Origin of the sequence: Bradyrhizobium sp. JR4.1 (assembly GCF_040548605.1) — a bacterium.
In the GTDB taxonomy this organism is placed as follows: Bacteria; Pseudomonadota; Alphaproteobacteria; order Rhizobiales; family Xanthobacteraceae; genus Bradyrhizobium; species Bradyrhizobium canariense.
Genome location: NZ_JBEPRY010000037.1, coordinates 1 through 48,871 on the forward strand (window position 1 = coordinate 1; position 48,871 = coordinate 48,871).

At 60.0% G+C, this 48,871-nt stretch carries 35 protein-coding genes and 2 pseudogenes; 20 read left to right on the top strand and 17 right to left on the bottom strand.

The window, feature by feature from the left end; all coding sequences use genetic code 11:
• Positions 1-1,113, top strand: a 1,113-nt coding sequence (gene ftsZ / locus ABIB90_RS38060) for a cell division protein FtsZ (RefSeq protein ID WP_354202579.1), incomplete at its 5' end; no start/stop codon positions are given.
• 124 nt (positions 1,114-1,237) lie between these two features.
• Here ftsZ and ABIB90_RS38065 read toward each other — a convergent pair.
• Positions 1,238-1,573 carry a hypothetical protein gene (locus tag ABIB90_RS38065; protein ID WP_354202580.1) on the bottom strand — a complete coding sequence of 112 codons (336 nt, stop codon included), beginning with the start codon at positions 1,571-1,573 and terminating at the stop codon, positions 1,238-1,240.
• Positions 1,574-3,106: 1,533 nt separating this feature from the next.
• On the opposite strand from ABIB90_RS38065, the gene ABIB90_RS38070 reads away from it, so the two are divergent.
• Positions 3,107-4,849 carry an ethylbenzene dehydrogenase-related protein gene (locus tag ABIB90_RS38070; protein WP_502918257.1) on the top strand — a complete coding sequence of 581 codons (1,743 nt, stop codon included), beginning with the start codon at positions 3,107-3,109 and terminating at the stop codon, positions 4,847-4,849.
• A gap of 147 nt (positions 4,850-4,996) precedes the next feature.
• The gene (locus tag ABIB90_RS38075) at positions 4,997-6,007 is read left to right on the top strand and encodes a 2Fe-2S iron-sulfur cluster-binding protein (protein WP_354202583.1); all 1,011 of its coding nucleotides are present in this window, start codon (positions 4,997-4,999) and stop codon (positions 6,005-6,007) included.
• Positions 6,008-6,037: 30 nt separating this feature from the next.
• On the opposite strand, the gene ABIB90_RS38080 is transcribed toward ABIB90_RS38075, so the two are convergent.
• Positions 6,038-6,841, bottom strand: a complete 804-nt coding sequence (locus ABIB90_RS38080) for a PstS family phosphate ABC transporter substrate-binding protein (RefSeq protein ID WP_354171668.1) — start codon at positions 6,839-6,841, stop codon at positions 6,038-6,040.
• Positions 6,842-7,212: 371 nt separating this feature from the next.
• Here ABIB90_RS38080 and ABIB90_RS38085 point away from each other — a divergent pair, with 371 nt between their 5' ends.
• Together ABIB90_RS38085 and ABIB90_RS38090 are read left to right on the top strand one after the other, a co-directional pair.
• Positions 7,213-9,702, top strand: a complete 2,490-nt coding sequence (locus tag ABIB90_RS38085) for a bifunctional diguanylate cyclase/phosphodiesterase (protein WP_354202584.1) — start codon at positions 7,213-7,215, stop codon at positions 9,700-9,702.
• A 736-nt stretch (positions 9,703-10,438) separates the two neighbouring features.
• Positions 10,439-10,696, top strand: a complete 258-nt coding sequence (locus ABIB90_RS38090; RefSeq protein ID WP_007601718.1) for a hypothetical protein — start codon at positions 10,439-10,441, stop codon at positions 10,694-10,696.
• Positions 10,697-11,164: 468 nt separating this feature from the next.
• Here the strand turns inward: ABIB90_RS38090 and ABIB90_RS38095 are convergent.
• A pseudogene (locus ABIB90_RS38095) lies at positions 11,165-11,401 on the bottom strand (DDE-type integrase/transposase/recombinase); the annotation flags it as partial.
• 1,370 nt (positions 11,402-12,771) lie between these two features.
• Here ABIB90_RS38095 and ABIB90_RS38100 point away from each other — a divergent pair.
• Both ABIB90_RS38100 and ABIB90_RS38105 read left to right on the top strand, forming a co-directional pair.
• Positions 12,772-12,942, top strand: a complete 171-nt coding sequence (locus tag ABIB90_RS38100) for a hypothetical protein (RefSeq protein WP_354202585.1) — start codon at positions 12,772-12,774, stop codon at positions 12,940-12,942.
• A 34-nt stretch (positions 12,943-12,976) separates the two neighbouring features.
• Complete coding sequence (locus ABIB90_RS38105) at positions 12,977-13,189, top strand: hypothetical protein (RefSeq protein WP_009859263.1); 213 nt, start codon at positions 12,977-12,979, stop codon at positions 13,187-13,189.
• Positions 13,190-13,293: 104 nt separating this feature from the next.
• Here the strand turns inward: ABIB90_RS38105 and ABIB90_RS38110 are convergent, their stop codons facing one another.
• The 3 genes from ABIB90_RS38110 to ABIB90_RS38120 all read right to left on the bottom strand — a co-directional run bounded on the left by ABIB90_RS38110 (position 13,294) and on the right by ABIB90_RS38120 (position 15,736).
• Entirely contained in the window at positions 13,294-13,494 is a 201-nt protein-coding gene (locus ABIB90_RS38110; RefSeq protein ID WP_007601715.1) for a cold-shock protein, read from the bottom strand.
• Between the two features lie 386 nt (positions 13,495-13,880).
• Entirely contained in the window at positions 13,881-14,162 is a 282-nt protein-coding gene (locus tag ABIB90_RS38115; RefSeq protein ID WP_354171677.1) for a hypothetical protein, read from the bottom strand.
• 1,424 nt (positions 14,163-15,586) lie between these two features.
• Positions 15,587-15,736, bottom strand: coding sequence for a hypothetical protein (locus tag ABIB90_RS38120; RefSeq protein WP_219685529.1), 150 nt, complete (start codon positions 15,734-15,736; stop codon positions 15,587-15,589).
• Between the two features lie 527 nt (positions 15,737-16,263).
• On the opposite strand from ABIB90_RS38120, the gene ABIB90_RS38125 reads away from it, so the two are divergent.
• Together ABIB90_RS38125 and ABIB90_RS38130 are read left to right on the top strand one after the other, a co-directional pair.
• On the top strand, positions 16,264-16,455 hold the full coding sequence (locus ABIB90_RS38125; RefSeq protein WP_007601712.1) for a hypothetical protein: 192 nt from the start codon (positions 16,264-16,266) through the stop codon (positions 16,453-16,455).
• Between the two features lie 953 nt (positions 16,456-17,408).
• The gene (locus tag ABIB90_RS38130) at positions 17,409-18,173 is read left to right on the top strand and encodes an outer membrane protein (protein ID WP_354202586.1); all 765 of its coding nucleotides are present in this window, start codon (positions 17,409-17,411) and stop codon (positions 18,171-18,173) included.
• A gap of 123 nt (positions 18,174-18,296) precedes the next feature.
• Here ABIB90_RS38130 and ABIB90_RS38135 read toward each other — a convergent pair.
• Together ABIB90_RS38135 and ABIB90_RS38140 are read right to left on the bottom strand one after the other, a co-directional pair.
• A pseudogene (locus ABIB90_RS38135) lies at positions 18,297-18,775 on the bottom strand (response regulator transcription factor).
• A gap of 913 nt (positions 18,776-19,688) precedes the next feature.
• Positions 19,689-20,285: a phasin family protein gene (locus tag ABIB90_RS38140; RefSeq protein ID WP_354171681.1), complete on the bottom strand. Its 597-nt coding sequence runs from the start codon at positions 20,283-20,285 to the stop codon at positions 19,689-19,691.
• A 247-nt stretch (positions 20,286-20,532) separates the two neighbouring features.
• On the opposite strand from ABIB90_RS38140, the gene ABIB90_RS38145 reads away from it, so the two are divergent.
• Both ABIB90_RS38145 and ABIB90_RS41740 read left to right on the top strand, forming a co-directional pair.
• Positions 20,533-20,937 (top strand): alpha/beta fold hydrolase, encoded by a 405-nt coding sequence (locus ABIB90_RS38145; protein WP_354202588.1) that lies wholly within the window; start codon positions 20,533-20,535, stop codon positions 20,935-20,937.
• An 809-nt stretch (positions 20,938-21,746) separates the two neighbouring features.
• Positions 21,747-21,902, top strand: a complete 156-nt coding sequence (locus ABIB90_RS41740) for a hypothetical protein (protein WP_007601702.1) — start codon at positions 21,747-21,749, stop codon at positions 21,900-21,902.
• A gap of 143 nt (positions 21,903-22,045) precedes the next feature.
• Here the strand turns inward: ABIB90_RS41740 and ABIB90_RS38155 are convergent, their stop codons facing one another.
• The gene (locus ABIB90_RS38155) at positions 22,046-22,267 is read right to left on the bottom strand and encodes a hypothetical protein (protein WP_354202600.1); all 222 of its coding nucleotides are present in this window, start codon (positions 22,265-22,267) and stop codon (positions 22,046-22,048) included.
• A 2,638-nt stretch (positions 22,268-24,905) separates the two neighbouring features.
• Here ABIB90_RS38155 and ABIB90_RS38160 point away from each other — a divergent pair.
• A complete protein-coding gene (locus ABIB90_RS38160) occupies positions 24,906-26,180 on the top strand; it encodes a patatin-like phospholipase family protein (protein WP_354171692.1) in 1,275 nt (424 codons plus the stop codon).
• Positions 26,181-26,297: 117 nt separating this feature from the next.
• Here the strand turns inward: ABIB90_RS38160 and ABIB90_RS38165 are convergent, their stop codons facing one another.
• Positions 26,298-29,648, bottom strand: coding sequence for an AAA family ATPase (locus tag ABIB90_RS38165; protein ID WP_354202589.1), 3,351 nt, complete (start codon positions 29,646-29,648; stop codon positions 26,298-26,300).
• 247 nt (positions 29,649-29,895) lie between these two features.
• On the opposite strand from ABIB90_RS38165, the gene ABIB90_RS38170 reads away from it, so the two are divergent.
• Complete coding sequence (locus tag ABIB90_RS38170; protein ID WP_354202591.1) at positions 29,896-30,201, top strand: hypothetical protein; 306 nt, start codon at positions 29,896-29,898, stop codon at positions 30,199-30,201.
• A gap of 136 nt (positions 30,202-30,337) precedes the next feature.
• The gene (gene gspG / locus ABIB90_RS38175; RefSeq protein ID WP_354171698.1) at positions 30,338-30,811 is read left to right on the top strand and encodes a type II secretion system major pseudopilin GspG; all 474 of its coding nucleotides are present in this window, start codon (positions 30,338-30,340) and stop codon (positions 30,809-30,811) included.
• A 106-nt stretch (positions 30,812-30,917) separates the two neighbouring features.
• Here the strand turns inward: gspG and ABIB90_RS38180 are convergent, their stop codons facing one another.
• From ABIB90_RS38180 to coxB, 6 genes are all read right to left on the bottom strand, one after another.
• On the bottom strand, positions 30,918-31,211 hold the full coding sequence (locus tag ABIB90_RS38180) for a GYD domain-containing protein (RefSeq protein ID WP_219684590.1): 294 nt from the start codon (positions 31,209-31,211) through the stop codon (positions 30,918-30,920).
• 34 nt (positions 31,212-31,245) lie between these two features.
• Positions 31,246-31,647 carry a cytochrome C oxidase subunit IV family protein gene (locus ABIB90_RS38185; RefSeq protein WP_354171701.1) on the bottom strand — a complete coding sequence of 134 codons (402 nt, stop codon included), beginning with the start codon at positions 31,645-31,647 and terminating at the stop codon, positions 31,246-31,248.
• A gap of 9 nt (positions 31,648-31,656) precedes the next feature.
• Positions 31,657-32,379, bottom strand: coding sequence for a heme-copper oxidase subunit III family protein (locus ABIB90_RS38190; RefSeq protein WP_354202593.1), 723 nt, complete (start codon positions 32,377-32,379; stop codon positions 31,657-31,659).
• Between the two features lie 15 nt (positions 32,380-32,394).
• Positions 32,395-33,099, bottom strand: a complete 705-nt coding sequence (locus ABIB90_RS38195) for a cytochrome c oxidase subunit 3 (RefSeq protein ID WP_354171703.1) — start codon at positions 33,097-33,099, stop codon at positions 32,395-32,397.
• Positions 33,096-34,871 carry a cytochrome c oxidase subunit I gene (gene ctaD, locus ABIB90_RS38200; protein WP_354202594.1) on the bottom strand — a complete coding sequence of 592 codons (1,776 nt, stop codon included), beginning with the start codon at positions 34,869-34,871 and terminating at the stop codon, positions 33,096-33,098. The genes ABIB90_RS38195 and ctaD overlap by 4 nt, the downstream gene beginning before the upstream one ends.
• Before the next feature lie 74 nt (positions 34,872-34,945).
• Positions 34,946-35,779, bottom strand: a complete 834-nt coding sequence (gene coxB / locus ABIB90_RS38205) for a cytochrome c oxidase subunit II (RefSeq protein WP_354202595.1) — start codon at positions 35,777-35,779, stop codon at positions 34,946-34,948.
• A gap of 531 nt (positions 35,780-36,310) precedes the next feature.
• On the opposite strand from coxB, the gene ABIB90_RS38210 reads away from it, so the two are divergent.
• From ABIB90_RS38210 to ABIB90_RS38220, 3 genes are all read left to right on the top strand, one after another.
• Positions 36,311-37,207: a DUF2189 domain-containing protein gene (locus ABIB90_RS38210; protein ID WP_354202596.1), complete on the top strand. Its 897-nt coding sequence runs from the start codon at positions 36,311-36,313 to the stop codon at positions 37,205-37,207.
• A 33-nt stretch (positions 37,208-37,240) separates the two neighbouring features.
• Positions 37,241-38,104, top strand: a complete 864-nt coding sequence (locus tag ABIB90_RS38215) for a complex I NDUFA9 subunit family protein (protein WP_354171711.1) — start codon at positions 37,241-37,243, stop codon at positions 38,102-38,104.
• Between the two features lie 90 nt (positions 38,105-38,194).
• Positions 38,195-38,440 carry a helix-turn-helix domain-containing protein gene (locus ABIB90_RS38220; RefSeq protein WP_354202597.1) on the top strand — a complete coding sequence of 82 codons (246 nt, stop codon included), beginning with the start codon at positions 38,195-38,197 and terminating at the stop codon, positions 38,438-38,440.
• Positions 38,441-38,502: 62 nt separating this feature from the next.
• Here ABIB90_RS38220 and ABIB90_RS38225 read toward each other — a convergent pair whose 3' ends face one another.
• Positions 38,503-41,235 (bottom strand): UPF0182 family membrane protein, encoded by a 2,733-nt coding sequence (locus ABIB90_RS38225; RefSeq protein ID WP_354202598.1) that lies wholly within the window; start codon positions 41,233-41,235, stop codon positions 38,503-38,505.
• A 406-nt stretch (positions 41,236-41,641) separates the two neighbouring features.
• On the opposite strand from ABIB90_RS38225, the gene ABIB90_RS38230 reads away from it, so the two are divergent.
• From ABIB90_RS38230 to ABIB90_RS38240, 3 genes are all read left to right on the top strand, one after another.
• Positions 41,642-42,112, top strand: a complete 471-nt coding sequence (locus ABIB90_RS38230; RefSeq protein ID WP_354171717.1) for an aminoacyl-tRNA deacylase — start codon at positions 41,642-41,644, stop codon at positions 42,110-42,112.
• 233 nt (positions 42,113-42,345) lie between these two features.
• Positions 42,346-42,765: a CBS domain-containing protein gene (locus ABIB90_RS38235; RefSeq protein ID WP_354171727.1), complete on the top strand. Its 420-nt coding sequence runs from the start codon at positions 42,346-42,348 to the stop codon at positions 42,763-42,765.
• Between the two features lie 169 nt (positions 42,766-42,934).
• The gene (locus ABIB90_RS38240) at positions 42,935-47,761 is read left to right on the top strand and encodes an NAD-glutamate dehydrogenase (RefSeq protein WP_354202599.1); all 4,827 of its coding nucleotides are present in this window, start codon (positions 42,935-42,937) and stop codon (positions 47,759-47,761) included.
• The last annotated feature ends 1,110 nt before the right edge of the window (positions 47,762-48,871 follow it).

Genomic DNA, 48,871 nt, shown 5'->3' on the forward strand with positions numbered 1-48,871 from the left:
GACGCGCAGGCGCTGGCCATGTCGAAGGCGAGGCACCTCATCCAGCTCGGCACAAAGGTGACCGCAGGCCTCGGCGCCGGCTCGCAGCCGGAATTAGGACGCGCCGCAGCCGAAGAGGCGATCGATACGATCCGGGATCAATTGACTGGCGCACACATGGTGTTCGTGACGGCTGGCATGGGTGGCGGCACCGGCACCGGCGCTGCCCCCATCGTCGCCAGGATCGCGCGCGAGCTCGGCATTCTCACGATCGGCGTGGTCACCAAGCCATTCTACTTCGAGGGAAAGCGCCGCATGCGCTTTGCCGAAGCCGGCATCGAGGAGTTGCTGAAGACGGTCGACACCCTGCTGATCATCCCGAACCAGAACCTGTTCCGGGTGGCCAGCGAGAAGACCACGTTCGCCGATGCCTTTGCCCTTGCCGACCAGGTGCTTTATTCCGGCGTGGCCTGCATCAGCGACCTGATCGTCAAGGAAGGCCTAATCAATCTCGATTTTGCCGACGTCCTCTCCGTCATGAAGGAGAAGGGCAAGGCCATGATGGGACGGGGCGAGGCCTCCGGCGAGAAGCGCGTGCTTGCAGCTGCTGTGGCCGCGATTTCCAATCCATTGATCGAGAATCCCTCGATCAAGCGCGCCAGCGGCCTCATCATCTCCATCACCGGCGGCAAAGATCTCATGCTGTACGAAGTCGACGAAGCTGCGACCCGCATTCGCGACGAGGCCGACCCGGACGCCAACATCATCGTCGGCGCGTCGTTTGACGATAGCCTCGACGGTATCGTCCGCGTCTCAGTGGTGGCGACCGGAATCGATAATCTCGACCCGGAGTCTCGGGCGCAACCGGTGGAAACCGCCATCGCCCAGCTCGCGGGCAGGCTGCGCAACGACGGCCGCCGCATCGAGCGCAGTGCACCCCTTCCGCAAGCGGAAAGCCCGCCGCTCCGCTTCGAAGCGCAACAGCCCGTAGGGCAACCGGCAAGGGCGGCTCCGGAATATGCGCGCCACGTCGCCGACCGGCTGCTCGATCCTTACGGCCGCACAGCTGCGCCCAATACGCCCGATGAAGCTATTCTCGATATCCCGGCCTTCCTGCGCCGCGCCGCCAACTGAACGGTCGCAGGACGGGAGTTACGGTCGTCATGCCGGGGCGCGACGAAGTCGCGAGCCCGGGATCCATCAAGCCGCGGTCACTGTTGAGCGACAGAAAATATTGCGTCAGCTTCTGCGGCTTGAATCAAATCACTCGCGCGCTGAAAAGTGGCAGACAAAACCGCGCGCCCAGCAGCGTCGTCTTGCGCCTGTAGGCTTGGTCGATCGCGTTCGCCGCGCTCACGGGGTCGAGGCTCAGGTCAGCCTTGTCGAACGGGAGATGACACGGCAGGGGATCAGCCTTAAGGAGGCGGCCGCCCGAGCGGGCAAATCCGGGAGCACGCTGCGCAATTGGTGTGTGCAGCATGGGCTGGGTCGGCGTGTCGGAGGTGGCGTCTGGGTCGTCAGCAAGGTCGCGCTTGCGATGTTTCTTGATGGCGATCGGCGTGCCCTTCCGCTTACCTGGCCGAGGATCGTTCAAGCTCACTGGTGAAAATGTACTTTGAGCGGCTCGGTGTATCTTTGCCCGCGTTGGCCGCATAGGGACCGACGCGAGTGCCATCGCACAGATTCCTATTCAGATATCGCAGTCGCTTGAGTTCAAAGCCCTACGCAAACCACCAAACGCCCTTAGCCGACAGGGCTGAGTGTCGCCGACAGCCTTTGAACTCTCGGAAATGGTAGTTCGCTTGATTTCGGCTTCCTTTGACTTCGACTTAGGAATGACAGCGGTAACCTTCTTTAATCTGGGATGGTGCCGATGGTGGTCGATCACCTTGGGGGGTTCCGAAGAATCGATACCCATGCCTTCCACGGAGAAATGTGTTCCTCGACTAGCGATGGCTGAGCTGGAGTTTCGCTGCTCGCAGCAGCAATTTCTAGTCGATCAGCTTTCGCCAGCGCACCACGTGAATCGGAAATGCCTGCGGTCGTTTGGGCAGGGGGCCGGACGACCGCTACTGTACTTCGCGCGGGATTTCTGAGCTCCATCGACACAGAAATCCAACACCCAATAGGATGAGGAGACCCAACAACACCATTCTCAGCATGATGCTTCTCCACCTTGAAATAGTGCCGGTGAAAATTCATCGATCCAACATGAGGCAACGTGGCGGCGGATCGCCTATCGCGTACGGGGTGTTTGCCAACAGGGTTAACCGCCGGCCTGCTGACGCGCGTCAAATATGCCGGGTGAGCCACAGGGCGACTGGCCGGAGAACATCATTGTACCAAGGTGCAGGCCGGACGACGGCGAACGTGATCGCCTTCATCGGGCCAGAATCGCAGTCACAGACTGATGCCGGTTTCGATTCGTGGAGCAGGAACAGCAATGGAGCCCGCAAAACCCCGCAAATGGACTGAGGAAGAGACCAAGCTGCTGATCGAACTCGCGCAACGTAAGGAAAGAGTGCCAGCGATGGCGCGAGAAATTGGACGTCACATCGCATCAGTTAGGCGACGAGCTCGCGAATTGGGTTTGCCTCTGCTGCCCGACCGAGGTGAAAGGCAAGTTTAGTTCCCTAACCACTCGCCCCTTCGGGACGCTGGCGGCATCCGACATCCATGGTTATAGGCCTGCCGCGTTGATCGCCTGGCGGAACTACTCGGCCATCGGCGGGAGCGAGATCGAAGCAATGCACGAGCGGCTTCTGGCGGCGCGGGCGATGACGCGCAGACCGTGGAGAAGGAATACAAGGCGGCGCGCAAGCGATATCGCGCTGCCGTGCAGGCAGGCAAGGAGTGGGATAAGCGAGCCGGCCTAGAGGTGCTCACTCGGCAAAGGGGAGCAAAACTGCCCGCGAGAAATCCCACGGGCCTCGCGATGCTCGCGCCTTCTCGAATGTCCAGAGGACGGCCAACTGGCGACGAATTGTCGCCAAAAGAGCGATCTCGCCAGACTTGACAACTTGCTTATGATATCGCGGAGGTAGTTTATTCGCAGCTGTCCGCTTTTCCGGGAGAGCGAGAAGCGGACGCTGTGGCTCTGCCGGTTGACCAGGGTAAGCTTTACGCAATGAAAAATGACACCGCTCGAACGGACGCGGACGCCTTGACCGAGAGAAGCCTCGCTCAAACAAAGCCTCACGAAGGCCCGCCACGCACGGATGTCGGGACGATAACGCTCCATTGGGCGACCGCCCTCGCGTTCGTCGTCAGCCTCGTTACCGGCCTACGCATCGCAGCGGACGCGCTGCACGCCCCCTTCTCGAAATGGCTCGCTCCCGTCCTGCCGCAGGGCGAGATCCTCTCCTGGCATTTGCTCGCCGGACTCGCCGTCTTCTTCTGCGGGTCGGCCTACGTCGCCTACCTCGCGCGCAGCGGCCTCGTCGAGCGCAACAGCCCCAAGAAGACGCGGATTCTCGCGATGCGCGCTCCGGCTCGCCTCAAATGGGGAGCCGTCAACGTCATCCTGCACTGGTTCGTCTATGCGCTCGTGATCTTCCTCACGGCGACGGGCGTCATGATGTATCTCGGCTATGGCGGCTGGTGGGCTTATCTCCACTCGACCGCCGCCTTCGTCTCGCTCGTCTATATCTTCGCGCATGTCGCCGCGCATTATCTCTATGGCGGGTGGCTGCAGATTTTCCGCGTGTTTCGGCCCACCCCGCTCGCGATCACGAAGGCCGTGCGGCCGCGGCCTCTTCTCGTTGCCGCGGCAATCGGGGTGGCAATCGCGTGCGGCGTCGCCGGGCTCGACTGGGCGACGCGCGATACGCTCGTCATCGCGCGTGTGAGCGACGCGCCCAAGCTGGATGGCGCCATGGGCGATCCCGCCTGGTCGCGCGCGCGCCCGGTCTTCATCCGCGCCCAGCAGGGTGCCAATCTCAGCGGATCGGGCGAATCGCTCGTGGAGGTGCGCGCTCTGCACGACGGGCAGAAGATCTATTTCGCCTTCCGCTGGGAAGATCCCACCCGCTCCCTGCGCCGCATTCCGATCATCAAGAAAGAGGACGGCTGGCACGTCCTCGACGAGCGTGCGGGCCTGCAAGACGCCGTCGACTTCTACGAGGACAAACTGGCGATCATTTTCTCGGATAACCCATCGCTCGGCGGCGCAGGCGCGACGGATCTCGGCGCCAACCCGCTGCCCGGCAAACCGATGCCGATCAACGGCCGGGGCTTCCACTTCACGACGGATGGCAGCTACATAGACATGTGGCAGTGGAAGGCGTCGCGCGGGGGCATGCTCGGCCGTGTCGATAGCCAATATATCGGCCCGCCCTACGCCCCGACCCTGGACGAGCAAAATTATGATGCCCGCTACCAAGGCGGCTATTGGAACAAGCCAGGTCGCTCTCTTTATTCGTATAATTTCAAGTTCATCCACAGGGACGACAAGGGGCCCGTGACGGTTCTGCGGCTTCCCAAGGACTGGACGGCGCAGGTCGCAGCGCTCGGCAAATTCGATCTCAATCCCGACAGCAGCGACGACGAAAACGGCCGCTGGTACATGTTCGACCGGGAGAGCGAACCCTACGCTCCAGAGGCCGACGCGAGGATTCCCGTTGGCACGATCTTGCCTGGCGTGATTATTGCCGGCGACACCGAAGGAGAGCGGGCCAATGTCACCGGCGTTTCAAAATGGAGCAACGGACATTGGACGCTCGAGCTGACGCGCAACATGAAAAGCGATGGCAGATATGACAAGGCCTTCGTGCCAGCCCGCGATCTCTACATGTGGGTCGCTGTTTTCGACCATGCACAGACGCGGCATGCGACCCATAACCGCCCGGTGCTTGTCGTCACGGAGAAATAGCCACCTCACGGGCGGCCGCGAGCTCGACCGGAGGGCACCACGGCGTCACTGCGCTGAAGCATGGTTTCGCCCTCATCCTCGCATCGCATTCTGGCGCGGCGAGCAGCGGTCTGCTCGCGGAAATTCGCGGCGCCCGGAGGCCTCGCGATGACGAGGCATTGTCGGCTCGTCCTCAACGGCAAGCTCGTCGAAGCCCGCTCCGGCGAAAGCCTGATCGATGCGGCGCTCGGCGGCTCGATCCTGATTCCGCACGACTGCAGATCGGGACAATGCCAGAGCTGCCGGGTGACGGTAGTGTCGGGTTCGGTCGATGACGGCGGCTCGGGCCACGGCCGTACTGTGCTCGCCTGCCAGGCCGCGGTCGCTGGCGATGCAGAGATCGAATTCGAAGAATTGCCGCTGCCGATGAAGCGGGCGTGCGCCGTGACCGAGATCAACGAGCTCTCGCCAGAGATCGCCGAAGTCGTGCTGACGACCTCAGCGCCCCTCGAGTTTCGGCCGGGCCAATATGTGCGCGTCAAGTTTTCCGGCTATCCTGCGCGCGAGTTCAGCCCGACCTTCAGACTCGATGGTTCCTTCAAGCAAGCCGAACTCGTCTTCCACATCCGGCGCCAGCCTGACGGCACCGTGTCGGGGCAGTTCGGCAAGGCCATCAGGCCCGGCCATGCGGCGCATGTGCAAGGCCCGTTCGGACAAGCCTATCTGCGACAGGGCCAGGGGCCGCTCGTGCTGGTCGCCGGCGGAGCAGGCTGGGCCCCGATCTGGGCGCTGGCCCGCTCGGCGCGCTCGACCCAGCGCAACCGCGAGATGGTGGTCGTCGCCGGCAGCCGGGATGCCGATAACCTCTATATGCTTCCCTCGTTGCAGTGGCTGATCGACGACGGTGTCCGCGACGTCATTGCGACGACGGAGATCGGATCCACCCTGCCGATCAGGCCCGGGCGCCCGTCGCACTACCTCCCCTTGCTCGGGCTGGAGGATACGGTCTACGTCGCCGGCCCCGTTGGTCTCGTCGATACCGTGAAGAACAAGGCGCGCTCGGCCAATGCGCAATGCTACGCCGATCCCTTCCTGCCGAGCTCGCAAACCTCATCGCTGATGGACAAGGTCACCCGTCTATGGCGAAGCCGGGAGCAGCCTCATCGCCCCGATCTGTGAGCCGACGCGGAGCTCAGCAGCGCCGGCGGCTCACGGCTTGACGGGTAGACTACCGAGGCTGGTGATGAGGTCGGCCGCCTTCTGCGTATCGGCAAAGCGTAGAAAGGCCAAGGCGTCCGGATCCTGCAACGTCCTCAAATAGATCAGCGCCAGCACCACGCTCGAGGGATAGTCCGCGTCGGTCGGGTAGTGACCATCCACGCGAAGCACTGTGAGCCCTTGTTCCAACGGCCGCGAGAACGGGCCGAAGCCGATCGCGCCTTGAACATCGCGAACCGTCTCGATCGCTTCCTGTGTGGTGGTCGCCGTCTTCGATTTCTCGGTGATCTCGAGATCATGCCAGCCGGGCATGCTGGCCCGCAGTACGGTGAGAGTGCTGTCCTGGTCCTCGCGCCGCACGACGCGGATGCGCAAATCGGCGCCGCCCAGCTCCTTCCAATTCGCGAGGCGGCCCGAATAGATCGCAGCGAGCTGATCGCTTGTAACGGCACTCACCCCACAGGCGGGATGGACGATGAAAGCCGATGGCAGGCGGGCGATCGCCTTGTAGACGATGCCGGAAGCCGCTTCGGCGTCGGTCAGCCGGCGTGCGACGCGCCCCAAGATCGCCTTGCCGGACCCCACGGCCGCGATGCCTCCGCCAGAACCGATGCTCGGCGGGACCTCGATCCGTGCCGATCCTTCCTGCTGCATGAAGCTCATCGCGATGACGCGCAGGACATCGATGCCATCTCCAGTCCCGACGATGTCGAGCCTGGGTGTTTCGGCGCCAGCGGCATTCACCCCCGCAAGGCAGAGGCCCAGAATTGCCGCCGTTATCCTCGAAAATGCCATGGCAGACCCCTTCGAACCACGAGGTGCGCAATCTGGCAAAGAAACCTAAACCATCTGTTGTCGCAACGCCGTCCATTCGGAATCAACTGTGGCGGACAGAAGCGCAAAATTTGATGGTTTCGAAAAACCGATTGTTAATTACTCACCCACAAATAGCCGGTAAATAGACGATATTGAATGCTTCGCTCGCCTAATGTCGCCCTGGAACACGCTCAGGGGCCTCAGCGAGCGACATTGACCGGCCCCGCAAGTTCAGGGTGCTGGCGGTGGCGGCGATTGATACGGATTCGGAAAAGGCATCGAGGGCGCCACCCCGCTGGCGTCGTCGGGCTGTTGCGTCCGGAATTCCGAGCTTCCCCTCGTCTATCGCCATGCGCCTTGTTGCCGTCGTGCTCGCGACCGGCGTCCTCGGGCTCGGCCTCATCGGTGGCTCGACGGCGCTACGCCTGCAGCAGCAACTGAGGCACCAGGCTGCGGCACTGGGTGAACTCTCGGAAGACCAGCTCGCTCATCGCCTCGACGGCGAGGCGCAGTTGGCGCGAGCGCGAATCGAGGCGCTAGGCGCAGAAACCGCATCTCGCCTGCGTCAGATCGCTCAGCGCGCCGATGTCGCCAAGGCCGTCGCCTCGAACAACGATGTGACCATCCGCGAGCTGCTCAGCATCGTTGCTTCGACCTCCGGCTTCGAAAGGCTGATCGCCTTCGACGGAAGCGGTCGCGTGATCGGCGCCAACACGTCCCTCGACCTACTCGCGCTGAACCGGGCGTTCGAAGGTACCGCTCTCTCTATCAATCTCAACCCGATCCTCAAGGACAATAGCCGCTCGCATCCGCGGGGTGAGGAAGGCACTTATGAGCTCAAATTGGGTGAGTTGTCGGCGCTCGGCCTGCCGCAGCGCCAGACCATCGCGCACACCGCGATCGAGCCCGTGTTTGACGACTTCGGCGACCTCGTCGGCGCGCTTGCCGCGATCCGACCGCTCGGCCGCACGGAACGGACTCTCGAGAACTTCACTTCGCTGGCCAATGCCGGCGTGGTCATTATCACGGGTGACAGCGAGATCGTGTCTTCCGCGGGGCCTCAAGGGGTGAGATTCAGCGGCGCCAGGACGCGTTTGGCCGGGCTGCAGCGCTCGGATGACGGCAACTACGTCGCGCGCTGTGTCGATTACGAGGCGACGCTCAAGGTGTGCACGTTTGCGAGCGCATCGCTGGTGACGACGACACGCGATCAGATGTTCCAGATCGGCGCATCCCACACGCGTTCGCTGATGTGGCAGTTCCTGGCATCCGCGGCGCTGGCGCTCGGTGCCTTGGTCGTCGCGCTATTGGCCGCCGTGAGGCACCTCACGAAAGGACTTTCAGCGCTCGCCAAGACCGCCCAGGAAATCGCGGGTGGCAATCTCGACGTTCAATTCCGCGCAACGGGCCTCGGCGAGGTCCGCGGCCTTGGCCTCGCATTCGAGCAAATGCTGACGCATTTGCGGGCCAGCACGCGAAGAATTCGTCAGCTCGCTTTCTACGACACGGTGAGCCGCATTCCCAATCGGGAGAAGATGCGCATCGATGCGCCGGCGCTCATCGACGCGGAAGAGGGCGCAGCGCTGTTCTTCCTCGACCTGGATGGCTTCAAATCCATCAACGACACTTTCGGGCACAAGGCTGGCGACGAACTGCTCAGGATGGTGGCCGAGCGCTTGAGCAATTTGCTGACGTCCAAAGGCGCTGCCGGCAAATGTCTGCTCGCCCGGGTCGGGGGCGACGAGTTCGTCGCCATCATCGCTGGTATGAAGACGGTCGCAGCCGCGAGCCTCAGTGCCCGCGAGATGATCGAGACGCTGCAGGTTTCCTTCAAGCTCCAGAGCAACCATGCGACCATCGGCGTCAGCATCGGCATTGCGATCTGTCCTACCCACGGCACAACCTATGACGATCTCCTGATCCGTGCCGACCTTGCGATGTACGTCGCGAAGAGTTCGGGACGCAATACCTGCGCGTTCTTCACTCCGGATCTCGCAGAGATCGCGCGTGCGCGCCATGCGCTCGAAACCGACCTCGCTTTGGCGATCCGCAATGAAGAGCTCGTCGTCCATTACCAGCCCAAGGTGTCCTGCAGGGATGGACGCATCCTAGGGGTGGAGGCGCTGGCGCGCTGGCATCACCCGAAGGAGGGCGACATTCCTCCTGCGCGCTTCATCAAGATCGCGGAAGAGATCGGCCTCATCATGGAGATCGACCGCTTCGTGCTGAGGCGCGCGCTCGCCGAAATCGGGGGCTTGATCCGAGCCGGCTCGAATCTCGTGCTCGCCGTAAATGTCGCAGCGACGGAAATCGAAGACCCGCTGTTCATCAGGGATATCATCACGGCCGTTCGCGAGGCCGACTTCCCGCCGCCAAAGCTCGAGATCGAGATCACAGAGTCGGTCGCGATGCGCAATCCTGACGTCGTGCGCGAGAGAATAAGTCTGCTCAGGCAATTGGGCATACGGTTCGCAATGGACGATTTCGGAGCCGGCTATTCGAATCTTTCGACGATGGCGAGGCTCCCCTTCGACGCCGTGAAGCTCGATCGTACGCTCGTAACGGGTGTCGCCGACGACCGCGAAAAGCAGACGATCCTTCGTCTGGCGCTCGGACTTGCGGACGAATTGGGGTTCGAAACGGTCGTCGAAGGCGTTGAAACGGCCGAAGACCTTCAGTTCGCGGCCGAAAACGGCGCGACCATGGCGCAAGGTTATCTTTTTTCTCGGCCCTTACCGCTCGAAGAGTTCGCTGTCCTGCTCCAGCCGCGCCGTTTGGCTTCGGCGTTCGAAGTGGTACCCAGGCGAGACGGAGCGGAGCGGAAGACCATGATCCGCTGAGGCGTCCGACGATGCCGGCCCAAACGGCCCGCTCACGAGGTGCCGCGTTGCGTTCACGCGACCGGCTGGAGTAAAGTCCCCGCACGACGAACTTCCAAGTCGGTCGCGACAACCTCCGATCCGCCTACGAAGCCCGACATCGATCCGCGCTAGAGCGCTCAGCGCGATATTCAGCTAGCTTACGCAGGAGTTGCCGGCCGCGAGGTGATCGTCACCGTAACTGCCGCCTTGACGCATCGGCTTAGCGTAGTGTCTCCAACTGATAAGCTTTGCGCCCAAAGCTTATCAGTGCCGACAAAATTACCCCTGCAGCAACCCTGAGGTTGTCGGCAAAGCGCTGGACGCCTCGGCGCGTTCGGGACCAGGGGTGTCTTGTCAACCTTGCTGAAATCGCTCGTTTTTTTCGTTCCCGTCGCGGGCAATCTACGGTCCTAGCCACGATCAGTTTCGCAGCCTCTCGACCGTAGTTTTCCGCCATCTCGCGCAATGCGCCGGCCTCTCCGGGCACCCTGCTCTCCTCCGCCAAATCCAGGCAGATGCGCTCCATGCGCGCGAGATCGTTGATGTCGTGCTGATGTCGCCCCATGCCGGTGATCAGACTCCGGCCTGCACCAAGCCGTCAAGGGTTGCCACCCGGAAATTTCCCAATATCGATTTCGTCGAGCCAGCCGGATGATCTCGAAATGAAATCATCCAAGCCAAAGCAGTGGACCGAGAGCGAAAGAGGCTTGCCGCGATGGCACGTCGGCGCGCCGCGTCGGAAATTGCGGCAGTCCTCGGGCGGCATACCGGATCGGTGAAGCGGATGGCGCGAGAGATGGGATTGCTCCTAAAAAAAATAGAAGCGGCTCCTTTCCTCTACATGCTCAAGAGAAGCGGCACAGAGTTCGGTGCCGGCATCAAGTATGCCGTCGAACGCGGCTGGCTCGACCTGCACGAGAGCGGTACCTACGTGCGGCTGCTGACACCTGGCGATGATTTGCTCGGTCAATAGAGCAGCGTGAAGGACAACCACGCCGCGAGTGACGCGCAAAGACAAATCCCGAGATAAGGCAAAACAAGGCGCATCGGGCTTTCCCTCCGAAACGCAAATATGGATCATCATGTCATGCCTGGACGACGACTGCTAGGAATTTGGGTTGCACCGCGCTCCTTAGAAGCCCCCGCACGGGATGTTGCTTGAAGATTTGCTGGCTCGCCGCCCTGAGCTGGCGGAGCGGCCCCGGCCGACCCAAAAGCCCCCTGAAGCCGGGGCCGTCTCACGCGCCGTCCCGCAGATAGTCGGCCCCGTGCCTAGGAGATCCGCACCTGAATCCGCAGCACGAGGACCGAGCGTCGGCACTGCCGCCGACCGCCGGCCCATCGTGCATGCGCATCCGTGCGACGCGACAAGCTATATCGGGGGCGGCCTGACCAATGCCGGTTTGAACGACAGCGAGCCCGCTCTGCAGCGAACACCGGACGTATCGCCCCAGGGGGAGCCATTGTCGATGTAGAAGGTCTCCGGCAGGCCGTTGCGGCGAAAGGTATCGGTCAGATGTCCCCGCACGGCGGAACGCTGCTCGTTGACGCATGCCTTCAGACACACAGCATAGCGCGAGTGATCGTCGACCATGGTCAGTGGATGACAACGCCTCCCGCTGGCAAGGGGCATGTGGCCCTTGAACTCCATCTGCCACAGCTGATTGGGCGCGTCCTCTCAGTGAGCCGACTGCATCTGTCGTCATTGGATCCACAGCGAAGGTTGCGGCCGGTTGCCGCCGCTCATAGCGCAGGGCGTCACCTCTCCTGCGGAGTAGGGCGAAGGCGAGACCTTCGGTGCAGCCTTCCTGGCGGGCTACACGGGACGAAATTCGCCTCAAAGCCGCTCTGATGTTGGCTGCCATATCACAATAAATCGGGCTGCTGAGACGGGCCGATGAGCATCTAGAATTTCTCTGCTCGATCTTTTGCCTCTTCATCCGTCGGCAAAAAAGAATCCGCCGGCAGAAAGGCGCAACTGAGGGGCACCTTCCTTATATCTCTCTCTCAATGCTTAGCTACGAGGAGTCTTGTCTTCTCGGCTGAGCAGGCCAAGCCGTCGCTCCAGCTCTTGCTTCTTGGCCACGAGCCTCACGGCAAGAATGTCATTAACGACTGTGTGGAGTTGCCACAGCTCTTCAACCGACATGCTCTCAAACGGCTTCCGTTCCATGAATCCCCCGACTCACGTGTTCCCATAGCCTGGGCTTACAAGCGGGAGCCGGCAACTCTTTGTCGGTTGAGCGCAGAAGGTTATCTACCGTGACGGCGAGTGTGCGATTTTTCGGAAGCTCGCCGGCTCGACCTTAACCGGTAGCGTCGCAACTCAGCTTGCATTAATCGGTGTCGCAACACGCCCAATTCTGCAATCTGATGTTCTAGAAAGGCGACACGTTGATGCAAGGCGATAGCGGCATAGGGGATACGATCAGAAATACTCATCACGACCTCAAAATAATAAGACCGCAAAAACATCTCGACAATCTGAGCATTACACCAGACGATCGGCACAATTGCAAGGCGAAGCCCTTTCGCGCCATTGCACACAGCCGGCAGAGACGTGAGCCACGGGTTGACGCTTTGAAGGAACAGAAAGGCGCGCGGATATTTAATTCGCGCTAGCTCGCCCAAGCTGGCGGAGCGGCCCCGGCGTACCCAAACTCCCTCAAGCCGGGGCCCTCACTCCGATGGCGCGTGGAGACGCCGCGTCGCAGCTCAGCAGGTGGCGCACGAGCCATCAGGAAACGGTAGCAGAGGCCATTCGCCCGCGGTGTCATTTGCGGCCTCGGGCTCGGCGTCGATTGGCCCTCTTGCCGAAGGACGCCACGCAGGAGGCGCGCCCGGCTCGCGATCATAGGGGTGCTGGTCGGAAGGCCCTGTGCTGCTGAAGTGCATAGACTCTATCGAGGGCATCGTGCACCCCGCGCTCTTAATATTTCACAATTAAATAGTTAATGCATATATTAAATATTTGACTTCTTCAATCACGAAATGGTTGAATAGGTTTGTCCTACCGGCGCCCGTGAGCGCTTTTTGAGGCCAGCGACCATGTCCTTGGCATTCCCGCACTGGCTGATGATCGCAGGGGCCCTGCTGCTGGGCGCCGGCTATATTGGTGTCCTCGTCAGCGGAAAGAAAGCGAACAGAGTTGATCGACCTCCAGGCGAGCCGATCGATCTGCCGGCTTTGCCGCTCCTCAACTCTCATGACCCGCAGTAGCTCACGCGCGTTCCCCCAAGAGCGAGGGTTAGCAATGGCTGTCAGAATTGAATGGGGTCCGCTTGAGGCGATAACGAACGTCCGCAACGAAGCGTGCAAGGCCCGAGACTTCATCATCCACTCCCATGATGGACACGTGCAGGGGCAGATTGTCGTGCCTGACGACGCCGATCAGTTCGTCATGGGGGCATGTGAAATCCGGCTTCTCGAACTGCTAAAGGACGCCATCAAGGAACTGGAGCGGTGAAAGCGCCGAAGATCGCAGGACCAAAGCGTGTACTCAATTTCGATACACGTGATCAACGCGCCCGGCCCGCCGGCGCGAACCGGCGGGCCCTGTCCCAGCCACGCCTACAGTCTCAGATTACCTGCGGACTGCTTGCCCCGATCGCTCACGATCTCGTAGCTCACCTTTGCACCTTCTGCCAAACCACTGAAGCCAGCCTTCTCCACTGCTGATATGTGGACAAAGACGTCCTTCCCGCCGTCGTCGGGCTGAATGAAGCCATAGCCTTTGGTCGCGTTGAACCACTTCACAATACCTGTTGCCACGCGCGTCTCTCCTGAAAAATGACCGTGGCAACATGACAGAAGCTGATAAAAACGAAAAGCCCGCCAACTTAGGACTTAGTTTAAAAATGACCGCTTATACTGGGACAGGCGTCAGGTTGCCCACATGAGGAAGGCAGCCAACGTGAACCGGCGCCTCCCGTGAATTTCCAACGATGGACCAGCAGGGAACGAACACCTCAATAGGGAGCTTGAGAATCTTGCCGGCTCCCCGCGGAGCTGGCGGAGCGGCTCCGGCCACCCAAAAGTCCCCCTTGAAGCCGGGGCAATCTCACTGCTGGGCGCGTACACAGTCGGGACGAACTCGTCGGCTTGGAAATGGCCGTCAGTGTGAACCGGCGAATTTTGTTGCAATCAAATGCGACGCGCTAACGCACTGAGCGCAGATAATGGTCTTGTCGGTTGGCGCGGTTCATCTCAGCGAAGGCCTTCCCCAACTCTTCCGCCGTATGCTTCGCCTTGAAATTCTCCCATGCGACCATGAATCGCCCCTTCGCTTCATCGAGCGAGCCAGCTTCCCCGAACGGCGGACCGGGAAGCGTCACGATGCACGTCCACAACCAGAACCCCGGGGAGCGTTCGTTGGCGTAGCGGATGCGCCCGACTAGCTGCCGGTCCTCGTGAACCGTGTAATCATCCAGGCCGATCATCCGCAGTGTCAGAGGCATTGTGGCTTGCCGCAGGGTAGAAACGAAAATAAAGCGCGGCGGATTACATTGTGCCAATTAAACCTCGCCTGACCTGCGCGGCGAGGAACCCGTGTCCTCACGGCGCCGTTGCTGTCTCGCTAGCTCGCCCAAGCTGGCGGTGCGGCCCCGGCGTACCTCAAGAGCCAACCCTGAAGCCGGGGCCGTCTCTCCGCCATCGGTCTTTTCGGAGCATATGTTGTTGCGCGGCGCACAACGCAGGTCCTGCCGCCGTAACTCCAGCTTGCGTCACGACCGCGTGCACGAAACCGTTTCGAGCCTCACACGGAAGGACGCTGAAACAACGCCCTCCAAAACTGAACGGCATTGACCTCCTCTCGAGGAGGGTAATATGCGGAAACTATTTTCGGTGCGGCCTTACTGCCGATCGCATTCGTGGGGTGTTCAACGATTATCTCGGCGGCCCTTTCTGCAGCCCGGGATGGCAAGGCCGCAACATTCTCCGAACGCTTTGCACCCGCGCTGAAGTCCGCCTCGAGCGGCTAAATGCACTCACAGCCCTTGTGAACCTGATCTGGCGACGGCTTGCTTACATGAAACTGGCGGGCATGCGGCCCAAGCTCGTGAGCAATGACGAAAAGGCTGGTGTGACCGGCGGGTCATTTTTCCACTTCCACAACATAAAAACCCGCCGACCGTACGACGGGCGGCGAGCTGACTGAGACGATCATGCGCGATCGCGTGCCGCTTCTCATCTACTTTCAGTTTCTCGCGTCAGTTAAATCATCACGAGAACAATAAAAATTGCGATTTCAACCAGTAACACCGCTGCTGTCATAAGACGAGAAACAAGTCAGCCATGCGTAGCATGATCCGCCTCAGCATCGGCCAAGAAACGGCCCCTCACATCTCATGGCGTAAGCAGGGGCGGGATGCGGGAGCCGTTTCTCGGTAGCCAGACGCGTTCGTCCGGCGCCAGGCACCCTCAAATTAATTCTATTTTAAATATTTTTCAACATTTAATTTGTTTCCCGATTATTTATTTTTTTAATAATGACCGAACGCTTTGAAATCGCCAGCGTGCCTTGGAGCGAGCGCATCCGCCGTTCCCCATCCTTTGCTACCTCGCAAGAGAGCAGGACGTATCTGCGGACAAACGCGTGCGGCTGCTATCGCGCACGGCACGGATTGGACCGAGCGTTACCCATGGATTGCCGCGGCCGCTCTGAAGAACATCTGACACATGAAAAACCCGCCGGCTCCGGTAGCCGACGGGTTCTCAATGCCCATGCGTACCGCGGTACTCGTCACCAGTCCGCGATGATCGATCGTACCGCGCTACTCGTTGACGCCGGGTTACCGCCTCCCCTTTCGGCGATGCGTCCTCAGCCGCTGCCGGTCGCGCTTCTTCATTCGCTGCCGGCGCTTCATGGCTCGATCGGCTTTTCGTTGTGCCAAGCGGCATAGTAGTCGGCCATGAGCGCCTTCAGCATTCGTCCCGTGTTGCACACCGCAAAGACGAGCTTGCCGTAACCGCTGGCGTGCTTGCAAATCAGTTGCGCGGCGATCTGGGCCATGCTCTCGCAGTCGGAAATCCGTCCTTCCAAATCACGGAACGCCAGCGAGTGGAGTTTCGATATGCTCTTCGGAATACCCGGCGGCAGGCAGCTGGGCTCCGGGGAATTGGACAACCTCGCTCATTGCTGCACCCCCGCCAGGGCCTTGCTGCGGTCGCCATGCTTTCGAAGAGTGGCAAACTCCCTCGAAAGGTCGGCATTGTTGTCGGTTACAGTCGCAGTCTCCCTGCCGAAAACGTCCAGCTCGGTGATCGTAGCTCGCAAGAGTTGAAAGGACTGATGACTGCCAAGCGATTACGCCTGACACTGTTCCCAGCCGACGCATCATCCGCGCGCCGCACCGGCGTGGGTTGCGAAGTGGCTGGCGCACTGGCTGCGTTCACTCGTGCATAAGGGCCGGCGTCAAAAGCCGCAGATGGCCGCCGCTGTGATCTTCATGGGTTGGAACGCCCAGAGCGCGCAAGAGGTTAGATACATTGCGCACCATCGCGGCGGCGCTGACCGGGGCGCTGAATTGGAGGCGGCACATGAAAATCATGGACGAAGACGGCGAAGTCATCGCCATAGCATCGGATGATCATACTTTAATCGGCGGCCACCACCGCCTCGCGGTGGCGGCCAGCCTCGGTAAAAAACTGTTCTGGCGAGATACCGGCGAACCAGTGAAGCTTGATCACTTCTTCAAGCATTATGTAAGTTCTCTTCGACATACAGCCTGATCCGCCCGACGAGCGTTGTTCGGTACATTGCAACTACGCCAATTGAGGCGGGGCAGCTTTCATTTTCACACCCCATCGCTCTCCAGCGTTCCGGCCTCCAGCTTCGCCCAATGCTGGCATTGAACCAACATCGCTCCAGGTATTCGCGGTCGCAGGCCGATAAGAAAAATGCGTTATTGTCACACCATGCTGCGCGTCTTGGCGGTTTTTTCGATGACCCGTAGGTTGGCACCGTAGGTAGGCGGTAGCGCACTCACTATCGAGCCAGAATTAGAACGAAGCTTCAATGCGATAGTCGTTTGAATGTGGAGGAGTGGACGACCTGCCGTCCAGCGCCCAAAGCTTTCCGACAAATTATCAAACTCGGCTCGAGACAATGAGCGAGGCCGAGTCCACCGCTCTAGCCGTTCGCGAGGTCTACAGCGCTTATTACAGCGAGATGGGACGCGTAGGCGCGGCTCCGGAACCAAAGGCTCGAACGCCTACGACAGAGGGCAAACTCGTGCGGTCCCAGAGACCGCTTGGACCTCAACCCGGTCAATCGGCTGCGCGCCATACGACGAGGCCAATGACCCGAAAATCTCTCCCGGCACTGCTAATTTTCGGAAGCATGGTGGCACTGGTTGTCGCATTCGGATTTCTAGCGCAGTAAGCCCGGCCGCGGATTCTGTGCAACGTCCGCTTTTCCCCCGATAGATCCGACCAGGGGAGATCGTGCACTTCGCATTTGGGCCAACTGGCCACACCGCGGGCGCACCCTCGAAGACTTGGATCTCCTTAACTTGGTCGGTCAATAGACCTGACACAACTAAAGCGCGCGTATTGCCGAATTTTCCCGGCTGTTGCAGCCTAGGCACACCGCCTGCTGATTGAATCAGCTAGCTTAAGACTGGAATGCCGGACAGCAAAAGAACCGGCGTCGTTTGGGCTGAAACGTGGATGGAGCAAAAAGAATGAAGAAGATTTGGTTGAGTGGCATGGCTTTGCTGGCCGTGAGCATGGCGGCACCCGCATCAGCGGCTGATCTGGCGGCTAAGCCTTACGTCAAGGCCCCGCCCCCGGTGGTCGCGCCGATCTATGATTGGACCGGTTTCTACATCGGCGCCAACGGCGGTTGGGGGCAAAGCCACGGTTGTGTGGATTTCGTGACGCCCGCAGGGACAGTCGCAGGTGGTTGCGCGGATCGCTCCGGCGGCCTCGCTGGCGGACAGATCGGGTACCGCTGGCAAACCAATCAATTTGTGCTCGGTTTGGAAGCGCAAGGAGATTGGGCCGAAATCAAGAACACGCGCGTCAGTCTGATCGACCCGCTGATTTCGACAACCGGTAAGATTGACGCCATCGGGCTCTTCACGGCGCAGCTCGGCTGGGCGTGGAATGCCTCGCTGTTTTACGTGAAGGGCGGCGGCGCCGTGACGCGCAATCGGTTCGATATATTCAACAACGTCACCGGGGTCGGCCTGGCATCGGCTGGCCACACGCGCTGGGGCGGCGCCCTCGGCGTGGGCTGGGAGTACGGCTTCACGCCCAACTGGTCGTTCGGTATCGAATACGACCATCTCTGGATGGGGCGTGATAATGCCGGCTTCGCAGGCGTAGTCACTCCCGGAGGGTTTGTCCTCACCGGCAGCGGCGTCAGCCAAGATGTGGATATGGTCACGCTTCGGTTGAACTACCGCTTCGGTGGATACGGCGCACCGGTCGCGGCCAGATACTGATCCCCCCATCTTCGCAAACCAAAGCCCCGGCACGCCGGGGCTTTTTTGTGGTTATGATTTTCTTGGCCTTTGCTACCTTGCGGTGTTTAAGTTGGAAGAGCACGTTCATCGCGGCCACATTCGTTAAGCAAGCAATCCGAGCCGCTGAGCTATCGTGACCAGCTCTGCCAGAGACCGCACTTTCATCTTCTCCGTCACTCATGACGATGTGCCTTGATTGTCCGCTCCGTCGCTCCCAATTCAGACGCGATCTGCTTGTTGAGTCTTCCGCGCACGACAAGCTCGAATACCTGCCGTTCACGCGCAGTCAGTGTCGCAAGCAGCGCCTGCATCTGTTGCAGCCCGCGTCGCGCGTTAAGCATAATTGCGTGGCGGGCCACTGCCTGTTCAATGGCGCCGAGCAACTGCTCCGGTGTAACCGGCTTGGTGAGGAAGTCATCGCCACCCGCTTTTATGGCCCGCACGGTGGTGGGAATATCTTCGTAGCCAGTGAGGAAGACGATTGGTAGCGCGAAGTTAAGTGCCTTCAATTGCTGTTGCAGCTCTGGACCGCGATTTCTGGCAGGGCGGTTCAACTCGCCAAAATCGGCGACAGGAAAAATTAACCGTCTTATGGCCGACACGGCCATCACGGCGAACCGGAGCAGACGATCCAGCGGATCCGGTCGCCGGCACCTCCCTGGACGTGCTCCCGCACCATGATCGTGCGGCGAACGACAGGTGTGTGCTGAATTACACTTGTGCCGAGCTTCAAGTTGCGCCGCAAGATGCCGAGGAGATCACACCGGACCGTATGGGCAACGCCGACGCAGCACGCGGCAGGTTCCAAGTACCGCCTCAATCTCGGTACCGGCAGAACTCGTCGCCGTTTTCATATTCAATGCAGGTCTTGACGCGAGCATGAGGCCGCACTTCGTTATAGTAGCGGCCTTCGCTGCGGTCCGCTGACCCATATCTAGAACCGCGGTCCATATCGTCATCGTTGCGACGCCAGCTTCGGCCGGTGGTTCGATGATCCTCATCTTGCTCCATCATACGGCCCATCTGTCGCTGACGCATACGGTCCATATCCATTCGATCCTCGCTACGCTGCCGCCGGGCCGTCCAATCTCGGTTGACCCGTGTGTCCTCGGCGCTCTGACGGTCTGAGTCGCGCGCTTGATCTGATTGCTGCGGTGTCCGCTCTGGCTGGACGGGAGCCGTTTGCGTTTGGCCTTGGCCTGACTGTGGTGATGGTCGCTCCGGCCGGACTTGGGCCGGGACTTCGTTGGGATCTGGTGCTGTTTGCTGAGCAGAGGCAGCCAGGGGCACCAAACCAAAGACCAGGAGCAGGATGGAAGCCATATCTGATCGGCGCATGATCTCACCTCGCGGGTTTGCTCTCTAACCTCGTCTACGTGTTTTTGTTCTTATGAAAACAGCGCCATTTTGAAATGTCAGTATCGTTGCCATTGGCAGGTTCTCTGCAAGGCGCGAGCGGCTCGGCCGCTCGCGCCACCGAAGCGGCAGCTCCAGCTAGGCAGCACGCTTCATGCGTTCGACGGTCTGACTTATATGGTTTCCGGCGTCGTCAGCCACCTTGAGGGACATGTCGGCAATCCGACGGCTAGTATCTAAGGCGCTACTGATCGTGTCGCGCACTAGATCGGTGTGCACGACTGCGAGATCGTGAGGAGTTCGGCAGCGCCAGAGTTCATTCATGCGGTCCATGCTCAGTTCCATCTGCTGTCGCACGAAATCGAAGTACTCGCGTGAGACACCATTCACGCCTTTTGCGACAGCTGTGGCAGAGTACATGATGGCTTCGGCGTTGCGGGCGGAGCGTTCCGTTGCCCGCTGCGCTTCGTCACCTGTCACACCGAGTGTTCGGCCAAGCTGGTCAGTGGAGCGACCCAACAGCGCCGTGGCCATGTCGACGCCAAGACGCCAAGTGTTTTTCAGCATCTCGGCATTTTGTTGCAGCAAATGGCTGCTAGCTTGAGCCACCTCCTCGCCGGCCTCAGCCGCGGCTAATCCGATCCGTCTGGTTTGCTCAGTGCTCCTTTCGCCAGCGCGTCGGATTGTCTCTTCAGCATTTTGAGTAGGCTTTTCCTCCGGGCGTGCATTGGCCATTTTTGTTGCTCCATCGATGTTATTGTTGGTGAGATCGGGTCCTGTGCGTGTCCGTCACAAGTGCGATCCTAGGCAAGCAAACGTGCTCGCTTTTTGCCCGTTCCGGGGCGAGGCAACTTTAATCATGCTCCGGGATCACGCGCAGGAACGAGCGCTTCAACTTCCAATTATTTTGTGAATTGGCTTCATAGGTCCGGCACCGCTCGGCTTCACGATGTTGCCGAACCCGCGTCATCAAGGCTCAGTCATGACTACTGCGGAAACCGTATTGCTCATCGCGGCTTCGCTGTTCGTACTTCTCGCCATCGGTACCGTCGGCTTCTCCAAACCGGCGGAGTGGAAGAATCCGCCAGTCGGCAAGTTCCTCGAATGCGCGGGTGTGCGTCTCCACTATATCGAGCGGGGTGATCCTGCGGCTCCTTGCGTCGTGCTGTTCCATGGCAACAGATCCATGATCCAGGATTTCACGACTAACGGGCTTGTCGACCTTCTTGCGCAAGGCAATCATGTGGTCTGCTTCGACCGTCCAGGCTTCGGGCATAGTCAACGGCCGCGGCTCCGAGTCTGGACCGCAGCAGCTCAAGCGGCTTTGCTGGCGAAGGCGCTAAATCAACTCGGGGTTCGCGATCCTGTGGTGCTGGGCCATTCCTGAGGCGCTCTTGTCGCGATCGCTCTCAGCCTGCGAAAGGATTGTCCCATCCGGGGCACTTGTGCTTGCGTCCGGGTACTACTTCCCGACCGTGCGATGGGACGTATGGCTGATGTCGGGTTCGGCCGTACCGGTGTTGGGCGACTTGGTGAGTTACACTGTCGCACCGATCATTTCGTGGGCCATCTTGCCCGAGACCATTCGCAAAATTTTCGCGCCCCGTTCTGTCCCGCAAACGTCTAAGAATGAATTTCCAGCTTCTCTAACGCTCATGCCCAAACAACTGAGAGCGGCTGCGGAGGAAAGTGCACTCCTCGTTCCAACTGCAGTGCAATTCCAAGCTTGCTATTCACGCATCGGCTGCCAATACGCATATTCCACGGAACAGAGGACCACGTGATAGAACCCACACCGGCGCGAAATCTACATCAGGCGCTGCATCGCTCCCTGCTTCATCTGGTTTCGAATGCTGGACATATGGTGACGTATGCAGATCCTGCCGTCCTTGCCCAAGCCGTCAATTCGGTAGCAAATTCCTCTTAAGTTGGACCGCGGCGTCAGACGCTTCCGCTGATCGTCCGTTCGAGGTCCACATCCAGCTTTTTCTGCGGCGCTCTACAGATCGGCTAGGGGCGGACTAGGGGAACGACCCGGTCCGCGCGAGGTGCAAACCTGCCGCAGCTCTCAAGAACAACTCCTCCTGGAGCTCAACCGCACGTACAACGGTTCCGCACGACTGCACTCCCTTTCGCTTTTGCGCGACGTCAGACCGCCATCGGATTACGGTAGCGGTCCCTTTGGGTCGGACTGGCATGGTGCGATACAAAATTTTCGTGGTGGAAAGCAATCGCGATCGGGTGTCCGAGGTCACCTACTACGTCGCCCTGCACTTCGTGGCCGCCGACGACGGCATTGCCGCCGGCGAGGCGGTCGAATACGTCAACCCGAACGCCGCCTATGAAAGCTGAGGCGCTTTCGCGGAAGCTCGGCATTGTCGGCGCGGTTGGCCTTCAGCCGCAGCGGAGATCTGGCGACGCGCAACTTCGGAGACGCAACCGTGATCAGCAATTTTGGCGACGTGCCGGATGACCTGGGCGGTAGAGCCGATTGTTCAGCTTTTCAAGTCGAATTCGGTGCGCAGCCGGTCTGCGATCGTTTCGATCATCTCGGACCGCCCCGCGTCCCGCTGTCCGTCCGTTATGATCGCGACCTTCCAAGTATCCTGACAGGGGACGACCGAGATGGTGATATCCGTGGGCAACTCGCAGATGTCTTCCATCTCCAGCTTGATCGCCGCTTCGAGTTCTTCGCGCGTTTTTGCCGGTTTTTTCAAGCTGGTTCTTTCACCGCTCGGAACGGGACCACCGCCTTTGGCTATCCGCGCGAGCGCATGCTTTTGAGCAGCGGGCCTTTGAGCCCTTGGTTATCCACTACAGGCGCCGTTCTCAAACGGCGGGCGGTGGTCCACCGAGTCAAAGATATTGTCGCGTTATCGTTCCCTCCGCTTTGCGCCTTCGAAAACGGGTCAGTTGGGCTGCCTCGACCGGGAAAGTCCGCGTTGCCGGAACGATGTCATACGCGGCGCGTCATCCAACCGGTGAGCAGCCTGGCCGGAGCAGCGAATGCCGAGAGCCCTCAAACGCCGCTTGGACGACGTCATGGCGGACCTATGTCTCGGTATAACGTGACCGACCTGTAGCTCTGTTGGACCGGGAGTCGGCATCGCCTTCACGTGACCCGTGGAGACTGCTGTTACGAAAAACTCGCCACCACATCGTCCGCAACCGATATTAGCGGAAACCAACACAGATGACGAACAACACCATCTCAGTGAACGGCGCTCTGCCAGATCTCACCTGACGCAACCTCATCGATGAGGGAACCGGCGGCAGCGCCGCGGCTTGCCCGTCGCGATAACCACCATGTCCCCGTACCGCAGCGCCGGCGATGACGTCCGCCGCTCCGCTTTCTGAGGAGACCCACTTTTGCCGATCAAGATGAAGGTCAGTGACGTCGTCTTCGGCGAACCGTGATTGTTGTGCAAAGGGGCAGCCGATGAACTGAATCTGATTGCCGACACGATCAGAGGCCCGTCAGTTCACGCTGGCGCGCCTCCTGCACACGGCTGTGATGCGCATTGTGTGAGCTAGTTCACAAGCGGCAAGTATCACCGAGCGTAGCGTGTGCGCTTCCACTGGAGGGAAGCGCAATGAAGTGGAAACTGACAACCTATCGAATGCTCGCGCTGACCGTCGTTGTCTTGATGGCGGCTGGTACTACTATGGCCATCGGTACTCCTCGTGGAGTCTATGAACCGATGTTGGGAACCGATTGGCAATGCACCCGGACCATGCTGCTCGTGACCACCTGTGCTCACTCAAGCAGTAGATCGGAATAAACTCCGGATGCTTGCAGGCGCACGCAGGGCGACGCTCATACCTATTTAGAAGGGGGACTGAGCGTGTTTGCAGACCACAGAACGGTCCAGGTAGTCTTCAGCCTCAGCTCTCTCGGGTCCCTCAGGGCTCTTTGACAGCCCTCCTTAATCAGGTTGTCACTGGTGGTGCGGCGGTACGGCAGAGACATTAAAGCATTATAGGAAGAGAGCCCGCGGCGATGGCGCCTGGCTGTCACGGCGGCTGCATTAATCAAGACAGTTTTGCTGACCGATTCTTCAAAGCCGAGCGACTAAATACCAGTAGCTTTCCACGAGAACTCCAAATTTCGTGAATTAGATGGCTCGATTTTTATTGGGGGACATTGCGATGGCAAACGTATCGTTTTCCGTGAAGCTTTTCGTGGCTTTTTGCTTTTTATGCAGCGAAGGCGCATCAAGACCACAACCACGATGGCGAACATCGCTTACTGAACCTGTTTGGATCTATGAAAGACATTCCCGCTAATTTGCTTCAGCTATGGGCAGACCGCGCTTGAACTGCTCGGTCCCGAACTCGTTGGCACCACTCTTGGCACGCGCGCCCAGCAGATCGTAGATGGCACCGCAAAATATGACCATGCAAGCGACTTTCTCCACGCGCTCCTCAGAGACATGGAGCGAAGGAAGCACTGACGATTGGTGGCCTGTCGGCAAACCAATGACGTGAGGAGGCCAATCGCTCCGCACCGGTCTCGATCCACCAGCGGATAGCCGCGCCGATGGCGTGAACCGCAGGGCCTCTCGCTCAGGCCGGATCTGCGAATCCTCCTAGATGCGATGCGCCTTCGCAGGCTTGGACAGGGCATTGAATCGCGGCTCTGTGATCTACCTCCAATTGCAACTTTTTCCCAAAGGGTGCAGTATTGGGTTTTCATCCGGCCCGCATTTTAGGAATCCAATGGGTGTCAAATTTGTACTGGCGAAGCTCCTCGAAGCGGAGCTTAACGCACGAGGCGTGAGATCCATACCGTCATCAGACTGCGTCGACATCGTGCATCGTTTATTGGAACAGCTCACCGAAATAGAGCTTACCTTGGCCGCGCGCGAGGTAGATGAACAGTCTCGACGCTAGGCTCTTGATCGGAGCGCATCTTCATAAGGTCGCGCGATCAGCGCTTATGCGGTTTTTTTGCGGAAAGGACATTGATTAATGACTAAGCCAAATTGCGTAATAGTTCGGGCCTATGGACGACAGTTGGATCAGCTCCGCTCAGAGGCGTCCCGGATATCAAAAGGAAGGAAGATCGACTGGTGGGTAGAACGTGCGGACGCCGGCACCCAATTCTGTTTCGAGGACACCGACACAACGAAAGCGTTCGCTTCTATCTGCGAGAGCTTGGCGATCGCCTGCCGCGACGTCTAACTCGCGTCGCTCGGGGTCTCGGATCAACCACCGCGGCTCCCGCGCATCGTTCTGCCAAAGTCCGGCCAACGGAGAGTCCGAACGCTTTTCAATGGGCATGAAAACTACTAGTCTTCCGCGGCAGTGAAATTCGATCGGAGCATAACCACACAAGACTCAACGGAGGATGCGATGGCGAAGAGAGCAATAACGCTCGGCGGTGGTGGACCGGCGGCAGGGCTGCACATCGGGGTTCTGGAAGCTCTCGCCGCACACAACATAACGTTCGACGTCTGGGCACTGTCCTGCATCGGCGCATGGGTCGGGATCGTCTACAACCAATGGGACGATCATGAAGACAAAGTCGAAAAGACTCACCAATTCTTCAGGAATGGCGTCTTTCGGGACGACGAAAGCTACAAGCGCTTTCCCATAAACACAGTCTTCGGTCCGGATTGGCGCAGCAACATAAAGGCGCTGAACAACTTCGTCGGCGATTCCGACAACTATAAGGACTTCCTATGGGATCCATACCGGATGATGGACGTCTTCCAGGATTCGATGGAGATTTTGTTCAATCAGCTGCCTGACAGAGACAGAAAAAAGAAGTTCACAAGATTGGATGAAGGGGATTTCAATAGATGGATTCTCAATCAAGCGATGGCAACCAATCCCTTCATCCGTTATTTGACCTCCTTAATGTACCTTTCCGACGTCAACGGCCTGTCAAGGATCAACTATCCGGATAGCGAGTTCATGAAGGGCATAGATTTCGAACAGCTGAAAAAGCCTGGAAAACCAGCAATTTTCCATAACGCTTGGAACCTTGATCAGCAGAAGCTCGCATTATTTTCCAATCGTCCTATGAAAAGGGCGAGCGAAAAGTTTATGTTTGAGGGCCCTATCGACGCAAGCACCTTGTGTGCGTGTTCGGCTCTTCCCTTCGTCGAAGGTACCGTAGAGATTGGCGGAGTGACCTACTGCGAAGGGGCGCTTGTCGATACTGTCAACTTCGAAAGCATGCTGGAGGAGCACCCAGACGTGGAAGAGATATGGGTGAGCCGGATCGTGGATTCAAAGCAAATCCGCAAGCCGGAGAACCTTCATGACGCGCTGGCAAATCTTTGCCAATTATTCGCCTCGACAGTTGGCGAGGATGACGTCAAGCTTTTCAAATACCACATCCGATGTGACAAAACGTCGAAACAGGAGGAGGTACGGCGCAAGAAAATCAAGATCATAGAGATTCACGTTCCGGGTCACATCAATTTCAAATGGAATCACAGCAATCTCGATAATGGACGCAAGCTGGGAAAGGCCGCTGCAGAGCAGGCGATCGAGGCATTCGGAAGGCATCAGGCGCTCCCTGCGCACAACGGGCCGCATTTCATCAACGAGAAGCCAGAGGGGCCGGCTTGGCAAAGCGTGTGTGAATATCACAAGGAGCTGAAGCGAGCCGCTGCATAAAGGCTCGAGCAGGATATGGACAGGCGGAAGTCTTCCGAACGGAACTCCTCAACCTCGAAATAATGATTTGAGGCCAATCATCCGGGCCAGACGCAACGACCGGGCGTTTTGCGATAGTCACCGCAGCTTGTCGAGCAGCGCCTTCGCCTGCTTCATATCTCTCGTGTCGAAGCCCTCGGTAAAGGATTCATAGATCGGGGCAAGTAAATCGAGCGCCTGCTCGCGTTTTTGCTGATCGATGCACAGCGCCGCAAGATCTGTCGCGGCCCGAAGCTCAAGGGCCTTGGCGCGTTGGCCTCTTGCCATCGCCAATGCCTGTTCGAGCAGTGACTGTGCCACAGCCTCGGCATCTGGCCCACCGCGGCCTATTAGCACCCGTGCCTTGAGTCGGTACAATTCGGCTTCCAAAATTCGTTCGCTGTTGCGGGTACTTATAGCGAGGCCCGACTCGATCAACTCCAGCGCGGGCTCGTAGTCGCGATCAATCAACAGGCGCTGACACAAAAGTACCAAGAGTGCGGTGATGGCCAACTGATAACCTGCGTGACGGTACTCGTCCAACGCAGCACGGATTTCCCCAAGCGCGTTGGGTGAGCGATCGAGCGATGCCATGCATATGCCGCGAACGGCGCGGGCCAAACGCCACTGGCGGAATCCATGCTCCTCCGACAGGGCGATACAGCGCTCGGCATAACTCTGCGCTATCAGGAACTCGCCGCGGAGAGCTTGGAGAATGCACGCATAATAAAATGCGTATGCTTGCGAATGCGGATGGCTAATGGCATCGGCGCGCTGAATTGCAGCGTTCATTCGCATGGTGGCCGTATCATCGCGGCCAAGCAGCCAGAGTGGCCACGACATCAGCGCAAGGTCGGCCACGCCGGCATCCTGGCCGGCCACACGCGCTGCCCGTCTATCCTCCTCGCTGCTCGCCTCGAAGGCTTCGAAAGCCCGTTCGATCGCTTCCTGGGCTCCGGTGATCTGTCCCATGAACAGGCGGATCATCGCCTGCCCGCGCATCGCATTGAGCAAGGCTGGCCGATCGCCGCGCGTTTGGGAGAGATGAAGTAAAGCGGCGATCGTTTCCTGGGCCAGCGGCAGTTCACCGCGAATGACGCTCGCAGTGGTTAGCCAGAACATGACCTGAAGTTGCTCGGGAGGATCTCGCAGGCGCTCGCATAGCTCTCGCGCGCGAGCAAAGGTAGCCATCGCATTGTTGGAGGCTGGCCCTTGGGTAGCGATCAGGCAAGGCCCCAGAGCGAACTGGAGGTCAAGTTCAAGCCTGTCATTTCGTGCGTCATCGGGCCGATGGCTCGTGGCCTCGATCCCTCGTTGCAAGTGCGCAATAGCCTCAAGATTGGCGGAGCGCATGGCTGCCTTCTTGCCGGCTTGCAGCCAGTATGCCTCCGCTTTTTCGAACAGTCCGGCCTCAGTGAGATGGTGCGCGAGCGTTTCGGGCTGAGCATCCACAATTTCCGGGAACCGTTGCTCGAAGGCCTCCGCGATCGTGGCATGCAGCGCTGCGCGTCGGCTCCTCAGGAGCCCTGAATAGGCAGCGTCCCGCACAAGTGCATGCTTGAAGGTATACACCGCCTGCGGTAACTCGCCGCGGCAGAAGATCAACTCCGATCGGACCAACTGGGCAAGAGCCTCCTCCAGTCTCTCTCTTGGCAACCCGGCCACCGTGCTCAGCAGTTCGTACGAAAACTCGCGACCCACCACGGCGCCGACCTGAGCTACCTCCCTTATCGGGGCCAATCGATCGAGTCTGGCCATCAGCGATGCCTGTAACGTGGTCGGAATCGCCATCGCTGGCAGAGGGCGGCTTAGGGTGTAATGATCGTCCCGCTCTTGCAAGAACCCGGTTTCGAGCACGGTCTTGGTCAGTTCCTCTACGAAGAGTGGTACGCCATCAGTACGGGCGAGTATCTGATCCAAGACCTCCTTCGGGAGCGCCTTGCCGGCGGTGACCCGCTCGATCAGCGCCGCTCCGTTGCGACGGTTAAGTCGCGTCAAAGAGAGCGTCGTAACATGCGCATGACCAGGCCAGGGCGGCGTGAATTCCGGTCTCGCGGTGATGAGCAGCAGCACCCGAAGCCGTGGTACTTGTTCCAAGGTCATCGTCAGGAGCTCGAGAGAAGTCGGGTCCGCCCAATGGACATCCTCAACAATGACGAACACTGGTTGCAGTGCTGCCAGGCTTTTCAGCTGAGCCAATAGCGCCGCTAATGTCATTTCTTTGCTCTTTTGCGGGCTCAGCTCCTGCAGCCGGTAACGCTCACCGAGTGGCAAGGACAAGAGATTGGCCAGAGGCACTACGCGATCTGCGTCAGCTCCGGATCGACCGAGCAGGACCTCAAGCTTGGCGAATTTAGCCGTCGGCGAATCACTCCGCTCGAACCGGCCGGCTCGTTCGAGTTGCCGGATAAACGGGTACAACGCACTATTAGTATGATGCGCCGAGCAGAATTGGCGCACCGTGATGTGCTCCTCTCCTTGCAGCCGCTCGTCGAGCGCCAAGGCGATATGCGATTTACCGATGCCCGCCTCTCCGGTAAGCATTACTGCGCAACCCTCGCCGCTCATGGCGCGCTGCCAGCGACGCAACAGCAACTCGATCTCCTCCTCACGTCCAATTGGCTGCGTCAACTGAGTTTTGTGCTGGGCCTCGAAGCGGCTGTCGATGCCGGTAGTGCCCAGCACCTGCCATGCTTGTGTTGGCTCCGCCCAACCTTTCAGGATGACGGGGCCAAGATTCCGGAATTCAAAATGTCCTTCGGTTAGCCGGTGAGTACTCTCGCAGATCAGGACGGCGCCCGAATCGGCGAGCGTCTGCAAGCGCGCAGCTAAATTTGGTGTTTCGCCAATAACCGCCTGCTCTTTCGCCGCGCCTTCTCCCGTCAAATCGCCTACGACCACCATCCCGGTAGCAATCCCGACGCGGACCCGAAGTTGCGTGGACGGGAATGTCTGGAGGTTGGCCACGGCATCGACCAGCGCCAGCCCGGCGCGCGCCGCTTGCTCGGCATCATCCTCGTGGGCATGTGGATAACCGAAATAGGCGAGCACTCCGTCGCCCATGTATCGCGCGATAATACCCTCATTCCGAGCGATCACCTCCGCAATGCAGCTGTGGTAGGCGCCAATAACCCCTCGCAAATCTTCGGGATCAAGACGGGCCGAGAGCGCCGACGAGCCGACCAGATCACAAAACATAACCGTGAGTTGACGCCGCTCGGCTCCGTCCCGCACCGCCTTGCCGCCCGCTTGAGGCGTGCGCGCAATGTCGCCCTTGAGCTCCGTGATAGCACGCAACATCTTGCGGCGATGGCCGAGCAGGACACCGAGGTCCTTCAGGTCCTGCTCGGTGAGATCCCCAACAACTGATAGGTCAATGGCGTTCTCGCCAAAGCGCTGAGCGTACTCTCCCAAACCGATCGATGATAGCCATTCTGCAATACCGGACATGGCACACCTATTGGCTGTTTATAATTAGCATAGCACGTCAAGAACGTAAGCGTAGGCACATCTGAGACGAAGGCATGAAGCCCGGATCTTCCCGCAACGCAAACCGGCACTCCTCCTGGCTAAGGCTCGGCGCGGTCAAGCACGGTCTGAAGGTCTATGGTGGCGTTCGCCTTGATGCCGATCACCTTCCGCTCTTCCACGTCTGAGCCGCCAGAACCGGAAGCCGTAGCGCCGGAGATGCAGGCATTTGAAGGCACTGGCCATCGAAATCGATGACGCCCCGGGATCAATGGCGAGCGTCGTCGTTCCCCGAAATGCGATGCTTGCCAAAAATAAGGCAGTGCTTGCGGCGGCTCATCTGTTCGCCGTGAGGAACGATTGCATCAGCCCCGCTTTAGCCGTCCGCACCTTCAAGAGTTTGATCTGGGATTTGCGATACCCGGCCGTCAATCGAAGGACCGGTCAATACGTATCCTTCTCGTTGTGCCCACGGTTTCCGAACCACGTCTCGAGCCTGTCTCACCACGATGAGATCAAGGACGCCAAGGCTTGAGATGACCCACTACTGTGGAGGCGCTGTTCTCTTACCGGAGGGCAGCTTAACTCCCGACCTCGCACCCTGATAGCCCGCCATCTTGGTCGTTTGATGTTTTGACGATACGAGAGGAAGAGCAAGTCCAGGTTGAGCAATGCGCCAGCATCAGCTTAGTTTTAATCGGTCGAACCGCTCCCTCCAGCGTGTTTTGTTGGAGCAGGACGGCTTCACGCTCGTCGAAATGCTCGTCGTGATTACCATCATAGGTCTCGTCGTGGGTCTGGTGGGCCCGCGTGTGCTCAACCATCTGTCGGAATCGAAAACCAAAGCGGCCAGGATTCAGATCGAGGGCTTTGCGCAGGCGCTCGACCTGTACTATCTCGACAATGGCTCATATCCGGCGACGGGTGTTGGATTGGCCGTGCTCGTGCAGAAGCCAAACAACGTCGAACGCTGGAACGGGCCTTACTTGAAAGGCAGCGTGGTTCCGAACGATCCTTGGGGCAAACCATATGAGTATGCATCTCCGGGGACGCATGGGCTAGCCTACGACCTGGCGTCCTTTGGAGCCGACGGTCGCGAAGGAGGCACCGAGCAGGCAGCCGATATCGCTAACTGGCAGAAATAGTGAGCGCCGCACCGTGGCCGCGAGCGCGTCCTCTGCGTCCAGGACGACATCGTCCGCGTTACGCGTCCTTGCGAACTTCATCCGGCCGGGATAGTCCCCGAGCCGACTAGCCGAGCGAGTTGATGATTTCCCGATAGGCGGCTTCGGGAAACGCCTTCAACGTGCGCGTCCGAACGTTTCCCTGCATCCCCAGCTGCAGGCTGAAACGCGCCGCGACAGCATCGTCCGGGGCTTCCAGGATCACGACCATGTCATAGTCACCCATGGTCAGGAAGAAGGATTTGATCTCGCCGCTCATATCCTTGAGAGCCTTCTTCGCAGCGTCCAGACGGCGTGGCGAGTCCTTCGCCTTCTGGATGCCTTGCTCGGTCCAATTTGCAAGCATGACATAGGTGGTCATTGCCGTCCTCCTTCTGGCACGAAAGTAATGGTAGCTACGCCGTTGGGGCGAAAAACAAGACCCGGAGCAGATGCGTGTAGTCGGATTCGAACACCATGATCGTCACGAAGACCAGCACCAGCACCGGCGGCAGCAGGATCGCGTAGGCCAAAGCCAGCCGCTCCCAGGCCATGTGCATGAAGACCGCAACGATCAGGCCAGCCTTCAACACCATGAACAGCAGGATCAGCGACCATCGCAGATGGCCGTGGAGGCCAAAATAGTCGACGAGATAGGAGCAGGTGCTGAGAACGAACAACCATCCCCAGACCACGAGGTAAAGCTTGATCGGATGCTGCTGGCCCTTTGTGTGCGTGGCTCCTGATGCAGATGCGTCATCCATGTGAGCTTGCAGCGCGTGTTGCTTTGCTTCCAGATGTACCGCGACGTTTGTCATGCTGCGACCTCACCAGAGATAAAAAAGTGCAAAGATGAACACCCACACGAGATCGACGAAGTGCCAGTAGAGGCCGGTGATCTCGACGATCTCGTAATGCCCTTTTCTGCTCGTAAAGAAACCGCGCCTCTCGACATCGAAGTCTCCCCGTAAAACCTTTCGCGCAATGGCGATCAGGAAAATCACGCCGATCGTCACATGGGTGCCGTGGAAGCCGGTGATCATGAAGAAGCTCGAACCAAACTGCGCCGCACCCCAGGGATTGCCCCAGGGCCGGACGCCTTCCACGATCAGCTTGGTCCATTCAAAGGCTTGCATTCCGACGAACGTTGCGCCGAATGCTGCTGTGGCCAACATCAAGGCCGCCGTCTTCACGCGGTCGCGGCGATAACCGAAGTTGACGGCCATCGCCATCGTCCCACTGCTGCTGATCAGGATGAAGGTCATGATCGCAATCAGGATGAGCGGGATTTTCTTTTCCGCGATCGTGAGGGCGAAGACCTCGCTGGGATTGGGCCACGGCACGGTCGTGGACATTCGCGCCGTCATGTACGACAACAGGAAACAACTGAAGATGAAGGTGTCGCTGAGGAGGAAGATCCACATCATGGCCTTCCCCCAGGAAACGTTCTTGAAGGCGCGCTGATCCGAGGACCAATCGGCGGCGATGCCTCGCCAACCTGCAGGCCGCGCCGGCGGTTCTACGTTGTTTATCAGCGCCGTTTCTGCCATCTGGTCCTTGCCTCCCTAGTTCAGCAACTGGCGACAGATGTCGACGAAATTGTCTGTCCAACCTGTCAGCAGGCCGACCAGGACCAGCCAGACCAACAGCAGGAAGTGCCAGTAGATAGTGCAGAGTTCCACGCTCAGACGAATTTGGCTCGCCTCGGCGCCACGCAATACCTTGGCAGTCGTTCTACCGAGCGCCACCAGACCGCCCATCAGATGCAGCCCGTGCACAGCGGTGATCAGGTAGAAGAACGAATTGGCTGGATTGGACGCCAGGAAGTATCCGGCGCCACTCAGCTGGCGCCACGCCAGCAGTTGCCCGACAAGGAATGTAATGGCGGACGCTCCACCCGCGCACAGGCCGATGCTTATGCCGTCGATGTCGTCGCGGCGCGCGGCCATATACGCCCATTGCAGTGCCACACTGCTCAAGACCAGGACGCCGGTGTTGAACCACAACAGCGCTGGCACCGGCAGCGTCCGCCAGTCCACCATGTTCATGCGCATCGAGTAGGCGCTGATGAAGAGTGCGAATAGCGAGCCGACGACCGCGAGAAATACGCCCAATCCGAGCTTCGCCGCCGGCAGGGACGAGGTACTCTCCTCGCGAAGATCGACCATCACGCCTTCCTCCAGCCATGGCTTGGCTGCCAGCCGCTGTTGCGAGAGCCACCATCCCGCAATTGCGGCTATTCCAGCCATGAACAGGATGATGGCGCTCATGTGTGGGGCCCTTGCGCCGACAATCCTGCCGGCGGTTCATTTTGCGGCACGAAATCCAAGGCGGCGCCGGGGACGCTGTAATCGTAGGCCCAGCGATGGACGATCGGGAGCTCCTTGCCCCAGTTGCCATGCCCCGGCGGGGTCTCTGGCGTTTGCCATTCCAGCGACGCGGCGCCCCAGGGATTGCCGCCGGCCTCTTTTCCTTTGAACAGGCTCCAGATCAGATTGAACAGGAACACGAGCTGGGCGAAGCCGACGATCAGGGCCGCGACGCTCATGAACGCATTGAGGTCATGGGCGGATGCCGGAACGAATGCCGTTTCGCCGATGTCGTGATAGCGGCGGGGCATACCCAAAAGGCCCAGATAGTGCATGGGGAAGAAAATCGCATAGGCGCCGAGGAACGAGACCCAGAAGTGGAATCGTCCAAGCGCCTCATTGAGCATTCGTCCGGTGACTTTCGGGTACCAATGATAGATTCCGCCGAACACCGCCATGATCGGCGCAATACCCATCACCATGTGAAAATGAGCGACAACGAACATCGTGTCGGACAACGGAACGTCTACGACCACGTTGCCGAGAAACAGGCCAGTGAGGCCGCCGTTTACGAAGGTGATGATGAACGCCAGCGCGAACAGCATCGGGATGGTGAGATGAATGTCGCCGCGCCAAAGGGTCAGCACCCAATTGTAAACCTTGATCGCAGTCGGGATGGCGATGATGAGCGTCGTGGTGGCGAAGAAGAACCCGAAATACGGGTGCATGCCGCTCACATACATGTGGTGCGCCCACACGACGAAGCTGAGGGCGCCGATCGCGACGATCGCCCAGACCATCATGCGATAGCCGAAGATGTTCTTCCGGGCATGGACGCTGATCAGATCGGAAATGATGCCGAAGGCCGGCAAGGCGACGATGTAGACCTCGGGATGACCGAAGAACCAGAACAGATGCTGGAACAGGATCGGGCTGCCACCCCCGTATTTCGTCAGCGTGCCCATCTCGACTAGCGTCGGCATGAAGAAGCTGGTTCCCAGCAGGCGGTCGAGCAGCAACATCACCGAAGCGACGAACAGCGCCGGGAAGGCCAGCAGCGCCATGACGGTGGCCGTGAAGATGCCCCACACCGTCAAGGGTAAACGCATCAACGTCATGCCGCGAGTGCGCGCCTGCAGCACGGTCACCACGTAATTCAGCCCGCCCATGGTGAAGCCGATGATGAACAGGATCAGGGAGGCCAGCATGAGAACGATGCCCCAATCCTGCCCGGGAGTACCGGAGAGAATCGCCTGCGGCGGGTACAGCGTCCAGCCGGCGCCGGTGGGCCCGCCGGGTACGAAAAAGGTCGAGGCCAGCACCACGACCGCGAGCAGGTAGACCCAGTAGCTCAGCATGTTCACATAGGGGAACACCATGTCCCGGGCGCCGACCATCAGCGGGATAAGGTAGTTGCCGAAGCCGCCAAGGAACAGCGCGGTGAGCAGATAGATCACCATGATCATGCCGTGCATGGTGATAAACTGGAGATATTGGTTCGGATCGATGAACGAAAACGTGCCGGGGAATCCGAGTTGCAGCCGCATCAGCCATGACAGCACCAGCGCAACCATCCCAATGGACATCGCCGTGATCGAGTACTGGATGGCGATGACCTTGGCGTCCTGCGAAAAGACGTACCTCGTCCACCAGCTTCTCGGATGATAGAGCTCGACCTCGCCCACTTCGGCGGGCGGGACGCCTGCGACTGTGTCAAACGGGACATCGACCATCGGAATCCCCTCCTTGGTCTCTCTCTTCAACGAAGAGTTCGCCCTCTGCTATGCGGCGCTCCTCGCCGATGTTTTCATTTGCTCTCTCTCGTGTAAGCCGTTTTCGCGACATCCCGCTGCCCGGAAAGCTCGGCGAACGTCCGCTGCTTGTCCAGCCACGCGTGATAGTCTTTCTCTTCCTCTACGACGACCTTGCTCCGCATCTGCGCGTGCGCGGCACCGCAGAGTTCCGCGCAGAGAACCTCGAATGTTCCGGTGCGCGTGGGCGTGAACCAGTAATATGTGACCGAGCCCGGTATCATATCCATCTTCGCCCGAAACTCGGGCACATAGAAATCATGCAGGACGTCAATCGAGCGGAGCAACACCTTCACCGGTTTCCCGAGCGGCAGGTGCAAGTCGTCATTTTGAATGACGACATCGTCTTGGCCGGCGGGATCGTCGGGATTCAACCCCATGGGATTTTCGGCACTGACATTGCGGGCATCGGAAGTCCCGAGCCGGCCGTCCTTTCCGGGAAGCCGATAGCTCCATTGCCATTGCTGTCCCATGACCTCGACCTCGGTCGCATTGGCCGGCACTGTGACGAACTGGTGCCAGACGACCAGGCCGGGTGCCAGCATGGCTGCGACGCCAATTGCAGTACCGACGCTGAGCCACCATTCGAGCTTCTTGTTTTCAGGATTGTAGGCTGCGCGCCTTCCCTCCGTGTGTCGAAAGCGGAAGACGCAATAGGCCATGAACGCGACGACCGCGAAGAAAACCGCCCCGGTTATCCAGAATGTCAGGGTGATCGTGTCGTCGATGTAGCGCCAGTTTGAGGCGAGCGGGGTCCACCACCACGGGCTGAAAATGTGAAACAGCACCGAGGCGATTGCGACCAACAGCAGTATGATTGCTACAGCCATCCCTCATGCATCCTTGCCGCTAAAGGCTGCGGATACGAACCAGAGGGCGGAGCTCACGTCTGCTGCGATGGCGGAATCACATCCGCCGCCGTCATGCCTCTTGCCTCGCCCATTCAACCGGTCGCGACGCCGAGTGCACGTTACGACCGCACAAGTCTCAACGGAGCTGGGGGCGTTGGATTCAACATGGTACGCGTCGAGCCGGGCGTCAATAGTGGAGTGTGTCGCACCGCGAGCGTCTCCGGCATCATTTCAAGCCGGCGGTAGAGGCCGGCAGCGATCGCTTGGTGACGCAACGCAACAAAACGAACTGTGCAGATGCACAATTCACCCAGCCGCAAGCGCTGTCTTGTTTCTTCCACCCATCGCGCTAAGCTGGGTGCACCGGTCGCGACAGGTGTCGTCCGGCAAAGCTCCTTCTCGTTGAATCTGGTTTGCCGGGCTCAATCGCGATTTTCGCGCATGAGGCGAATGTGCGCGACTTGAAGGCGCGCCATTTCCCCTGCGATCAGAAGCAAGGAGACCGGCGCCATGACCACCGTATTCGCAAGACCCAGACTGCAAGTGTTTGGCGTCTCCACCCCGTTTGTCGTACGCAAGATCAGCCTTTCCGATTTGGGCAACGCGTTGCGACTGGGCTGGGAAGACTTCAACGCCATCCCAACTCACGCCATCGTCCTTTGCGTGATTTATCCCGTCCTCGGAATTGTCCTATTTAGACTTGTCATCGGCTATTCGGTGCTGCCGCTGCTGTTTCCGCTGGCTGCGGGCTTTACGCTGATCGGTCCCTTTGCCGCGCTCGGCCTGTACGAGCTCAGCCGCCGCCGCGAGCGCGGAGAGGAAGCAGCGGCTTGGGATGCCATGCAGGTGCTGCGCGCACCGTCTTTCGGCGCCATGCTCGAACTCGGCATCCTCCTGCTGGTTCTGTTCGGGGTGTGGATCGGCGCCGCGAACGCGATCTACGTTGCAACCTTTGGCCACGCCCCGGCTGCAAGCATCCCTGACTTCGCAACGCGTGTTTTGACGACGCCGGAAGGATGGTCGCTTATCATCGTCGGCTGTGGCGTCGGCTTCCTGTTCGCCGTCGTGGCCCTGTGCGTCAGTGTCGTGTCGTTTCCGCTGATGCTCGACCGGCATGCGACTGCGATCGACGCAATCCGGACGTCGCTGCGGGCCGTGAGGGAAAATCCAATTGAGATGGCGGTATGGGGTCTGGTTGTTGCGACACTGCTGGCGATCGGTTCGCTACCGTTCTTCGTCGGTCTCGCCGTCGTTCTGCCGGTGCTCGGTCATGCCACCTGGCATCTTTATCGGAAGGTCATCGAGCCTGACCCGAACCCGCCGGAAGAACAGCCGCGCCCGCCGATTGGTCACCGCTATGCGGCGGATTTCCCGGCCTCACTCTTCCCGTGGAGCCGCGAACGCTAGCCGGAGGCAGCAACGAACGGTCGCACCATCACTGTGTTCGGCGGAACCGGCTTTCTCGGCAGCCGCATCGCTCGCCATCTGTGCAGTCATAAATTTCCCGTCCGGATCGCGTCACGGCATCCGGACGTGCAACTTCAATCCGTAGCGGCCAACATTCATGACGAGCGATCCGTCGCGAATGCGTTGGTCGGCGCCTACGGCGCCGTGAACGCGGTCAGCCTTTATCGCGAGCGCGGAGGGGAGACATTTCACTCTGTTCACGTCGAGGCGGCCCAACTTGTAGCAGCCCAGGCCCGCCGGGCGGGAGTCGAACGGCTTGTTCACGTTTCGGGGATCGGGGCCGACGCCGCCTCGCCATCCCTCTACATCAGAAAGCGCGGTGAAGGTGAACGGGCGGTCCGCGCGGAATTCGCCGATGCGTTTATCGTCCGCCCGGCTGTGATGTTCGGACCGGATGACGCATTTCTCGGCACCGTCCTCAAGCTCCTTCGTCGGCTTCCGATCTATCCGATGTTCGGCCGTGGCCGCACCAGATTGCAACCGGCCCATGTCGAAGATGTTGCGGAGGCGGTTGTCCGAATCATCGAGCGAGCCGAGCCCCACCCGACGGTCTTTGAGTTCGGCGGCCCGAACCGCTATTCCTACGAGCAACTGCTCAGAGCGATCGCGCAACAGGCTGGCCTCTCGCCACGCCTGATTCCAATCCCGTTTGCCGTTTGGCACGCGCTGGCCTGGGCCTCCGAGATACTTCCTGGCCTGCCCCTTACGCGTAACCAAGTGGAGCTGATGCGGATCGACTCGGTGTCATCACCGGAGATGTCTGGATTTGCCGAGCTTGGCATCTCGCCACATTCGATCGAGGAAATCCTTCAGGGGATGCTATCGAACCGAAGATGAGAGAAGCGTCCCAGCTAATCCAGCTTTAACGGCGCGTGGCGAGCGTCTGCACGGGCGCATTCGCGCTCGCGGCAGCTGGGCTGTTGGACCATGAGCCGGCGCCAGTTCAACCGCGCATTCCGGGCGCGGACCGGCGCCACACCCGCGCGCATGGTTGAACGCCTCCGCGCCGATCTGGCGCGAGGCCACATAGAGACGACTGCAGAACCGGTCGAACGCGTCGCGGAGGCGGTCGACTTCGGTGATGGGAAACATGAGACGGGCACGTGTTTGGGAAAATGGCGCGCCACCCAGAACAAAACTGCGAACTCTTATGCGATTGAAATCACAACATGATTTCGAGCAGAGCCCAAGCGCTGCATCGCGTTCGTCATTCCGGCGCCGAAGGAGCCGCGGCGCTAATGGCCCGTGGAGTGCCGGCTCATGTCCTCCAGAAGCTCGCGCATCGCGTCGAACTGCGTGCCAAAGCCTTTCCAGTCGCCGGACTTCAATCGTTCAACGGCCTGATTGTAGCGATCGAGCGCCTCCCGGGCCTGACTTGCCGACGGGCGTGTGACAAGCATTTCCTCCTTCGAGCTCGACAACGGCCGCGTCGCGCCAGGCTCGATGAACAGCGCTGACAAGGCCTCGTCGAGCGTCTCCTTCATCACCACACGTTCGCCGTAGGCTGCGATCACGCGTTTCAGCTCAGGCAGGTGTCCTTGCTGTGCCCGCAGATAGAGCGGTGATACGTAAAGGATCGAGTTCTCGATCGGAATCGCAAGCAAATTGGCACCGCGGATCACCCGCGAGCCCATCTGATTCCACAGCGTGAGCTGTTGCGAGATCTCCGTATTCTGATTGATCCGCGCCTCGATCTGGAACGGTCCGTAGACGAGCTTCTCCTTGGGGAATTCGTAGACAATCAATTTGCCATAGTCGGGCGCGTCGCAGCGCGCGGCGAGCCACGCGATCATGTTGTCGCGGCGGCTCGGTACCATGGGAAGCATGAGGAAGAATTCGGCCTGCGGTTCGCCGGGCAAGCGCATGATGATGTAATAGGGGGTCATCGTCGAGATGCCGTCGCCGCCCGGCTGGCGCGGGAATTGCCAGAGATCCTCGCGGTTGTAGAAAACGTCGGCCGCCTCCATGTGGTAGGCTTGGTACAGTCGGGCCTGAATAATGAACAGGTCTTCCGGATAGCGAACGTGCCTCCGTAAGTCCGGCGGCATCGTCGTGAACGGCTTGAACAAGTTCGGAAAGATGCGCTGGTAGGTCGCTGCAATCGGGTCGCCTGAATCAATAAGGTAGAAGTCGACAGTCCCATTATAAGCATCAATGACAACCTTCACCGAATTGCGAATGTAATTGAGATCGAGCCCCTGTGCGGGCTCTGCATACGGGAAATAGGCGTTCGTCGTGTAGGCGTCCTGCATCCAGAACATGCGCCCACTGCTGACGACCAGATAAGGATCATGATCGAGCCTGAGGAACGGCGCGATCGTGCTCACCCGCTCCTTGATATTGCGCCGGATCATGATCCGGCTGTCGATCGTAATGTAGCCTGAGAGAAGCAGGTTCGGATCGTTGAAATAGTAAGCAAACAGCATTCGCGTGGCCATTGCCCCGATCGAGATGCCACCGGCGCCGCCATAGGCCGCATAGGCGTTCTCTTTCCCCTTCGGATAATCGAACTCCGGGATGCTGCTCTTGACGACGACGTAGTCGTCGGTCTGCTCGCCGAAGTAGATGCGCGGCTCGTCGATCCTGGGGCCGACGTCTGCGACAGGAGGAATATTCCGCAGATAGAAGATCGGCAGTCCTTCGGCGCTCTTGCGTGTGACCGGACTCATCACCGCGCCATTGCCGTGGGTGAACAGCACGTGGCGATTGACCCAAGTCTGGGCGTTAGGCGGCAGCAGGGAGGACCGCAGTTCGCGGGCGGAGAGCATCACGCTCTGGTAGGAGCCATCGAGCCAGTAACGATCGACGTCGAGGTCATGGAATTTGTAGTAGGTGCGGATTTCCTGCAGTTGCGCGTAGGTATCCGACAGCGGCAGCCAGTCCCACAGCCTGATATTTTCAATTGTCGCCTTGTTGGCTTCGAGCGCCTCGGGGGTAAGCTTCTGCTCGGCGGTAAACGGCCTGGCTGCGATCTGATCGAGATTGTATGCCTGCCGGGTGAGCGCGATGTTGTGTTCAATGTAGGGCTTCTCCAGCTCCAACTCGCTTGGTTTGACGAAGAACTGCCGGAACAGCCCAGGGACGACGCCGGACAGCACGAACGTACCGGCGCTGACGAGCACAATCGCCACGGCCGGAAGCCGGTAGGTGCGAACCCGGATGTTCGCCCAGGCGGTAAGCGCCGCGATGATCGAAAGTCCGATCATTAGCCACAACGCCGGCAGCCCCACATGCACGTCGGTGTAACTTGCGCCGACGACGACCCTATTGTCGCCGTAGAGCAGCAGATAGCGGTCGAGAACACAGGACCAGGCTTTTACCGCGAAGAGAAAACCAAGCAGAGCGGAACCATGAGCGATCGCTGTCGGCGATATTGATCGACGGTAAACGTCGTATTCGATGTCGCCGTGCACCCAGTAGATCGCCGCGGCGAAAAGCCCGCTCAGAACGAGCGCGAGCATCATCCAGTTCTTGATGAGGATATAGGCGGGCAGTGAGAAGAGGTAGAAGCCGATGTCCTTGTTGTAGAGCGGATCGTCTGCGCCGTAGGGCACCTGATAGACAAATCGCAGGAAGACGCCCCAGTTGCCGGCCTGGGCTGCCGCAACAAGAAGAGCGAGCAAAGCCGCAACGCCTGTGATCAACCAGGGCCACGACAATCGATCGCGCGCAAGCGCAAGCAGATCCGGCGGCGCGTTCCCCGCGGCGCTCCACGCCGGAGCGGCGACGAACTGCGTCGGCCGCTGTCGGGCAGAGCGTAGCGCGAGCCATCCGTTCAGCCAGAGGATGACGGTGGTTCCGATCCAGACTGCAAGAAAGACGACGGCTTCGGCGCCGATTGTGGTCCAAAAGACCTGGAGATAACCGATCGAGGCAAACCACAGCCAGTCGACCAGGAGGTCGCTCGCGAGCGCAAGCAGAACGAGGCAAATCCCAATGACGACGGCCGCAACAATCAACCCGACCATGGCACTTTGCCTCGGTATCTTGCCTCCGGGTCCGGTAATCCCGATCGTCATGGTTTCATTATAGCGGAAATGAGAGACGCCCGCCCGCCCGATTCGGGATTAGCGCCTCGAGCGAGGACAGGGCTGCCAGAACCTGCATCGCCGCCATCGCGGCAGCGCAAATGGGCGAGGTCGGCTGAAGCAGCCGGCGCTGCCAGTCGGTCGTCAGGCAACATGGCGCTCTCGAAGCGGCGCCGCACCGCATCATATCGGAATAGCGCAACTTGGCGCGCCACCCTGTATAAAATTGCGAACCCGTATATAATTGCGGACGGAAGACCCGTGTTGGGTCTATAGGCAGCCGCCCATCCTATGGCGAGAGTCTGCCGGGGGTGGATGGTTTGCATTCTGCATCGGAGGTGATGTCATGGCGATTGCTCCCACGCTCCAGAAATACCTGGCCGCTGAAAACATCCAATACGAGCTGATCCCGCACGAACTCAGCATGACGTCCACGCGAACGGCTGAGACCTGCCATATCTCGGGCGACCGCCTCGCCAAAGGCATCGTGTTGCGGCGCAACGGCGAATACATGCTGGCCATCTTGCCCGCATCGCATCACCTTCGCCTGTCGGACCTGAGGACAAGTCTCGGCGACAATGTCCACATTGCCGATGCAACCGAGATCAATCGGCTGTTCAGTGACTGTGCACACGGTGCCGTTCCTGCCGTCGGCAAATGCTACGGGTTGGATATCATCGTCGACGACAGCATCGAGGCACAGCAGGACATCTATATGGAAGCCGGCGATCATGAGACGCTGCTTCATATGGGTCACGCGCAGTTTGCGCGCCTGACGAGCAACGCACCGCACGGGCGTTTTAGCGCGCACGACTGAGGAATCTGCGCACCGCCCAATGCCTTTGCAATCCTGGGCGGGAACGCGGCTCGCGACGTCGCCGTTAAATCGTTGGGAAGGGTGACGGCGACAGCGTCGGCGTTTGTCTGCCGGATCGCCAAGGAGTGATGCTTTCTCCTGCGACCCCGCACCCGATCGGTTGTACAGTTCAGAAAATGGGGGCGCTGCTGCATTGCATCAACGCACCTGAAACCCAGGAACGGAGACTCGCCATGAAGGTCAAAGACGTGATGCACAAGGGTGTCGACTGGGTCAGCCCTGACACCCCTATCACCGAACTTGCCAAATTAATGCGGGCGCACGACATCGGCTGCATTCCGGTTGGCGAGGACGACAAGCTGGTCGGGATGGTGACCGACCGCGACATCGTCTGCAAAGGGCTCGCAAGCCACAACTTCGATGCCGGCCGCGCGACAGCGCGCGATGTGATGACCGAAGGCATCCATTGCTGCAGGGAGGACGATGACCTCGCGAAGGCGATGCATCATATGGAGAAGCTGCAGGTCCGCAGGCTGCCGGTGATCAACAAGAGCAAGCGGATGGTCGGCATCATCAGTCTGGGTGACGTCAGCCATTCCGCGTCCGGTGATGTGCTGACCGACACCGTCAGGAGTGTTGCGGCGCATCACTGAAGTAGGGCCAGGGCTCCTCTCGCGATCGCCGCTCGGTCCGACGTTGAGCTGAGCCCGAGCCATCCGTTTAACAAGGACCCATCGCGCGGCCCGAAAGCGGCGGCCCGACGTGCTCTACTTTGCGTCGGTGTGACCGCAAAATGATAATGATGCGGACACGGCGCGGCAAATGGAGGACACGATGGCGTGGCGTGACGACAAGGCCCGCGCAACCCTGATCCGCGACGCAGCAGGCAGCGTGCCGCCGGGAAAGAGCCCCCGGGCCTTTGCCGGGCCTCTGTTCGGCTACAGCAATATCGAGGATCTCGACAATTACGATGCCGCCTCGCTTGCCCTCCTGGCGGAGCACGCCTGGGAGCATGTACAGCGGCGCACGTCGGGCTGCGCCGATATCCGCGTGGTCAATCCGACGTTGCCGAACGGGCGCGAGATTTCCGTGCTCGAGATTCTCAACGACAACATGCCTTTCCTGTACGACTCCACGATGGCGGAGCTCGCCGAGCAGGGTATCGAAGTCACACTCGTCGCCCACCCGATCATCGCCGTGGAGCGCGATGCTGAGGGCAAGCTGCTGCGCTTCTACGGTGAAGCACTGCCAGAGGGAGCAAGGGGCGCACGCGAAAGCCTGATTCACCTCCATATCACCCGCCTGGACGCCGACGCCGATCGCCAGAAGCTGATCGACGGACTCGCCAGGGCGTTGAACAACGTCCGCGCCTGCGTCACCGACTGGCGCGCCATGCGTGACCGCGTCGAGGAAGCGATCAAGACGTTCTCTTCCAATCCGCCGCCGCTGCCGATCGACGAGGTCGCCGAAGCCAACCAGTTCCTGCAATGGCTCTGCGCGGACAATTTCACTTTCCTCGGCGTGCGCGAATATCGCTTCTCGCCCGACAGCGATGCGTCGGACGACATCACGACCGGCGAAGGCCTCGGCATCCTCCGCGATCCGGATACGAAGGTCCTGCGACGCGGCAACGAAATGGTGGTGATGACATCGGAAATTCGCGAGTTCATGCACGAGCCGACGCTGCTGATCGTCATCAAGGCCAATGTCTCAAGCCTCGTCCATCGCCGCATCCGGATGGATTATGTCGGCATCAAGCTCTACGCACCCGACGGCCGGCTCGAGGGCGAATTGCGCGTCGTCGGCCTGTTTACCTCAGGGGCTTATACCCGCTCGGTGCGGCAGATCCCTTATGTGCGCCACAAGGTTTCGCGGGTGCTGCAGCGCGCCGGCTTCGACCCGAACGGCCATTCGGGCAAGGCGCTCATGCATATCCTCGAAGATTATCCGCGTGACGAGCTGTTCCAGATCGACGTCGACTCGCTCTACAATTTCGTCATCGAGGTCCTGATCCTCTACGAGCGCCCACGCGTCCGGGCGCTAGCGCGCGTTGACAAGTTCGATCGCTTCGTCTCCATCCTCACCTTCATTCCGCGCGACAAATACGACACCGACGTCCGCACGCGCGTCGGAGCCTTCCTGTCGCAGGTCTACAAGGGGACCCTGTCGGCTTCCTACGTATCGTTCCCTGAAGGCGCGCTTGCGCGCGTCCACTTCATCATCGGGCGCTATGAAGGAAAGACGCCCGTCGTCGAGCGCGCCACGCTCGAAGCCGGGATCAGCGCCATTGCCGCGACCTGGGCCGACAAGCTGAAAGCCGCGCTCACCGCGTCGACCGACGGCATGCGGGCGCGCATGCTCGCCAACCGCTATGCCCAATCCTTTAGCGGCGGCTATACCGAGGTTTTCACAGCGGAGAAGGCCATCGCCGATATCGCGACCATCGAAAGGCTGACCCCAGCCCGCCCGGTGACGATTTCGGTGCACCGCGACAAGGGCGAGGACGATCCCAGGCGCTTCGGGCTGAAGGTGTTCTCGGACGCCGCACCGCTATCGCTATCCTATCGCGTACCGGTGATCGAAAATCACGGCCTGCGCGTGGTCAACGAACGCACTTATCAGATCGTGCCCGGTAACAGGCCCGAGCCGGTCTGGCTGCACGACATGACGATCGAGACCAGCGACGGCGAGCCGATCGAGATCAGCCCGGACTTCAGCCATCGCCTGGAAGCCTCGATCATGGCGGTGGTCGCCGATCGCGCCGAATCCGACGGATACAACGCCCTGATACTGCGCACGCCCCTCGGCTGGCGGGAAGTCTCGACCATCCGGGCATTGTCGCGCTATTTGCACCAGATCCGCGCCCCCTTCACCCAGGACTATATGTGGGAGACCTTGCGCAAGAACGCCGGGATCACAGCCAACCTCGTCGCGCTGTTCCAGTCCCGCTGCGATCCGCGCCTTGACCTTACCGATCGCGAGCGTTCGGCGCGCGAGACAACTCTCCTTGCCGAGATCGAGGAGCAGCTCAAATCCGTCGCCTCGCTCGACGAAGACCGCATCCTGCGCCGTTTCACCAATCTGGTGCAGTCGACCATCCGCACCAATCTGTGGCAGATCGGCAAGGATGGTCATCCGAGTCCGGTAATCTCCTTCAAGTTCGACGCGCGGCGGATCGACGATTTGCCGGCGCCGCGACCTCTCTACGAGATCTTCGTCTATTCGCCTCGTGTCGAAGGCATTCACCTGCGCTTCGGCAAGGTTGCGCGCGGTGGCTTGCGCTGGTCCGATCGGCCGCAGGATTTCCGCACCGAGATCCTCGGCCTGGTCAAGGCCCAGCAGGTCAAGAACGCCGTAATCGTGCCGGTCGGCGCCAAGGGCGGCTTCGTGCCCAAGCGCCTGCCGCCGCCTTCCAATCGCGACGCCTGGCTCGCGGAGGGCACCGAAGCCTATCGCATCTTCGTTCGCTCGCTGCTCGAACTCACCGACAATCTCGACGGCGACATCATCGTGCCGCCCGGTTCGACAGTGCGGCATGACGGCGACGACCCCTATCTGGTCGTCGCCGCCGACAAGGGCACCGCGACCTTCTCCGACATCGCCAATGCGATTTCGGCCGAAAAGAACCATTGGCTCGGCGATGCCTTCGCCTCCGGCGGCAGCCAGGGCTACGACCACAAGAAGATGGGGATCACAGCGCGCGGCGCTTGGGAAGCGGTCAAGCGCCACTTCCGCGAGCTCGGCACCGATATTCAGACCATGCCTTTCACCGTGGTCGGCGTCGGCGACATGTCCGGCGATGTCTTCGGCAATGGCATGCTGCTCTCGCCGGCGACAAAGCTCGTGGCGGCTTTCGATCACCGCGACATCTTCATCGATCCCTCCCCCGATCCGACGATCAGCTTCGCCGAACGCAAGCGCCTGTTCGACCTGACGCGATCAAGCTGGCAGGACTACAACAAGTCGCTGATCTCGCAAGGCGGCGGCGTGTTCTCGCGCACGCTCAAGGCGGTCCCGCTCGCACCGGAAGTGCGGAGCCTGCTCGATCTCGACAAGCCGCAGGCTACGCCGTTCGAGGTGATGACCGCGATCCTGAAAGCGCGCGCCGACCTTATATGGTTTGGCGGCATCGGCACCTATATCCGCGCATCGGGAGAGAGCGACGATCAGGCCGGTGACCGCGCCAACGATCCGATCCGCATCGCGGGCGCCGATGTTCGCGCCCGGGTGATCGGCGAAGGCGCCAATCTCGGCGTCACCCAGCGCGGCCGCATCGAAGCGGCGCAGAAGGGCGTCAAGCTCAACACCGACGCCATCGACAACTCGGCCGGTGTGAACACGTCCGACCTCGAGGTCAATATCAAGATCGCGCTGGCGCGCCCCGAACGCGAGGGACGCCTCAGCCCCGCCGACCGCAACAGCCTGCTAGCTACGATGACCGACGAGGTCGGCACGCTGGTGCTGCGCAACAACTACCTGCAGACGCTGGCGCTCTCGCTCGCCGAGCGCAAAGGCGTGGCCGAGACCGGCTTCCTCACCCGCCTGATGCAGTCGCTCGAGCAGCGCGGTTTGCTGAGCCGCTCCGTCGAGTTCTTGCCGGACGACGCAGCGCTCACCGAGCGAACGCGGCGCGGCCAAGCCCTGACACGGCCGGAGCTTGCCGTATTGCTCGCCTACTCCAAGCTGACGCTCTACGAGGACCTGCTCCTCACCAGCGTGCCGGACGATCCTTATCTCGCCCGCAGACTGACCCTTTACTTCCCGCGCGAGATTCCCGACAAGTTCCCGAGCGCGGTCGAGCTCCATCGTCTCCGACGCGAGATCATCGCAACCAGTCTCGTCAATGCCGTGATCAACCGCGCGGGCCCGGCCTGCATCGTGCGCCTGACCGACGAGACCGACGCCGATATCTCGACCATCGTCATGGCGCAGGTGGCGGTGGACGCGATCTACGAGCTCAGGCGGCTCAATGACGAGATCGACGCGCTCGACACACGTATCGACGGGCAGTTGCAGCTCAGCCTCTACGCGGCGATCCAGGACCTCCTGCTCTCCCGCATGGTCTGGTACGTGCGCAATGTTGATTTCAAGGACGGGCTGGAGGCCGTTGTCGCGCGCTTCGGCCAAGCTATCCGCCAGATCGTCGCCGGGCTCGACACCACCCTGCCGACGGACTTGCAGCCCGCACGTGCCAAGCGTCGGCAGGACCTGACCGATGCCGGCGTCCCGGCCGGGCTCGCCTGCGAACTCGCCGATCTCGACGCCCTGGTCTCGGCACCGGATATCGTGACCGTGGCGGAGCGCACCGGCCGCAGCATCAGCGATGCCGCCGCGACGTTCTTTGCCGCCGAGGCGAATTTCCGGCTCGACCGGATCGTTGCCGCCGCGCGCAGCGTGCTGGCAAACGATTATTTCGAACGTATGGCCATCGATCGCGCCGTTGAGCAGATCGCTGGCGCCGAAAGACGACTGGCAGCGCATATGCTGGCAACCGGCCAGTCCGGCCAGCAGGCCGTCGAGACCTGGCTCGCGGCTCACCCCGAAGCGACGCGCATCCGCCGCTCGGTCGAGGAAATTGCCGCCACCGGACTGACGCTCGCCAAGCTGACTGTGGCCGCGAACTTGCTGGGGGATCTGGTCAAAGCCTGAGGGCGTGCGAGGCAGGGATGTGAAACTTGGCCGGCGAACGGAGGACTCCCATGATCCACGCGACTTGCCATACCGCCGATAATCTCCGCTGCATCGAGTTCGATGCCACAACTTGGTTCAACGAGGCTGACGCTCCGAGCATTATCGATTTGGCCCAACGAGGATGGGTCAGCACGGCGATTGGAGATTCCCTTGAGCGCCGACGAGGATACGAACGCTTGCACGAGCCATTGATTATGCAGCAAAGCGACTGCAACCGGAATCGCTGGAGGACCCAACCTGGGAAACCTTCGAATGCGTCGTCGATGGACCTGACGCCGTGGCCTGGCTCGAGAAGAACCGGCCCGAAATTGTGGCGAGGATCCGCTAAGCCACGGGAAGCGCCGCAATGGCGATGATCGATCGGCGACGTCGTTAGCGAAACGGCAATGGCGCTCCCTAGCTAGAGCAACCGGCCAAGCGTGCTACGCAGCATCCAGTAGTCGTGGCTTAACCCACCCACAGGGCCTGGCATAGCCCCGCGCCCCGCATGCGCCGATGCACGCTCGGGAACCTTATGCTCGAATCGGGCCGCTGTTAGATTCAATCTGCTGTCGCAGCGATCTCAATCTGTTCTCTTAGGACGAAATACCTTGATCCACCGCATGGTATTACTATCCACCACAAGCATGGAGTAAGAACCCAACGCATGCCGCAAAAAATATTTTAGCGCGTCACAGCCTCCCGTTTGACGGTGCCAAATCGGTGCCACGCGGTTTCGGTTTTAGGAGGAAAGCGTGCTTGCGGGCCAATCGCTTAAGAGTGGTCGGCGCACCAGGGCTCGAACCTGGGACCCGAAGAGGCGTATGATTTATCTGTAAGATCAATGGCCATTCCGACAAAAGACTCGTTGAACGTGCATTAAATCCACAATTGGATTTCCATTTGTCGGAATGTCCCGGTACCAAATACGCGCAGCACGCGACAGGACGAGGCGTCGGGGGTTCGAGTCAGGAGACCGCTACCGCTTTTCCTCTGTCCAGACCGGAGACATAGGTAACAGGTCGTACCTAAGACATGGGTGACAACCTCGTGCCGAACGGGTTGTCGAGGGGTTTCAAAGTCGTTTAC

What these genes read in the sequence shown, in the direction of transcription:
- ABIB90_RS38070 (WP_502918257.1), top strand. Translation starts at nt 3,107, where the DNA reads ATGAAAAATGACACCGCTCGAACGGACGCGGACGCCTTGACCGAGAGA.
- ABIB90_RS38075 (WP_354202583.1), top strand. Translation starts at nt 4,997, where the DNA reads ATGACGAGGCATTGTCGGCTCGTCCTCAACGGCAAGCTCGTCGAAGCC.
- ABIB90_RS38080 (WP_354171668.1), bottom strand. Translation starts at nt 6,841, where the DNA reads ATGGCATTTTCGAGGATAACGGCGGCAATTCTGGGCCTCTGCCTTGCG.
- ABIB90_RS38085 (WP_354202584.1), top strand. Translation starts at nt 7,213, where the DNA reads ATGCGCCTTGTTGCCGTCGTGCTCGCGACCGGCGTCCTCGGGCTCGGC.
- ABIB90_RS38090 (WP_007601718.1), top strand. Translation starts at nt 10,439, where the DNA reads ATGGCACGTCGGCGCGCCGCGTCGGAAATTGCGGCAGTCCTCGGGCGG.
- ABIB90_RS38100 (WP_354202585.1), top strand. Translation starts at nt 12,772, where the DNA reads ATGTCCTTGGCATTCCCGCACTGGCTGATGATCGCAGGGGCCCTGCTG.
- ABIB90_RS38105 (WP_009859263.1), top strand. Translation starts at nt 12,977, where the DNA reads ATGGCTGTCAGAATTGAATGGGGTCCGCTTGAGGCGATAACGAACGTC.
- ABIB90_RS38115 (WP_354171677.1), bottom strand. Translation starts at nt 14,162, where the DNA reads ATGATCGGCCTGGATGATTACACGGTTCACGAGGACCGGCAGCTAGTC.
- ABIB90_RS38120 (WP_219685529.1), bottom strand. Translation starts at nt 15,736, where the DNA reads ATGGCCCAGATCGCCGCGCAACTGATTTGCAAGCACGCCAGCGGTTAC.
- ABIB90_RS38125 (WP_007601712.1), top strand. Translation starts at nt 16,264, where the DNA reads ATGAAAATCATGGACGAAGACGGCGAAGTCATCGCCATAGCATCGGAT.
- ABIB90_RS38130 (WP_354202586.1), top strand. Translation starts at nt 17,409, where the DNA reads ATGAAGAAGATTTGGTTGAGTGGCATGGCTTTGCTGGCCGTGAGCATG.
- ABIB90_RS38140 (WP_354171681.1), bottom strand. Translation starts at nt 20,285, where the DNA reads ATGGCCAATGCACGCCCGGAGGAAAAGCCTACTCAAAATGCTGAAGAG.
- ABIB90_RS38145 (WP_354202588.1), top strand. Translation starts at nt 20,533, where the DNA reads ATGACTACTGCGGAAACCGTATTGCTCATCGCGGCTTCGCTGTTCGTA.
- ABIB90_RS41740 (WP_007601702.1), top strand. Translation starts at nt 21,747, where the DNA reads ATGGTGCGATACAAAATTTTCGTGGTGGAAAGCAATCGCGATCGGGTG.
- ABIB90_RS38160 (WP_354171692.1), top strand. Translation starts at nt 24,906, where the DNA reads ATGGCGAAGAGAGCAATAACGCTCGGCGGTGGTGGACCGGCGGCAGGG.
- ABIB90_RS38165 (WP_354202589.1), bottom strand. Translation starts at nt 29,648, where the DNA reads ATGTCCGGTATTGCAGAATGGCTATCATCGATCGGTTTGGGAGAGTAC.
- gspG (WP_354171698.1), top strand. Translation starts at nt 30,338, where the DNA reads ATGCGCCAGCATCAGCTTAGTTTTAATCGGTCGAACCGCTCCCTCCAG.
- ABIB90_RS38180 (WP_219684590.1), bottom strand. Translation starts at nt 31,211, where the DNA reads ATGACCACCTATGTCATGCTTGCAAATTGGACCGAGCAAGGCATCCAG.
- ABIB90_RS38185 (WP_354171701.1), bottom strand. Translation starts at nt 31,647, where the DNA reads ATGACAAACGTCGCGGTACATCTGGAAGCAAAGCAACACGCGCTGCAA.
- ABIB90_RS38190 (WP_354202593.1), bottom strand. Translation starts at nt 32,379, where the DNA reads ATGGCAGAAACGGCGCTGATAAACAACGTAGAACCGCCGGCGCGGCCT.
- ABIB90_RS38195 (WP_354171703.1), bottom strand. Translation starts at nt 33,099, where the DNA reads ATGAGCGCCATCATCCTGTTCATGGCTGGAATAGCCGCAATTGCGGGA.
- ctaD (WP_354202594.1), bottom strand. Translation starts at nt 34,871, where the DNA reads ATGGTCGATGTCCCGTTTGACACAGTCGCAGGCGTCCCGCCCGCCGAA.
- coxB (WP_354202595.1), bottom strand. Translation starts at nt 35,779, where the DNA reads ATGGCTGTAGCAATCATACTGCTGTTGGTCGCAATCGCCTCGGTGCTG.
- ABIB90_RS38210 (WP_354202596.1), top strand. Translation starts at nt 36,311, where the DNA reads ATGACCACCGTATTCGCAAGACCCAGACTGCAAGTGTTTGGCGTCTCC.
- ABIB90_RS38220 (WP_354202597.1), top strand. Translation starts at nt 38,195, where the DNA reads ATGAGCCGGCGCCAGTTCAACCGCGCATTCCGGGCGCGGACCGGCGCC.
- ABIB90_RS38225 (WP_354202598.1), bottom strand. Translation starts at nt 41,235, where the DNA reads ATGGTCGGGTTGATTGTTGCGGCCGTCGTCATTGGGATTTGCCTCGTT.
- ABIB90_RS38230 (WP_354171717.1), top strand. Translation starts at nt 41,642, where the DNA reads ATGGCGATTGCTCCCACGCTCCAGAAATACCTGGCCGCTGAAAACATC.
- ABIB90_RS38235 (WP_354171727.1), top strand. Translation starts at nt 42,346, where the DNA reads ATGAAGGTCAAAGACGTGATGCACAAGGGTGTCGACTGGGTCAGCCCT.
- ABIB90_RS38240 (WP_354202599.1), top strand. Translation starts at nt 42,935, where the DNA reads ATGGAGGACACGATGGCGTGGCGTGACGACAAGGCCCGCGCAACCCTG.